The sequence below is a fragment of the Citrobacter sp. RHB25-C09 genome (assembly GCF_013836145.1).
Lineage (GTDB): Bacteria > Pseudomonadota > Gammaproteobacteria > Enterobacterales > Enterobacteriaceae > Citrobacter_A.
The window spans coordinates 4,261,775-4,319,445 of sequence record NZ_CP057483.1 but is presented as its reverse complement, the minus strand read 5'-3'; the positions used below and the strand labels follow the sequence as shown (position 1 = coordinate 4,319,445).

Below are 57,671 nucleotides of genomic sequence, written 5' to 3'. Positions count from 1 at the left end.
GGTTGGTTGGATCAGGTAGGGAGTAAATAAGAGATGCCTAAGTACCGTTCTGCTACAACGACCCACGGCCGTAATATGGCCGGTGCTCGCGCGCTGTGGCGCGCTACCGGGATGACCGACGCTGATTTTGGAAAACCGATCATTGCCGTCGTTAACTCCTTCACTCAGTTCGTACCGGGTCACGTGCACCTGCGCGATCTTGGTAAACTGGTCGCCGAGCAAATTGAAGCCTCCGGCGGCGTGGCAAAAGAATTCAACACCATTGCGGTGGATGACGGTATCGCGATGGGGCACGGGGGCATGCTCTATTCGCTGCCGTCGCGCGAGCTTATCGCCGACTCGGTGGAGTATATGGTGAATGCCCACTGCGCCGATGCGATGGTCTGTATCTCCAACTGTGACAAAATCACCCCGGGGATGCTGATGGCCTCCCTGCGCCTGAACATTCCGGTCATCTTCGTTTCCGGCGGTCCGATGGAAGCGGGGAAAACCAAGCTCTCTGACAAAATCATCAAACTCGATCTGGTTGATGCAATGATTCAGGGCGCAGACCCGAAAGTGTCTGACGATCAAAGCAATCAGGTTGAACGTTCTGCCTGCCCGACCTGCGGTTCCTGCTCGGGGATGTTCACCGCCAACTCGATGAACTGCCTGACCGAAGCGCTGGGGCTGTCGCAGCCCGCCAACGGTTCGCTGCTGGCAACCCACGCCGATCGTAAACAGTTGTTCCTCAATGCCGGTAAACGTATTGTTGAGCTGACAAAACGTTACTACGAGCAGGATGATGCCTCCGCGTTGCCGCGCAACATCGCCAGCAAGGCTGCGTTTGAAAATGCCATGACGCTGGATATCGCCATGGGCGGATCCACCAACACCGTTCTGCACCTGCTCGCTGCCGCGCAGGAAGCGGAAATCGACTTCACCATGAGTGATATCGACAAACTGTCCCGCAAAGTTCCGCAGCTGTGCAAAGTTGCGCCGAGCACCCAGAAATACCATATGGAAGATGTACACCGTGCGGGTGGCGTACTGGGAATTCTGGGGGAACTTGATCGTGCTGGCCTGTTGAACCGCGACGTGAAAAACGTGCTCGGTCTGACGCTGCCGCAAACCCTGGAACAATACGATGTGATGCTGACGAAAGACGAGTCGGTCAAAAAAATGTTCCGCGCAGGTCCTGCGGGTATTCGTACTACCCAGGCGTTTTCGCAGGACTGCCGCTGGGATTCGCTGGATGATGACCGTGCTGAAGGCTGCATTCGTTCTCTGGAACACGCCTACAGCAAAGACGGCGGCCTGGCCGTGCTGTACGGCAACTTTGCCGAAAACGGCTGTATCGTGAAAACGGCGGGCGTGGATGACAGTATCCTGAAATTCACCGGTCCGGCAAAAGTGTATGAAAGCCAGGATGAAGCGGTAGATGCTATCCTTGGCGGCAAAGTGGTAGAAGGCGATGTGGTTGTCATTCGCTACGAAGGGCCGAAGGGCGGTCCGGGGATGCAGGAAATGCTCTACCCGACCACGTTCCTGAAGTCGATGGGGCTGGGTAAAGCCTGCGCACTGATCACCGACGGTCGTTTCTCCGGTGGTACATCCGGTCTGTCGATAGGGCACGTCTCGCCAGAAGCGGCAAGCGGCGGCAATATTGCGATCATTGAAGATGGCGATCTGATCGAAATTGATATTCCCAACCGTGGCATCCAGTTGAAGCTAAGCGATCAGGAAATTGCCGCCCGTCGTGAAGCGCAGGAAGCCCGTGGTGATAAAGCCTGGACGCCGAAAGATCGTCAGCGTGAAGTCTCCTTTGCTCTGCGTGCTTACGCGAGCCTGGCGACCAGTGCGGATAAAGGCGCAGTGCGCGATAAATCGAAGCTGGGAGGCTAATGATGGCCGAATCTCAACCCCTGTCAGCCGCCCCGGAGGGGGCGGAATATCTACGCGCGGTGCTGCGCGCGCCAGTGTATGAAGCGGCGCAGGTGACGCCGCTGCAGAAAATGGAAAAGCTCTCTTCGCGCCTTGATAACGTCATTCTCGTTAAGCGTGAAGACCGCCAGCCGGTACACAGCTTTAAGTTGCGCGGCGCTTACGCGATGATGGCGGGGTTGACCGCAGAACAGCGCGCACGCGGCGTGATTACCGCTTCGGCAGGTAACCACGCGCAGGGCGTGGCGTTCTCTTCCGCACGTCTGGGTGTGAAAGCGCTGATTGTGATGCCCGTCGCAACGGCAGATATCAAAGTCGATGCTGTACGCGGCTTCGGCGGTGAAGTGCTGCTCCACGGCGCCAACTTTGATGAAGCAAAAGCCAAAGCGATTGAACTGGCGCAGCAGCAGGGTTTCACCTGGGTTCCGCCGTTCGATCACCCCATGGTAATTGCCGGGCAGGGCACCCTGGCGCTGGAACTTCTTCAGCAGGATGCCCATCTCGATCGGGTGTTTGTCCCGGTCGGTGGCGGTGGTCTGGCGGCCGGTGTGGCGGTGCTGATCAAACAGTTGATGCCGCAAATCAAAGTGATTGCCGTTGAAGCGGAAGATTCGGCTTGCCTGAAAGCCGCGCTGGATGCCGGGCATCCGGTCGATCTTCCACGCGTCGGGCTTTTTGCCGAAGGTGTAGCGGTCAAACGTATTGGCGATGAAACCTTCCGTCTGTGCCAGGAGTATCTCGACGACATCATCACCGTCGACAGCGACGCCATTTGCGCGGCAATGAAAGATCTGTTTGAAGACGTACGTGCGGTGGCAGAGCCTTCCGGCGCACTGGCGCTGGCAGGGATGAAAAAGTACGTTGCCCAACACAACATTCGCGGCGAACGTCTGGCGCATGTCCTTTCCGGGGCTAACGTCAACTTCCACGGCCTGCGCTACGTTTCAGAACGTTGCGAACTGGGCGAACAGCGCGAAGCATTGCTGGCGGTGACCATCCCGGAAGAAAAAGGCAGCTTCCTGAAGTTTTGCCAACTGCTCGGCGGACGCTCGGTTACCGAATTTAATTACCGTTTTGCCGACGCCAAAGACGCCTGTATTTTTGTCGGCGTGCGTCTTAGCCGCGGTCTGGAAGAGCGTAAAGAGATACTGGATCTACTGCACAGCGGCGGCTACAGCGTGGTCGATCTTTCCGACGATGAAATGGCAAAATTGCACGTGCGCTACATGGTCGGCGGTCGTCCATCGAAGCCGCTCAAGGAGCGGTTATTCAGCTTCGAGTTTCCGGAATCACCTGGTGCGCTGCTGAAGTTCCTGCATACGCTGGGTACCCACTGGAACATCTCCCTGTTCCATTACCGCAGCCACGGTACCGATTTTGGCCGTGTGCTGGCGGCGTTTGAACTGGGCGAGCATGAGCCGGATTTCGAAACGCGGCTGAATGAACTGGGCTATGAGTGTCATGATGAAACGCATAACCCGGCGTTCAGGTTCTTCCTGGCAGGATAGCGGGGTAGGCCGGATAAGGCGTTTACGCTGCCATCCGGCAAAGAGTTCAAAGCAGAGGGTAAAAAGATGGCAGGACGCTTTCAGGGATTTGCACAAGAAGGGCTGACGTTTCTTCAACAGGTTAGACGTGAAAACGATAAAGCATGGTTCGAAGAGAACCGTTTTATCTACGAACGCAGCGTACTGGAGCCATTTCGCGCGCTGGTGGACGATCTGGCCCCCGTGATGCTGGAAATTGATCCGCTTATTGAAACCCGATCGGCGATCGGGAAAACGCTGTCACGCATACATCGCGACACCCGCTTTTCACAGGATAAATCGCTGTATCGCGACCGCATGTGGCTGACGTTTAAGCGCCCGGCAAAAAACTGGACCGATGCGCCAGCCTATTTCTTTGGCATTACGCCGGATGAAATGCACTATGGGCTGGGCTATTACAGCGCCAGCAAGCCGACCATGGATCTCTTCCGGCACACGTTAAAACAACGCCCGGCGCAATTTCTGGAAGTTGCAGAATGCTGTCGCGCACCGTTTGAACTGATTGGCGAGAGCTACAAGCGCCCGCTGGTTAAGGATCTCGACCCTGCGATAGCGACCTGGTACAACCGAAAATCCTTCGCGGCGATTGTCGACACCCACGATATCGAGCCACTTTTTGGTGCCGGACTGGTCACGCTATTGGCTGAAGGATTTCGCCAGCTTGAGCCGCTCTATCAATGGTTAATGAACGTTGAAACCATGAAGCAGGTCGATCCGGCGGATTTATAATTTTCAGCGCCCTTCGTCGATTTTTCTCTCAAGGACGATTTTCCAGAATGCATCAATAAGCGGCTCATGCAGTCGCTTTTTCGGCGCACACACTCCCAATTCGAACGGCGTTTTTTCGTCGCTGCGTTCTAAAATCATCACGCGATTGCGCACCGGTTCCGGGCTATTTTCCAGCACTACTTCCGGCAGCAGCGCGACGCCACAGCCCAGCGCGACCATTGATACCATTGCTTCATGACCGCCGACGGTAGCGTAAATCTGCGGGTTGCTGATTTTATGGCGGCGAAACCACAACTCAATGCGCCGCCGTACCGGCCCCTGATCGGCCATGATAAACGGCACAGTGGACCAGTCCGGTTTCTCCACCGACACCTGATTTCGTACCGGGCAGGGTAGCGCTGGCGCAATGAGCACCACCGCCAGATTCTCAAGCATGGAGAAGGCGACCGCCGCTGGCAACGTCTCCGGTTTTCCGGCTATTGCCAGATCTGCTTCACCGGTCATCACTTTATCCATCGCATCAGCGGCATCGCCGGTGGTGAGCTTGATTTCGACTGACGGGTGTTCGGCGCGAAAGCGATCGAGAATGGGGGGGAGGTGGCTGTAAGCGGCTGTCACCGAGCAGAAAATATGCAGTTCGCCGGAAAGTGACGGCCCTTGCTGATCGAGGGTGTGGCGCAACTGCTGGTACTGCAACAGCGTCTGCTGGGCAAAGACGCGTAATTCGTCGCCTGCTTCGGTGAGCGTGACGGTGCGATTGTCGCGGACAAACAGCGGTTGACCGAGATCGTCTTCCAGCCGTTGGATCTGCCGGGAAAGCGTGGAGGGGCTGACGTGCATTGCCCGTGCACTGCGCCCAAAATGGCGGCTTTCCGCCAGATGGAGAAACATTTTTAGATCGCGTAAATCCACCGATTTTACCTCACAGGGTTACATTGCAGAAATTGCAACGTGACGTTGTGAATATATCAATTTCCGCAATAAAAATCCTGTCATATAGTGGATTCAATCTCTCTTGCAAAGACACGGCAAGCGAACCGAATAATAAGCACCACAACACAACATCACGGAGTTCACCATGGCTAACTACTTCAACACACTGAATCTGCGTCAGCAGCTGGCGCAATTGGGCAAATGTCGCTTTATGGGTCGCGACGAATTCGCCGACGGCGCAAGCTATCTTCAGGGTAAGAAAGTGGTCATTGTCGGCTGTGGTGCGCAGGGCCTGAACCAGGGGCTGAACATGCGTGACTCCGGTCTGGATATTGCTTACGCACTGCGTAAAGAAGCGATTGCCGAGAAGCGCGCCTCCTGGCGTAAAGCGACCGAAAACGGTTTTAAAGTCGGTACCTATGAAGAGCTGATCCCGCAAGCAGACCTGGTCGTGAACCTGACGCCGGACAAACAGCACTCTGACGTAGTGCGCTCCGTGCAGCCGCTGATGAAAGACGGCGCAGCGCTGGGCTACTCCCACGGCTTCAACATCGTTGAAGTGGGCGAGCAAATTCGTAAAGACATCACCGTGGTGATGGTTGCACCGAAGTGTCCGGGTACTGAAGTGCGTGAAGAGTACAAGCGTGGTTTCGGTGTGCCAACGCTGATCGCCGTTCATCCGGAAAACGATCCGAAAGGCGAAGGCATGGCGATTGCCAAAGCCTGGGCTGCGGCGACTGGCGGCCATCGTGCGGGCGTGCTGGAATCCTCCTTCGTTGCCGAAGTGAAATCTGACCTGATGGGTGAGCAGACCATTCTGTGCGGCATGTTGCAGGCGGGTTCTCTGCTGTGCTTCGACAAGCTGGTGGAAGAAGGCACTGACCCGGCATACGCAGAAAAAGTGATTCAGTTCGGCTGGGAAACCATCACCGAAGCGCTGAAGCAGGGCGGTATCACCCTGATGATGGACCGTCTGTCTAATCCAGCGAAACTGCGTGCTTATGCGCTGTCTGAGCAGCTGAAAACCATCATGGCGCCGCTGTTCCAGAAACACATGGACGACATCATCTCCGGCGAATTCTCTTCCGGCATGATGGCTGACTGGGCGAATGACGATAAGAAACTGCTGACCTGGCGTGAAGAAACCGGCAAAACCGCGTTCGAAACTGCACCGCAGTTTGAAGGTAAAATCAGCGAGCAGGAGTACTTCGATAAAGGCGTTCTGATGATCGCGATGGTGAAAGCGGGCGTTGAGCTGGCATTTGAAACCATGGTCGATTCCGGCATCATCGAAGAGTCTGCTTACTATGAATCACTGCACGAACTGCCGCTGATCGCGAATACCATCGCCCGTAAGCGTCTGTATGAAATGAACGTCGTTATCTCCGATACCGCAGAATACGGTAACTACCTGTTCTCTTACGCTTGCGTACCGCTGCTGAAAGAGTTCATGACCACGCTGCAAACAGGCGATCTGGGTAAAGCAATTGCCGAAGGTGCGGTGGATAACGCGCAACTGCGTGATGTGAACGAAGCGATTCGCAGCCACCAGATTGAGAAAGTGGGTCAGAAACTGCGTGGCTACATGACTGATATGAAGCGTATTGCCGTCGCGGGTTGATAAACCTTGTCGGGTCGCGCTTCGCTTACCCGACCTACCAATGCCACAACGTAGGCCGGATAAGCGTAGCGCCATCCGGCAAAAAAAGCCCGGAGGTTGATACTCCGGGCTTTTTGTTAGTTGCGGTACAGCACCTTAATGATGTGATAACCGAACTGCGTGTGCAGCGGGCCGGTTGGCTCCAGCACCGGGCAGGAGAAAACGACCTTATCGAAAGCCGGAACCATTTGCCCCTGACGGAATTCACCTAAGTCACCGCCGCGTTTACCTGACGGACAAATAGAGTGTTTTTTCGCCAGATTGCCAAAGTCGGCGCCGTTTTTAATCTGCTCCAGAAGCTCCTGTGCCAGTTTCTCTTCTTTCACCAGAATATGCAGTGCTGCTGCGGTTTTTGCCATGATCGTGCCCTGAGTGGTATGGATTAGGGGGCGATTTTAGCACGCGTTCATCATTCCCGTACCTGCTGCGATAACTTCCAGACGCTGGCAATATTCCGCGCAGTGACGCGAAGGTTATAGTCGGCCTCCTGCAACGCTTCAGGCAGCGTGCTGATATGCGTCAGTACGGAAAAGACGGCATCCAGGCCGTGTTCATGCACTATCTGGTGATCCTGCGTTAAACCACCAGCCAGCGCGATGACCGGTTTTTGAAAACGCCTGGCGCAGCGCGCGACACCAATCGGCGTTTTACCACAGATTGACTGGCTGTCGAGGCGTCCTTCGCCCGTAATCACCAGACTGGCGTCGGCGACGAGGCTCTCAAGGCGCAGCGCATCAATCACAATCTCTACGCCCGGCTTTAATTCTGCGTTCAGCACGCCTAACAACGCCGCCCCCATACCGCCCGCCGCGCCTGCTCCCGCAGTGTTCATGACCTCTCGCCCGGTCATTTCCTGCAACTGGGTGCCAAAGACGGCTAACGCTCTGTCTAACACCGCGACCATCTCTGCGGTTGCCCCTTTTTGTGGACCGAAGATTGCAGAAGCCCCCGTTGGGCCGCACAGCGGATTGTTAACGTCACAGGCTACGGTGACAGAGATTTTTTTCAGGCGCGGATCGCCATGTGTGGTATCGATTTTTGCCAGCCTGGCGAGGGCGCCGCCGCCGAAGGGCAGAGGTTCGCCATGCTCATCGAGCAAGGCGATGCCCAGCGCCTGTAGCATGCCGGCACCCCCGTCGTTGGTGGCGCTGCCGCCAATACCGAGAATAATGTGTTCAACACCATGATCCAGCGCGGCAAGAATTAATTCGCCAGTGCCGAAACTGGTGGTGAGCAATGGATTACGGCTTTCTGGCGGGACATGATGCAAACCGGAAGCCGCCGCCATTTCAATAATCGCCGTTTTCCCATCGCCCAGCACGCCCCAACGCGCCTGGACTTCTGTCCCTAAAGGACCCGTCACATCCAGGTAGCGATAATGGCCCTGGGTGGCCTCGACCATCGACTCAACGGTGCCTTCACCGCCGTCTGCCATTGGTAACTTCACGTATTCAGCATCGGGATAGATTTCGCGAAAGCCCTGCTCAATGGCGGTCGCGACCTGCATGGCTGATAAACTTTCTTTAAATGAATCTGGTGCAATAACTATTTTCATCGTGTGCTTACCCGGCGAGTCCAAAGACACCGAACATCAGTGTCGAAATCAATGCAATGACAAAACCCACAAGGGTTTCATACGGCAGAAGTTTTAAACGTTCGTGGATTTGCATGCTGACGCTGCCGCCCGTGGCGTGGAAGAAGCTGCCGTGGGGGAGGTGATCCAGTACGGTTGCGCCCGCATGAATCATGGCCGCACCGGCAAGTGCTGAGACACCAAGGCCAAGCAGCGTTTGGCTGAACACGCCAGCCGCGACGGCGGTGCCTGCGGTTGTGGAGGCGGTTGCCATCGACATGATCGCGCCGGAAATCGGTGCCAGCAGATAAGACGGCAGGCCTGATGTGGTTAGCCCCTGAATCAGTACATCTTTTAACTCGGAGTTCGCGATGATACCCGCCAGCGTACCGGTACCGAGCAGCATAATGGCGACCGGTGCCATACGATTCAACCCGGACATCATAAAGGCGTTACTGTGTTTAAACCGGCCCATCAGGATCGCACCGACTAACCCACCCACCGGCAGGGCAATCAGTGGGTCGATAGCAATTCCTGCCAGCGGGCGCAGTGCCAGCAGCACGATAGCGACCAGCGGCGCGCTGATTGCGGCCAGGAATCCGGGTTGCTCTCCATGTATGCTGTTTGAAATCACCTCTTCCGCTGTCACCATCGAGCCTTTCTGGCTCAGGCGCTTGGCCAGTAGGTAGGCAACCACCAGACCGAACAGTCCGGGAATAATCCCTGCCATCATGACGGAGGTGAGGGGAACGTGGAATGAGTCTGACGCGGCAATGGCATTGGGGTTCGGCGACATCACGTTGCCAGCTTTACCCCCGCCAATCATCGCCAGCAAAATAGCGAGTTTGGACAAGCCTGCTCGTCTGGCGATCGACAGCGCAATCGGTGCGACGGTAATCACCGCGACATCAATAAACACGCCGACGGCAGTCAAAATCATGGTGGCGATAGCTAACGCTAAAAGCGCACGGCTTTCGCCGACTTTTTTAACCACCGTTTCGGCGATGGTGTTAGCCGCGCCGGATTCAATCAGGACACCCGCCAGAACGCCTGCCGCCAGAATACGCAGGACGGCGTTGGTTATGCCCTGTGCGCCGGTCACCATCAGCGTAACGGTCTGCACCAGATCGGCGCCGCCAACGAGCCCACCGACCAGCGCACCGACCATCATGCCGTAAGCGGGAGAAACTTTTCGTAAGATTAAAACGATCGCCACCACGAGTGCGATGATGGCGCCTGTTGCGGATATTGAAACCATCTTCTGCTTTCTCCATAAAATTTGCAGAGGGCAGTATGGAGAAGCCTGTTCAAATAGCCTTGGGTGGTTCTGCTAAATAATCGCGACTCAGCGCAGGTGAATTTGGAGGAAACTACAGATCAGCGATGCAGCTCCATGCCGATATACAACCAAAGTAGTTGTTTTAAGTTGTTGATTTTTATCCCGGTAATATCTTCAACCCGCTGCAAGCGATAGCGTAAAGTATTGACATGAATATGCAGACTGGTCGCTGTTTGCGGGAGATCACAATTATGTTCGAAATAGTGGTGCAGCGTTTTTTGCAAAACGCCTTTTGCGTCCTGGTCGACCAGGTTACGCCAAATTTTTGATAACTCTTCCGCTTGCCAGGTATCTGAAAGTCCGCCCAGCAAAGAGGCCAGCGCGTAGTCATCATGAAAAATAAATTGATGCTTTAACTTCAGTCTTCTGGCCATCGCTTGCGTTGATTTTGCCGTCTGGTAAGAGCGGCGTAGACCATTTTCGCCCGCAAAAAAGCCGCCAACAATCAGGCGTGAAAAGCCGCAGGATTGGGCGTAATGCTTGAATTTCTGTAGCTCATTCAGCTCCTGAGATTTATCCCAGCCGCTATTTTTCACGCTAATGGGCTTTAAAATGATGAGTTCGTTGAAATCGGAAAACGTCACCAGATGATCGCGGGCGCTGTACTCAAAATAATCCATCAGGTTTCTCAGGGCGTCGCGATCCGGCTGCTGTAACTCCATAATCAACACCACGCGTGGGACCTGGAGATTGACGCCCAGCCACGAAACGACCGCGCTTAACGACGACGGCGGCTGATCCCGCAAAATAAGCTGATTGATCAACTCTTCCCGGTAGCGTTTATCCCACTGTTTTTGCTCAAGTAGCGCCATTTGTTCGATGATGAGTTCGGACGCCATTTTTACGAGCTGCGCGTAGGCTTTGACTTCACTTGGCTCACCGGTAATGCCCAGAACCCCTATCAGTCTATCGCGGAAGTTAATCGGTAAATTGATACCGGGCTTCACCCCTTTGAGCTTATCCGCGGTGGCGGAGTCGATTTCAACAACCCGGTTTTCGGTCAGTGCCAGCACTGCGCCTTCATGGCGCTGATGTAATCGTGAGGATTCGCCGGACGCGATGATCATGCCGTGCTCATTCATGACATTTACCGAGTAGGGGATGATCCCCATTGTGCGTTGCACAATCTGGCGTGCGGTTGAGTCTTGTAGGTAGTAATTGGCTTGAATCTTATTCATTGTATGCTCAGCATAAGAGGAGGGGGCAGTCCGTGGCTCACCCCTGATGTATTAGCGTATTTAGCGTTGAAATGTTTCGGATGAACAGACAAAGAAAGTGGGTTGAACGGCCCCTTTTTTGTTGATTTGTACAAACAGAAGCAGCAGTGCATGAATATTTTTACTGTTTTGCTTTTAAACTCAAGACGTTAATTCAGCTCTACCTGCTTCCGTTGTTAAACTTTTTCCGTGTGATCGCTGTAGGGTATTGTTCAGGAATCAATTATTGATAGCGAGCATACGAGAGGTTATTTTTCTTTCAAAGGCGGCTAAGCGCGAGAAAACGGAACGCTCAATCTCTGCCTCGCTTTCTGCTACAATTCCTCCCCCGTTCGAAGATTGAGCACGATTTCCTATGCGTTTAAACCCCGGCCAACAACAAGCAGTCGAATTCGTCACCGGACCTTGCCTGGTGCTGGCAGGAGCGGGTTCCGGTAAGACGCGCGTCATCACCAATAAAATTGCCCATCTGATCCGTGGCTGCGGCTATCAGGCACGGCACATTGCGGCGGTCACCTTTACCAATAAAGCGGCGCGCGAAATGAAAGAGCGTGTCGGCCAGACGCTTGGGCGAAAAGAGGCGCGCGGACTGATGATCTCTACCTTCCATACCCTGGGTCTGGAAGTGATTAAACGCGAATACGCGGCGCTGGGGATGAAATCGAATTTCTCGCTGTTCGACGATACGGACCAACTGGCGTTGTTGAAAGAGCTGACCGAGGGTCTGATTGAGGATGACAAGCTTGTTCTCCAGCAACTGATCTCCACGATCTCCAACTGGAAAAACGATCTCAAAACGCCCGCTCAGGCGGCGGCTACCGCTATCGGTGAGCGAGACCGCATTTTCGCCCACTGCTATAGCCTGTACGACGCGCATCTGAAAGCCTGTAACGTGCTTGATTTCGACGATCTCATTCTGTTGCCGACACTGCTGCTTCAGCGAAATGAAGAGGTACGTGAACGCTGGCAGAATAAGATTCGCTATCTGCTGGTGGATGAATACCAGGATACCAACACCAGCCAGTACGAACTGGTAAAACTGCTGGTGGGGAATCGCGCGCGCTTTACCGTGGTGGGTGACGATGACCAGTCAATCTACTCCTGGCGCGGCGCGCGGCCGCAAAACCTGGTGCTGTTAAGCCAGGATTTCCCGGCGCTGCAGGTGATCAAGCTGGAGCAGAACTACCGTTCTTCCGGGCGCATCCTGAAGGCGGCAAATATCCTGATTGCCAATAATCCACACGTATTTGAAAAACGCCTTTTCTCTGAACTGGGCTATGGCGCGGAACTCAAGGTATTGAGCGCCAACAATGAAGAACATGAAGCTGAGCGGGTGACCGGGGAGCTGATCGCTCATCACTTTGTGAACAAAACGGAATATAAAGATTACGCCATTCTGTATCGCGGCAACCATCAGGCACGGGTGTTCGAAAAATTCCTGATGCAGAACCGTATTCCGTACAAAATTTCCGGCGGCACATCGTTCTTCTCGCGTCCGGAGATCAAAGATCTGCTGGCCTACCTGCGGGTATTGACCAACCCGGATGATGACAGTGCATTCCTGCGCATTGTGAATACACCAAAACGCGAAATCGGCCCCGCCACGCTGCAAAAGTTGGGTGAGTGGGCGACGACGCGCAATAAAAGCCTGTTTACCGCCAGCTTTGACATGGGGTTGAGCCAGACCCTCACCGGGCGCGGTTATGATTCCCTCACCCGCTTTACCCACTGGCTGGGTGAGATACAGCGTCTGGCAGAGCGTGAGCCGATTGCGGCCGTGCGCGATCTTATTCATGGCATTGATTACGAATCCTGGCTGTATGAAACCTCGCCGAGTCCAAAAGCCGCTGAAATGCGGATGAAAAACGTCAACCAGCTGTTTAGCTGGATGACCGAAATGCTGGAAGGCAGCGAACTGGACGAACCAATGACGCTGACCCAGGTTGTCACCCGGTTCACCCTGCGCGACATGATGGAGCGCGGCGAAAGCGAAGAAGAGTTGGATCAGGTTCAACTGATGACCCTGCATGCCTCGAAAGGTCTGGAATTTCCTTACGTGTTTATGGTGGGCATGGAGGAAGGCTTTCTGCCGCACCAGAGCAGCATCGACGAAGACAATATCGATGAAGAGCGCCGTCTGGCCTATGTTGGGATCACCCGTGCGCAGAAAGAGCTGATCTTTACGTTGTGTAAAGAGCGTCGTCAGTACGGTGAACTGGTGCGTCCGGAGCCAAGTCGTTTCCTGCTGGAGTTACCGCAGGACGATCTGATCTGGGAGCAGGAGCGTAAAGTGGTCAGTGCCGAAGAACGCATGCAGAAGGGGCAGGCCAGCATCGCGAATATTCGCGCCATGATGGCAAAAGCAAAAGAGAAGTCGTAGGCCGGATCCGCGCGAGCGCCATCCGGCAAATCAACAATTACCGCACTTCCAGCGGCCAGTGGACATAGCTTTGCCACTGGCTTTCTTGATCAATCAACTCTTTCCCCAACGGATGCTGCGCCAGCCAGCCTTCAGGTAACGTCAGCGTCAGAATTTCATTGTCAGCTCGCATGGAAATCGCGGGCAGGAGGTCGTCACGTCGGCGACTGGCAAAGATAATCGCCAGTCTGAGTAAACGACAGAGATGTTCAGCCACGCGCGGCGGTACGGCGTTTTGCTGATGCAGCGAAGAAAGGTCGACCGGATTGGTCTGGTTTAACAGCAGTGTGGCAAGAAGCTTTTTCTGCGCCGGCGTGAAGCCAGGCAAATCGAGATTACGCACCAGGTAGGCCGCATGCTGGGGGGCCTGCTTAAAATCAACGCTCAGGCCAATTTCATGCAACAGGCATGCGCTGATCAGAAGTTCACGGCTGATCGGCTCCAGATGCCACTCATTCTCGACCTGATCGAGAAAATTAACCGCCAGTCCAGCGACACGCTGCGCCTGTTCGGTATCCACCATAAAACGACGCTGAATATTGCGCAATGTGCGACTACGAATGTCCTGATCAACAGAGAGATGCAGCATTCCATAGACCAGTCCTTCACGCAGCGCTCCCCCCGCCAGCGTCATGCACTGAATATTCAACTCGGTGAAAATGGCGATCAGAATGGCCAGCCCGCTCGGGAAGACTAACGCGCGCTCCAGCGTTAACCCTTCGATTTCCAGCTCTTCAAGACGACCACAGTGGATCGCCCGCTGTTTTAACTGCTGAAGTTTGGCGAGGGTGATACGTTCATCCATCCCTTGCGCCATCATAATTTCCTGCAACGCCTGGACGGTGCCAGAGGCGCCAACGCAGACTTTCCATCCGTGGTAGCGCAATTCGTCGGCAACCGGACGCAGCACATCACGCGCCGCTTTTTCTGCTTCGTCGAAATTTTCTTGCGCCAGATTGCGGTCGGTAAAGTAGCGTTCAAGCCAGGTGACACAGCCCATCGACAGGCTGAACAGCGAGGTGGTTTGCGCACCCGTGCCGGTCACCAGCTCGGTACTGGCCCCGCCGATATCCACCACCAGACGCTGATCTGCGCCGCCGGTAGTATGGGCCACGCCCTGATAAATCAAACGCGCTTCTTCTTCCCCGCTGATGACCTGGACCGGACAGCCGAGGATCTCCTGCGCTTTGGCGATAAACTCACCGGCATTCACGGCGATGCGCAGCGTTGCCGTAGCGACCACGCGAATTTGCGGTTGAGGAATGTCTTGCAGACGCTCAGCAAACAGACGCAGGCATTGCCAGCCGCGCTCCATTGCTTCAGCAGAGAGGACATTTTCGCTATTCAGGCCAGCAGCCAGACGCACCTTACGTTTAATTCGCGTGAGCGTCTGGATGCTTCCTGCCACCTCACGTACAACCAGCATATGAAAACTGTTCGAACCTAAATCAATAGCGGCGTAAATTGAGGTGGAGCTAAACATATTTTTTAACCTGAACGACGACGATTACGCGGTGCGCCAGCACGACGCGGACCATTTCCCGGGCGTGTGCGCGTCAGGCGCAGCGGCTTCGGCAAGTCAGTCATCAGCGCTTCCGGATTGTATTTGCTCACCGGAATCGAGTGACCAATGTACTCCTCAATCGCCGGGAGGTTCAGCGCATACTCTTCACACGCGAGGCTGATAGAGTGCCCGCTTGCGCCCGCGCGACCGGTACGGCCAATGCGGTGCACGTAGTCTTCACAATCATCCGGGAGATCGAAGTTAAAGACGTGCGTTACTGCTGGAATATGCAGGCCGCGTGCAGCAACGTCGGTGGCGACCAGAATATCCAGATCGCCACGGGTGAATTCATCAAGAATACGCAGGCGTTTTTTCTGCGCCACGTCGCCGGTCAACAGACCTACACGATGACCGTCAGCCGCCAGACTACCCCAGATTTCTTCGCAACGATGTTTGGTGTTGGCGAAAACAATGGCGCGATCGGGCCACTCTTCTTCAATCAGCGTTTGCAGTAAACGCATTTTTTCTTCGTTAGAAGGATAGAAGAGCTCTTCTTTGATACGGTGGCCGGTTTTCTGCTCTGGCTCGACTTCAACGTACTCGGCGTTGTTCATCTGTTCAAACGCCAGTTCACGAACACGGTAAGAAAGGGTTGCGGAGAATAACATGTTCAGGCGCTGCGTCGTCGGCGGCATGCGGCGGAACAACCAGCGGATATCTTTAATAAAGCCCAGATCGTACATGCGATCGGCTTCATCGAGGACAACAACCTGAATCGCGCCCAGGTTGATGTGGTTCTGTTTTGCGTAGTCGATCAGACGACCCGTGGTGCCGATAAGAATATCGACGCCGCTTTCCAGCACTTTAAGCTGTTTGTCGTAGCCGTCACCGCCGTAAGCGAGTCCCAGCTTCAGACCCGTGGTCTGTGCAAGCGGCTCAGCGTCGGCGTGGATCTGCACGGCTAACTCACGCGTCGGCGCCATAATAATAGCGCGTGGCTGGTTCACCTTGCGATCGGCAATCGCGGGATGAGAGAGAAGATAATGAAACGTTGACGTCAGGAACGCCATCGTTTTTCCGGTACCGGTTTGCGCCTGCCCTGCAACATCACGACCTGCCAGCGTTAGCGGCAGTGCGAGAGCCTGAATGGGCGTGCAGTTATGAAAGCCTTTGTTTTCAAGGGCTTCGATTACCTTAGGGTGCAGGGCGAAGTCGGTAAACTTCTGTTCTGTTAAATGTGTTTTGCTCATAGTGTGGTAGAATATCAGCTTACTATTGCTTTACGAAAGCGTATCCGGTGAAATAAAGTCAACCTTTAGTTGGTTAATGTTACACCAACAAGCAAGGCTTATTCCTGTGGAGTTATATATGAGCGATAAAATTATTCACCTGACTGATGACCGTTTTGACACGGAAGTACTCAAAGCGGACGGGGCGATCCTCGTCGATTTCTGGGCAGAGTGGTGCGGACCGTGCAAAATGATCGCCCCGATTCTGGATGAAATCGCTGACGAATATCAGGGAAAACTGACGGTTGCTAAGTTGAACATTGACCAGAACCCAGGCACTGCGCCGAAGTATGGCATCCGTGGCATCCCGACCCTGCTGCTGTTCAAGAATGGTGAAGTAGCTGCAACCAAAGTGGGCGCACTGTCCAAAGGCCAGCTGAAAGAGTTCCTCGACGCCAACCTGGCCTAAGCAGGAAGCCTCTCGTTCGGGCGACCTGATTCCTAATTGCTTAGGATGACTGGACGCCCGACTTGAGTCGTGCTAAGTTAGTGTTGACTTCGTAGTAAGCATACCTTATTAAGTTTGAATCTTGATTTACTCCAGTACTTCCCGTTTTTTCTCGCGCGAGAAGTGGACAGATTCAAGGCCTTATCATTCAATCCGTCTTGTCGTTTCAGTTCTGCGTACCTTCTTGTGACCAGACAGCGAACAGACATGAATTGATGGCCGTAAACAGGCATGGATGACCCTGCCATACCATTCACAACATTAAGTTCGAGATTTACCCCAAGTTTAAGAACTCACACCATTATGAATCTTACCGAATTAAAGAATACGCCGGTTTCTGAGCTGATCACTCTCGGCGAAAATATGGGGCTGGAAAATCTGGCTCGTATGCGCAAGCAGGACATTATTTTTGCCATCCTGAAGCAGCACGCAAAGAGTGGCGAAGATATCTTTGGTGACGGTGTGCTGGAGATATTGCAGGATGGATTTGGTTTCCTCCGCTCCGCAGACAGCTCCTACCTCGCCGGTCCTGATGACATCTACGTTTCCCCTAGCCAAATCCGTCGTTTCAACCTCCGCACTGGTGATACCATCTCAGGTAAGATTCGCCCGCCGAAAGAAGGCGAACGCTATTTTGCGCTGTTGAAAGTTAACGAAGTTAACTATGACAAACCGGAAAACGCCCGTAACAAAATCCTCTTCGAAAACTTAACCCCGCTGCATGCAAACTCTCGTCTGCGTATGGAACGTGGTAATGGTTCTACCGAAGACTTAACGGCACGCGTTCTGGATCTGGCGTCGCCGATTGGCCGTGGTCAACGTGGTCTGATTGTTGCACCGCCGAAAGCGGGTAAAACCATGCTGTTGCAGAACATCGCGCAGAGCATTGCCTACAACCACCCAGACTGTGTGCTGATGGTGCTGCTGATTGACGAACGTCCGGAAGAAGTGACCGAGATGCAGCGTCTGGTTAAAGGTGAAGTGGTTGCTTCAACCTTTGACGAACCCGCATCTCGCCACGTTCAGGTAGCGGAAATGGTGATCGAGAAGGCGAAACGCCTGGTTGAGCACAAGAAAGACGTTATCATCCTGCTCGACTCCATCACCCGTCTGGCACGTGCCTACAACACCGTCGTACCGGCATCCGGTAAAGTTCTGACCGGTGGTGTGGACGCCAACGCCCTGCATCGTCCGAAGCGTTTCTTCGGTGCGGCACGTAACGTGGAAGAGGGCGGCAGTCTGACCATCATCGCTACCGCGCTTATCGATACCGGCTCCAAAATGGATGAAGTTATCTACGAAGAGTTTAAAGGCACCGGTAACATGGAACTGCACCTCTCGCGTAAGATCGCTGAAAAACGCGTCTTCCCGGCTATCGACTACAACCGTTCCGGTACCCGTAAAGAAGAGCTGCTTACCACTCAGGAAGAGCTGCAGAAAATGTGGATCCTGCGCAAAATTATCCACCCGATGGGTGAAATCGACGCAATGGAATTCCTCATTAACAAGCTGGCGATGACCAAGACTAACGACGACTTCTTCGACATGATGAAGCGCTCGTAATTGGGCTCCCCTTCGAAAACGCCACGTTTTTACGTGGCGTTTTGCTTTTATGTCTGTAATCTTAACGCCACACTGATAAATATGTGTTATCACATCCCTTTGCTGGCGTTCCGTTCTGCAATAGCATTGCATGGTTAAAAATTATACAAAACAGACGGTTCGGAATGGAGTTTCCCTTCTGAATAGAGGGCTTCGTGGTTATACTTCGGCTAATCATTTTCTCTGAGAGCATGCATTGTGAATTTACTGACAGTCAGTACTGATCTCATCAGTATTTTTTTATTCACGACACTGTTCCTGTTTTTTGCACGGAAGGTCGCAAAAAAAGTGGGTTTAGTGGATAAACCTAACTTCCGCAAGCGCCACCAGGGTCTTATTCCGTTAGTGGGAGGCATCTCGGTTTACGCGGGTATTTGCTTCACTTTCGGGATTGTTAACTATTATATTCCTCATGCTGCTCTCTATCTGGCTTGTGCGGGTGTACTGGTATTTATCGGTGCGCTGGACGATCGCTTTGATATCAGCGTAAAAATTCGCGCCACCATTCAGGCCGCCATTGGTGTAGTAATGATGGTGGTCGGTAAGCTCTACCTCAGCAGCCTGGGTTATATCTTTGGCCCATGGGAGATGGTGCTCGGCCCCTTCGGTTATTTCCTGACGTTGTTCGCCGTATGGGCTGCAATCAACGCATTTAACATGGTTGATGGTATCGACGGATTACTGGGAGGGCTCTCCAGCGTGTCGTTTGCCGCGATGGGGCTCATCCTGTGGTTCGATGGTCAGACAAGCCTCGCCATCTGGTGCTTTGCCATGATTGCGGCCATCCTGCCTTATATTATGCTCAACCTGGGTGTGCTGGGGCGTCGCTATAAAGTGTTTATGGGCGATGCGGGCAGTACGCTGATTGGCTTTACCGTAATTTGGATCTTGTTAGAAACCACTCAGGGTAAAACGCACCCGATAAGCCCGGTGACCGCGCTGTGGATTATTGCTATTCCGCTGATGGATATGGTCGCGATTATGTACCGTCGGTTGCGTAAAGGAATGAGTCCTTTTTCGCCCGATCGCCAGCATATTCATCATTTGATCATGCGAGCCGGTTTTACTTCCCGGCAAGCATTTGTCCTGATCACCCTTGCCGCGGCTATTCTGGCATCTATTGGGGTGGCTGCGGAATATTCTCATTTCGTTCCTGAATGGGTCATGTTGGTGCTCTTTTTGCTAGCATTCTTCCTTTACGGCTACTGTATTAAGCGTGCATGGAAAGTGGCGAGATTTATCAAACGGATGAAGCGCAGACTACGAAAAAACCGTGATAACAATCCAAAATTAACCAAGTAAATCGAGGGTGCGATGACTCAATCATTACCGAGGGCACACGCCGTGAGCGCTGAAAATGAACTGGATATTCGGGGTTTATTTCGTACTTTGTGGGCTGGAAAGGGTTGGATTGTCGGGATTGCGCTGTTATTTGCGCTTATTGCGCTGGCGTATACCTTTTTTGCACGACAAGAGTGGAGTGCGACGGCCATCTCCGATCGTCCTACGGTGAATATGTTGGGGGGGTACTACTCCCAGCAGCAGTTCTTACGTAATCTGGATGTCAAAGCCAACGAGTCGCCTGCTGAACAGACGTCGGTTATGGACGACGCGTACAAAGAGTTCGTGATGCAGTTGGCCTCCTGGGATACGCGTCGCGATTTCTGGCGGCAGACGGACTATTACAAGCAGCGGATGGTGGACAACAGCAAAGCGGATAACGCGATGCTGGATGAGCTGATTAATAATATCCAGTTTACCCCCGGTGATTTCACCCGAGCGATTAACGACAGCGTGAAACTCATAGCAGAAACGGCGCCCGATGCCAATAACCTGCTGCGTCAGTATGTCGCTTTCGCCAGCCAGCGTGCGGCAAGTCATCTCAACGATGAACTCAAAGGCGCATGGGCGGCGCGCACGGTACAAATGCAAGCGCAGGTTAAACGCCAGGAAGAGGTCGCGAAAGCCATTTTCTCCCGCCGCGTTAACAGCATTGAGCAGGCGCTCAAAATCGCTGAACAGCAGAATATCTCTCGTACAGCGACCGATGTTCCCACCGACGAATTGCCGGATTCTGAGCTGTTCCTGCTTGGGCGTCCGATGCTTCAGGCTCGCCTCGAAAACTTACAGGCGGTCGGCCCCTCCTTCGATCTGGATTACTTCCAAAACCGAGCCATGCTAAATACATTGAACGTCGGTCCGACACTGGATCCACGTTTTCAGACCTATCGCTATTTGCGTACGCCGGAAGAGCCGGTAAAACGCGATAGCCCGCGCCGCGCCTTCCTGATGGTGATGTGGGGTATCGTCGGAGGGCTTATCGGCGCAGGTGTCGCCTTAACCCGCCGTCGCACGATTTAGCACTACTGCCACAGTGAGGGGCTGGGGCCTCACTGACTATTCGAAGAGAATCGATGTGAAAGTACTGACTGTATTTGGTACGCGACCGGAGGCCATTAAAATGGCGCCTCTGGTGCATGCGCTGGAAAAAGATCCCTATTTCGAGACCAAGGTTTGCGTGACTGCGCAGCACCGGGAAATGCTCGATCAGGTCTTAAACCTCTTTTCCATCGTACCTGACTACGATCTCAACATTATGCAGCCTGGTCAGGGACTGACAGAAATTACCTGTCGGATACTGGAAGGGCTGAAGCCCATCCTCGCTGAATTTAAACCGGATGTCGTGCTGGTTCATGGCGATACTACAACCACAATAGCGACCAGTCTTGCCGCCTTCTACCAGCGTATTCCCGTTGGACACGTTGAGGCGGGGCTGCGCACCGGGGATCTCTACTCTCCCTGGCCAGAAGAAGCTAACCGCACGCTGACCGGGCGTCTGGCGATGTATCATTTCGCGCCGACGGAAAACTCCCGCCAGAATCTCCTGCGGGAAAATATTGCCGATAACCGCATTTTTGTGACTGGCAACACGGTGATTGATGCCCTGATTTGGGTGCGGGACCAGGTTCTGGCAAGCGATACGCTGCGCTCAGAACTGGCTGAACAATATCCCTTCCTGAACTCGGATAAGAAGCTCATCCTGGTGACCGGTCATCGCCGTGAAAGCTTCGGCAAAGGGTTTGAACAGATTTGCCATGCGCTGGCAGAAATTGCGGCCGCCAATCAGGACGTGCAAATCGTCTATCCAGTCCACCTGAATCCAAACGTTAGCGAGCCGGTCAACCGCATTCTCGGTCATGTTGAAAACGTGATGCTGATTGAGCCGCAGGATTATCTGCCTTTCGTCTGGCTGATGAATCACGCCTGGCTGATTTTGACCGATTCCGGCGGCATTCAGGAAGAGGCACCGTCGTTGGGTAAACCGGTGCTGGTGATGCGCGAAACCACTGAACGTCCAGAGGCGATTACTGCAGGCACAGTGCGTCTGGTGGGTACCGACACCCGGCGTATTGTCGAAGAAGTCTCGCGTTTACTGCACGATGAAAACGAATATCAGACCATGAGCCGCGCCCATAACCCGTACGGCGACGGGCAGGCTTGTAGCCGAATTTTATATGCATTAAAAAACAATCGGATATCGCTATGAGTTTTTCTACCATTTCTGTTATTGGGCTGGGATATATCGGTTTGCCGACGGCGGCTGCCTTCGCTTCGCGCCAAAAGCAGGTCATTGGGGTGGATGTCAATCCACATGCGGTGGAGACGATCAACCGCGGTGAAATCCATATTGTTGAGCCAGATCTTGATAAGGTCGTGAAAACGGCGGTTGAAGGTGGCTATCTGCGCGCGACCACTACGCCACCCGAAGCGGATGCCTACTTGATTGCAGTGCCTACGCCCTTTAAAGGCGAACATGAGCCGGACATGGCCTACGTCGAAGCAGCGGCAAAATCGGTCGCGCCAGTGTTGAAAAAAGGCGCACTGGTGATTCTTGAATCCACCTCTCCGGTAGGGGCCACCGAGCAGATGGCCGCGTGGCTGGCCGAAATGCGCCCGGACCTCACCTTTCCGCAACAGGCGGGTGAGCAGGCGGATATCAACATTGCATATTGTCCGGAGCGCGTTTTGCCAGGGCAGGTCATGGTTGAATTAATTAAGAATGACCGCGTGATTGGCGGTATGACGCCGGTCTGTTCGGCGCGCGCCAGCGAACTGTACAAGATATTCCTTGAAGGTGAGTGCGTGGTGACCAACTCACGCACCGCAGAGATGTGCAAGCTGACGGAAAACAGCTTCCGCGACGTAAACATTGCCTTTGCCAACGAACTGTCGCTGATTTGCGCCGAGCAGGGGATTAACGTCTGGGAGCTGATTCGTCTGGCGAATCGCCACCCGCGCGTCAATATCCTGCAACCAGGTCCTGGCGTGGGGGGGCACTGTATCGCCGTCGACCCGTGGTTTATCGTGGCGCAGAATCCACAGCAGTCGCGGCTAATCCGCACTGCGCGTGAAGTTAACGACGGCAAGCCGCAGTGGGTTGTCGATCGCGTTAAAGCCGCCGTGGCGGACTGCCTGACAGCGACCAATAAACGCGCCAGTGAAGTGAAAATTGCCTGTTTTGGCCTGGCCTTCAAACCGAATATTGACGATCTGCGTGAAAGCCCGGCGATGGGGATTGCGCAGAGTATCGCGCAGTGGCACAGCGGCGAAACGCTGGTGGTCGAACCCAATATCCACCAGTTGCCGAAAAAGCTGGACGGACTTTGCACGCTGGCAAAACTGGATGACGCGCTGCAAACGGCCGATGTGCTGGTCATGCTGGTCGATCACAATGAATTTAAAGCCATCTCTGGCGACGCCGTTTGCCAGCAGTACGTGGTTGATACGAAGGGAGTCTGGCGCTAATGAAACGGATCATGGTGACGGGCGGCGCGGGCTTTATCGGCTCGGCGGTGGTGCGACATATCATTAACGAGACGGCGGACGCTGTCGTGGTGGTTGATAAACTCACCTACGCCGGAAATCTGATGTCCCTGACGTCAGTTGCGCAAAGCGATCGCTTTGCCTTCGAAAAGGTCGATATTTGCGATCGCGCCGCGCTGGACCGTGTATTCGCGGAGTATCAGCCGGACTGCGTAATGCACCTGGCGGCAGAAAGCCACGTTGACCGCTCCATCGACGGTCCGGCGGCGTTTATCGAAACCAACATCGTGGGCACGTACACGCTGCTGGAAGCGGTACGAACGTACTGGAGCGCGTTGGCGCAAGAGAAGAAATCCGCGTTCCGTTTTCACCATATCTCCACTGACGAAGTGTATGGCGACCTGCACTCCACGGATGATTTCTTTACCGAAACCACGCCATATGCGCCGAGCAGCCCGTACTCCGCATCGAAAGCCAGCAGCGATCATCTCGTTCGCGCCTGGCTGCGCACCTACGGTTTCCCGACGCTTGTCACCAACTGCTCCAATAACTATGGCCCGTATCATTTTCCGGAGAAACTGATTCCGCTGATGATCCTTAACGCGCTGGCGGGCAAACCGCTGCCGGTGTATGGCAACGGGCAGCAGGTCAGAGACTGGCTGTATGTGGAAGATCACGCCCGGGCGCTGTACCGCGTTGTAACGACTGGCGTGGTTGGCGAAACCTACAACATTGGCGGGCATAACGAGCGTAAGAATCTGGACGTGGTCGAGACGATTTGCGATCTGCTGGAAGACCTCGCCCCGCATAAACCGCAGGGTATCGCGCACTACCGCGAGCTGATAACGTTCGTCGACGATCGTCCCGGGCACGACTTACGTTACGCCATCGACGCGGCGAAAATCGCGCGCGAGCTTGGCTGGACGCCGGAAGAGACGTTCGAAAGCGGGATGCGAAAAACCGTGCAGTGGTATCTGGCGAACGAAGCCTGGTGGAAGCCCGTTCAGGACGGTTCTTATCAGGGTGAACGTTTGGGTCTGAAGGGCTAATTCCCGGAGGAGGAACAGATGAAAGGTATTATTCTTGCGGGCGGCTCCGGCACTCGTTTGCACCCCATCACGCGTGGTGTCTCGAAGCAACTGCTGCCGATCTACGACAAGCCGATGATTTACTACCCGCTGTCAGTCCTGATGCTGGCCGGGATCCGTGAAATTCTGATTATCACTACGCCGGAAGATAAAGGCTACTTTCAGCGCCTGCTGGGTGATGGTTCTGACTTTGGGATCGACTTACAGTACGCCGAGCAGCCTAGCCCGGACGGGTTGGCACAGGCGTTTATCATCGGCGAAACCTTTCTGAACGGCGAGCCCTCTTGCCTGGTGCTTGGCGATAACATCTTCTTCGGCCAGGGGTTCAGTCCCAAATTGCGGCACGTTGCTGCGCGTACCGAAGGGGCGACGGTGTTTGGCTATCAGGTCATGGACCCGGAACGCTTTGGCGTGGTGGAGTTCGACGACGATTTTCGCGCCATCTCGCTGGAAGAAAAGCCGAAACAGCCGAAGTCTAACTGGGCGGTTACCGGGCTCTATTTCTATGACAGTAAGGTCGTGGAATACGCGAAGCGCGTAAAACCTTCCGAACGTGGCGAACTGGAGATTACCTCTATCAACCAAATGTACCTGGAAGCAGGTAATCTGACGGTTGAGTTGCTGGGGCGCGGTTTTGCCTGGCTTGATACGGGAACCCATGACAGCCTGATTGAGGCGAGCAGCTTTGTGCAAACGGTTGAGAAGCGTCAGGGGTTCAAAATTGCCTGTCTGGAAGAGATCGCCTGGCGTAATGGCTGGCTGGATGATGAAGGCGTAAAACGCGCCGCCAGCGCATTAGCGAAAACCGGATACGGCCAATATTTGCTGGAGCTGCTTCGTGCACGTCCGCGCCAGTATTGAGCCGCTGGGCTGGGAAAATACCTTCTTTGGCGTGAATAGTGCCATTGTGCGAATGGACGTTGCGGCGCCACTGTTAACGCTGGAGGCATTGCAGGCCTGGTCACGGGTGCAGGCTAAAATCCCCGCCGCCAATACTGACGAGCTGGATGCCTTACAGGCGTTGGGTTTTTCCCTGGTGGAAGGGGAAGTGGATTTTGCCCTGCCCGTTAGCCGCGTACCGATAAAGACTGGCGTGGAAATTGCACAACTGAGCGATATTGCAGCGTTACGTCAGCTTGCTGCCACCGCGTTTGCGCAAAGCCGCTTTCGCTCGCCCTGGTACGCGCCGGATGCCAGCGCCCGTTTTTATGCGCAGTGGATAGAGAATGCGGTGCGTGGCACGTTTGATCACCAATGCCTGATCCTGCGAGCCGACGATGGCACCATTCGCGGTTATGTCTCGCTGCGCGAGCTAAGCGAGAGCGAGGCGCGAATTGGCTTACTGGCCGGCCGCGGTGCAGGTAGCGAACTGATGGAGGCTGCGCTTGGCTGGGCGCAGGCTCGCGGCAAAACAACACTGCGGGTGGCGACCCAAATGGGTAACACCGCCGCGCTTAAACGTTATATTCAAAGCGGTGCGAATGTGGAAAGCACCGCGTACTGGTTATACAGGTGAAAAAATGATTCCATTTAACGCACCGCCGGTGGTGGGAACCGAACTCGACTATATGCAGTCTGCGATGGGCAGCGGCAAACTGTGCGGCGATGGTGGTTTTACCCGTCGCTGCCAGCAATGGCTGGAGCAGCGTTTTGGTAGCGCGAAAGTATTGTTGACGCCGTCCTGCACGGCCTCGCTGGAAATGGCGGCGCTGCTGTTGGATATCCAGCCCGGCGATGAAGTGATCATGCCAAGTTACACCTTCGTCTCCACGGCGAATGCTTTTGTGCTGCGCGGAGCCAAAATCGTCTTTGTCGATATCCGCCCGGATACCCTGAACATCGATGAATCCTTAATTGAAGCGGCAATTACCGACAAAACACGGGTGATTGTGCCGGTGCATTACGCAGGCGTAGCCTGTGAAATGGACACAATTATGGCTCTGGCGGAGAAGTACAATCTGTTTGTGGTGGAAGACGCCGCGCAAGGGGTAATGTCGACTTACAAAGGCCGTGCGCTGGGGACAATTGGTCATATCGGTTGCTTTAGCTTTCACGAAACCAAAAACTACACCGCGGGCGGTGAGGGCGGGGCGACGCTGATTAACGATCGTAAGCTCATCGAACGTGCTGAGATCATTCGCGAAAAAGGTACCAACCGTAGCCAGTTCTTCCGGGGGCAGGTGGATAAGTACACCTGGCGCGATATCGGTTCAAGCTATCTGATGGCCGATCTCCAGGCTGCCTATCTGTGGGCGCAACTGGAAGCCGCAGACCGCATCAATCAGCAGCGTCTGGCGTTATGGCAGACCTATTATGATGCACTGGCACCGCTGGCGCGTGCCGGAAGAATTGAGCTGCCATCCATTCCGGATGACTGCAAGCACAACGCACACATGTTTTATATCAAACTGCGTGATATTGATGACCGGAGCGCGCTGATCGGCTTTTTGAAAGAAGCGGAAATCATGGCGGTGTTCCATTACATTCCGCTCCATGCCAGCCCGGCGGGAGAGACGTTCGGCACGTTTGTGGGTGAAGATCGCTACACCACCAAAGAGAGCGAGCGTCTGCTCCGTCTGCCGCTATTTTACAACCTGTCGGCAGTGAATCAGCGCACGGTGATTACAACATTGCTGAACTATTTCGCCTGACATGTCGCTAGCAAAAGCGTCCCTGTGGACGGCAGCCAGCACGCTGGTCAAAATTGGTGCCGGTTTATTGGTCGTTAAACTGCTGGCCGTCTCATTTGGCCCGGCGGGCGTCGGGCAGGCGGGAAACTTCCGCCAGATGGTGACCGTGCTGGGTGTGCTGGCTGGTGCCGGCATCTTCAACGGCGTCACCAAATACGTGGCGCAGTTCCATGATAATCCCGCACAACTGCGCGCGGTCGTCGGCACTTCTTCCGCGATGGTGCTGGGGTTTTCCACGCTGCTGGCGCTGGTGTTTCTGCTGGCGGCAGCGCCGATCAGCCAGGGATTATTCGGCCATACTCAGTATCAGGGGCTGGTGCGCTTAGTGGCGCTGGTGCAGATGGGCATCGCCTGGGCAAACCTGCTGCTGGCGCTGATGAAAGGTTTTCGCGATGCTGCCGGTAATGCGCTGTCACTGATTGTCGGTAGCCTGATCGGCGTTATTGCCTATTACGGCTGTTACCGCCTGGGGGGTTATGAAGGCGCACTGCTTGGTCTGGCGCTGGTGCCTGCGCTGGTGGTCATCCCGGCGGCGATGATGTTGCTTAAGCGCGGAACACTCCCTCTGCGCTACCTGAAGCCTTCATGGGATAACGGCCTTGCCGGAAAGCTCAGCAAGTTTACCCTGATGGCGCTGATCACTTCCGTCACGCTGCCGGTGGCCTACGTGATGATGCGAAACCTGCTGGCGGCGCACTACAGCTGGGAAGAGGTGGGGATCTGGCAGGGGGTGAGCAGTATCTCTGACGCTTACCTGCAATTTATTACGGCCTCGTTCAGCGTTTATCTGCTGCCGACGCTGTCGCGTCTGACCGAGAAGCGAGACATCACGCGTGAGCTGCTGAAATCGCTGAAGTTTGTCCTGCCTGCGGTGGCGGCGGCGAGCTTCACCGTCTGGCTGCTGCGCGACGTTGCAATCTGGCTGCTTTTCTCTGACAAGTTTACCGCCATGCGCGATCTCTTCGCGTGGCAACTGGTTGGGGATGTGCTGAAAGTCGGCGCATATGTATTTGGTTATCTGGTGATTGCGAAAGCGTCACTGCGTTTTTATATTCTGGCTGAAATCAGCCAGTTTATTTTACTGACGGCGTTTGCCCACTGGCTGATCCCCGCGCACGGCGCGCTGGGCGCAGCGCAGGCCTATATGGCAACGTATATCGTCTATTTTTCACTTTGTTGCGGCGTATTTTTACTCTGGCGTAGGCGGGCATGACTGTACTGATTCACGTACTGGGATCGGATATCCCACACCACAATCAAACCGTACTGCGGTTTTTCAACGATGCGCTGGCAGCGGACAGCGAGCACGCCCGCGTGTTTATGGTTGCGGGTCAGGATACCGGCCTGACGGAAAGCTGTCCGACGCTTTCCTTGTCATTCTACAGCGGTAAAAAAGCGCTGGCAGAGGCGGTGATCGCCAGGGCCAAAGCGAATCGCGAGCAGCGTTTTTTCTTTCATGGTCAGTTCAATACCGCGCTGTGGCTGGCGTTATTAAGCGGCGGCATTAAGCCCAGTCAGTTTAACTGGCATATCTGGGGCGCGGATCTCTATGAAGTCTCAAGCGGCCTGAAGTTCAGACTGTTCTACCCGATACGCCGCATGGCGCAAAACCGCGTAGGCTGCGTGTTCGCAACCCGTGGCGACCTGAGCTATTTCGCCCAGCATCACCCTGGTGTGCGTGGGGAACTGCTTTACTTCCCGACGCGAATGGACCCGTCCCTCAACAATATGGTGAACGATCGCCAACGTTCCGGGAAAATGACCGTGCTGGTGGGGAACTCCGGCGATCGGAGCAATGAACATATTGCCGCGCTAAAAGCCGTGCATCAGCAGTTTGGCGATACGGTAAACGTCATTGTGCCGATGGGGTACCCGGCCAACAACGAGGCCTATATCGCGGAAGTGCGCAAGGCGGGCCTGGCACTGTTCAGCGCGGAAAACGTGCAAATTCTCAGCGATAAACTGGAATTTGACGACTATTTAGCGCTGCTGCGCCAGTGCGATCTCGGTTACTTTATTTTTGCGCGTCAACAGGGGATTGGCACGTTATGTTTGCTGATCCAGGCTGGCGTGCCGTGCGTGCTGAACCGCGAAAACCCGTTCTGGCAGGATATGGTGGAGCAGCATCTGCCGGTGTTATTTACCACTGATGAACTGAACGAGCAGGTGGTGCGTGAGGCGCAGCGCCAACTGGCTTCCGTGGACAAAAATAACATTACCTTCTTCAGCCCGAACTATTTGCAGCCCTGGCATCATGCCTTACAGATCGCCGCAGGGGAGGCCGTATGAGCCTGATGCAATTCAGCGGTTTGTTTGCGGTCTGGCTACTCGCGACACTCTTTATCGTCACGCTGACGTGGTTTGAGTTCCGCCGCGTGCGCTTTAACTTCAACGTCTTTTTCTCGCTGCTGTTTTTGCTGACCTTCTTTTTTGGTTTCCCGCTGACCAGCGTGCTGGTGTTCCGTTTTGATGTGGGAGTCGCGCCGCCGGAAATCCTGCTGCAGGCGCTGCTTTCCGCCGCCTCTTTCTACGCAGTTTATTATGTGACCTACAAGACCCGGTTACGCAAGCGAGTCGCGGATGCGCCGCGCAAACCCCTGTTCACCATGAACCGCGTCGAAACCCATCTGACCTGGATTATTCTGATGGGGATCGCGCTTGTCAGCGTTGGCATCTTCTTCATGCACAACGGGTTTCTGCTGTTCCGTCTGAACTCCTACAGCCAGATTTTCTCCAGCGAAGTTTCCGGCGTAGCGCTAAAGCGCTTCTTCTACTTTTTTATCCCAGCGATGCTGGTGGTCTATTTCCTGCGTCAGGACAGTAAAGCGTGGCTGTTCTTCCTGGTCAGTACCGTCGCGTTTGGTCTGCTGACCTATATGATCGTGGGTGGTACGCGCGCTAACATCATCATCGCGTTCGCTATCTTCCTGTTCATTGGCATTATTCGCGGTTGGATCTCGCTCTGGATGCTGGTTGCGGCGGGTGTGCTGGGGATTGTGGGGATGTTCTGGCTGGCGTTGAAGCGATATGGGATGAACGTCAGCGGCGATGAGGCGTTTTATACGTTTCTGTACCTGACCCGCGACACCTTTTCCCCATGGGAGAACCTGGCGCTGCTGCTGAAGAATTACGACAAAATCGACTTCCAGGGGCTGGCGCCGATTGTCCGTGACTTCTACGTCTTTATCCCTTCCTGGCTGTGGCCAGGGCGACCCAGTGTAGTGCTCAATGCCGCCAACTACTTTACCTGGGAAGTGTTGAACAACCATTCCGGTCTGGCGATCTCGCCTACGCTTATTGGGTCGCTGGTGGTGATGGGCGGCGCGCTGTTTATCCCCCTGGGCGCGATTGTAGTGGGGCTTATCATTAAATGGTTCGACTGGCTGTATGAGTTAGGTAACCGTGAGACAAACCGCTACAAGGCCGCGATTTTGCACAGTTTCTGCTTTGGCGCGATCTTCAATATGATTGTGCTGGCGCGTGAAGGGCTGGATTCGTTTGTCTCGCGTGTGGTTTTTTTCCTTGTCGTTTTTGGCGCTTGCCTGATGGTAGCGAAGCTTCTGTACTGGCTTTTTGACACCGCGGGGCTGATTCGCAAACGCCTGGAAATCCCATCCCGGAAACACATTGAAGGATAGTAATGACTGATAATACAACGGCCCCACTGTATGCGTTGCGTGGCCTCCAGTTGATCGGCTGGCGCGATATGCAGCATGCGCTTAACTACCTGTTTGCCGGTGGTCAGCTTAAGCAGGGCACGCTGGTGGCAATCAATGCGGAAAAGATGCTGACAGCGGAAGATAACCCTGAAGTCAGAACGTTAATTGAAGCGGCGGAATTTAAATATGCCGACGGTATTAGCGTTGTGCGCTCGGTGCGGAAAAAATTCCCGCAAGCGCAGGTATCACGCGTGGCAGGGGCCGATCTCTGGGAAGAGCTGATGGCGCGGGCGGGTCAGGAAGGAACGCCGGTATTCCTCGTCGGCGGAAAGCCTGACGTGCTGGCGCAAACGGAAGCGAAACTGCGCGCGCAGTGGAACGTTAATATCGTGGGCAGTCAGGATGGGTATTTTCAGCCCGATCAGCGCCAGGCGCTGTTTGCGCGGATCCATGCCAGTGGCGCGCAAATCGTCACCGTGGCAATGGGCTCGCCAAAACAAGAAATCTTTATGCGTGATTGCCGCGAGGTGCATCCGCATGCGCTGTATATGGGCGTGGGCGGCACGTACGACGTTTTTACAGGACACGTTAAGCGTGCGCCTAAGCTATGGCAGAATCTTGGCCTGGAGTGGCTGTACCGCTTGCTTTCGCAGCCTAGCCGAATTACGCGCCAGCTCCGTTTGCTGCGTTACCTGCGTTGGCACTACAGCGGAAACCTGTAATTTTTTTAACGCTTCATTTGCCATTTAGCAAAATTTGCGAAACCATGCGCCCCCTCGTGTACCCATAACAATAACCGGTAAAGCCGGAACGTATGCAAACACAATAAGAGGACGTATGGCAGAGAATAAACCTGAGCTACAGCGTGGGCTGGAGGCTCGTCACATCGAATTAATTGCCCTCGGGGGCACCATTGGCGTCGGTCTGTTTATGGGGGCGGCCAGCACCCTAAAATGGGCTGGGCCGTCGGTCCTGCTGGCGTATATCGTCGCCGGGCTGTTCGTCTTTTTCATCATGCGTTCAATGGGCGAGATGCTGTTCCTGGAGCCGGTCGCCGGTTCCTTCGCCGTCTACGCCCACCGCTATATGAGTCCATTCTTCGGCTATCTCACTGCGTGGTCCTACTGGTTTATGTGGATGGCGGTTGGGATCTCAGAAATCACCGCTATCGGCGTCTATGTGCAATTCTGGTTCCCGGAGATGGCACAGTGGATACCCGCGCTGATCGCCGTTGGGCTAGTGGCACTGGCAAACCTGGCTGCCGTGCGTCTATATGGCGAGATTGAGTTCTGGTTTGCGATGATCAAAGTCACCACCATCATCGTGATGATTGTTATCGGACTGGGGGTGATTTTCTTTGGCTTCGGTAACGGCGGACAGGCGATCGGCTTTAGCAATCTGACCGAGCACGGCGGCTTTTTTGCCGGTGGCTGGAAAGGCTTCCTCACCGCATTGTGTATTGTGGTCGCGTCGTATCAGGGTGTGGAACTCATCGGCATTACCGCGGGTGAAGCGAAGAACCCACAGGTGACTCTGCGCAGTGCGGTTGGCAAAGTGCTGTGGCGAATCCTGATTTTCTACGTAGGCGCCATTTTCGTTATCGTCACTATTTTCCCGTGGAATGAAATTGGCAGCAACGGCAGTCCGTTCGTGCTGACCTTCGCCAAAATCGGTATTACCGCTGCTGCGGGCATTATCAACTTTGTCGTTCTGACGGCGGCGCTCTCTGGCTGTAACAGCGGGATGTATAGCTGTGGACGTATGCTCTACGCACTGGCGAAGAATCGTCAGCTACCCGCAGCGATGGCGAAAGTGTCGCGTCATGGCGTACCGGTAGCTGGCGTGGCTCTGTCGATAGTGATCTTGCTGGTCGGCTCTTGCCTGAACTACATCATCCCCAATCCGCAGCGCGTATTTGTCTATGTCTACAGCGCCAGCGTATTGCCCGGCATGGTGCCGTGGTTTGTGATCCTGATTAGCCAGCTTCGTTTTCGTCAGGCGCATAAAGCGGCAATCGCCAGCCATCCGTTCCGCTCCATTCTGTTCCCGTGGGCAAACTATCTGACGATGGCCTTCCTGATTTGCGTTTTAATCGGCATGTACTTTAATGAAGACACGCGTATGTCGCTGTTTGTCGGCATCATCTTCCTGCTTGCGGTGACGGTCATTTACAAGATTTTTGGCCTTAATCGACAGGGTAACGCCCGGAAAGCGGGGGAATAAGCAGCAAAATGCACAAAGCGTAACCAAACGCGCATTTTATTTAAAAAGGCACTAGACAGCGGGGTGTGAAGTCCGTATTATCCACCCCCGCAACGGCGCTAAGCGCCCGTAGCTCAGCTGGATAGAGCGCTGCCCTCCGGAGGCAGAGGTCTCAGGTTCGAATCCTGTCGGGCGCACCATTAACCCGGTGCTGGAGCTGCGGTGGTTTTGATAACCGCGTAAAAAGATTTGTAGTGGTGGCTATAGCTCAGTTGGTAGAGCCCTGGATTGTGATTCCAGTTGTCGTGGGTTCGAATCCCATTAGCCACCCCATTATTAAAAGTTGTGAAATGCGAAGGTGGCGGAATTGGTAGACGCGCTAGCTTCAGGTGTTAGTGTCCTTACGGACGTGGGGGTTCAAGTCCCCCCCCTCGCACCACGACTTAAAGAATTGAACTAAAAATTCAAAAAAGCAGTAAAACGGCGAGTAGCGCAGCTTGGTAGCGCAACTGGTTTGGGACCAGTGGGTCGGAGGTTCGAATCCTCTCTCGCCGACCAATTTTGAACCCCGCTTCGGCGGGGTTTTTTGTTTTCTGCGTCATTTCCTCTCTCATTTCTTATTGTCGCTATTTGGTGACATCTATCACATTGATATTTAATCTTTTTTATAAAAAGAATGTTATTTGTCGCTACTCAGAGACAATTTCAGTGAACAGCCCTGTGTAAAAAGAAGGGAGATGCTGTAATCCCGCGCCAGCACTGGGGTGCAAAAGTCTGAATCCTTATTTTTAGCGGTGCAATCCTGGCATGTAATGTGCAATAATACACATGTAGATGCTCATTCCATCTCTTATGTTCGCCATCGTGCTTCATAAACTCAGGAATGACGCAGAGCCGTTTACGGTGCTTATCGTCCACTGACAGATGTCGCTTCGGCCTCATCAAACACCATGGACACAACGTTGAGTGAAGCACCATTTATGTTGTCATACAGACCTGTTTAACGCCTGCTCAGTAGAGCAGGCGTTTTTTTATGCCTACACGTCATCCTTCACGTTGCCTCTCTGTTGGCTGCGCCTGCTTACCCCGGTCACTTACCTGTGTAAGCTCCCGGGGATTCTCAGGCTTGCCGCCTCGATGCATCGCGAATGATTTCGTGTAGGGGGATGCCCGGTAAGCGAAGCGCCACCGGGCATAAGGGCGTTACTGCGGGGGATTGTTCTGTAGTGTCAGCATCAGACCGTCGCGACGCATGGTAGCCGCCTCTTCCGGTTGATGCAGGCGATCGAGCGCGTCGGCAAGCCAGGCATAATCGTAGGCATCGGGACGCTGCTTCAGCGCGGCGCGGAATGCAAAGGCCGCTTCCTGCCATTCACCGTGTTTCATCAGCGACTGGCCCAGCGTGCTCCACAACAGCGGACGATCGCCAACGCTCTTTATCTGCTGACGCAGGACTTTTTCCAGCTGTTCCGGGTTATTGGTTTTCAAACGCGGAATAGGCAGGATGAGTCGGTCATCATATTGACGCTTCAGGCCGTCGATAATAATTTGCTGTGCCATATCGTGATCGTCACATTCAATCAAATGCTCAGCCATGGCGACCTGCAAAGCGACCTGATGGCGGGTCTTCCGGCTCTGGTTTTTCCACCACTCGCGTAACCCCTCACTGCCTTCGTCTGCACGGGCTTTATCCATCAGGCCAATCCACGCCTGCTGCTCGAGCGCCGCACGATGTTCTTCATCACCGACATGGGCTTTCGCCATGGAAGGAATGATATCCAGCAGCGAACTCCAGGCTCCGGTGCGAATATAGGCTTGTTCCGCCAGGCGCAGCACTTCCGGATGACGCGGCGTCACTTCCAGCAGTTTATCCACCCCATGACGCGCGGCGTGATTCTCGTTGCGCGCCAGTTGCAGACGAACGCGGGCAATCTCTACCGGAATGGTGTCATTACCCGCCAGTTCAGTGGCGCGTTCCAGGTGCTGATTAGCGCGCGACTCATCGCCACGCTGCTGAGCCGCTTCGGCAGCCAGCAGGTAGTTCACTACCGGCTGTTCGGCATGATCGGCATTTTTCGCCATCAGCTTCTCAACCTGCTGATAGTCACCTTCTGCCAGCTTCAGCAGCGCCTGTTCAGTTTGCTTACGCGCGCGTCGACGCTTGCGGCCCACAAACCAGCCGCGAGTATGCGCTCCGGTGCGGAAAATGCGGCGCAGCAGCCACTCAATGGCAAACAATACCACCATGGCGAGTATCAGAATGATCACCAGCCCCGTTACGCTGGTTTCAATGTTGTACGTGTTGGTCTGGATCAGCACATAACCTTGATGTCCGGCGATCATCGGGCCGACCACGATCCCTGCAATCAACAGAACGAAGAGCAACAATACTTTAAGCATCATTATTCTCCTTGTGGCGTGGCGGCGGGTGCTTCAGCCTGCGGTGCGGCAGGGGCTGGCGTTGCTTCCGGTGCGGCAACCGCAGGTTGGGCCATCAGGTTACGCACGCGGGTTTGCATCAGCTTTTCAAGGATCGCCTGGCTTTGCAGGGTTTCCGGTACGTCCATGGTGATGCTCTGCTGGCTCAGCTTATCCACTTCCTCGAGGAAGGCTTTTGTCGTGGCGTCATCAGTGTCGTAATAGGCGCGAACCCACGTAGACACATTTTCCAGTGCCTGACGATAGGTTTCTTCCTGATGACGCGGCACCGCTTGCGCAGCGACTAACAGACGAGAACGGATATTTTCCCGCAGATAGACATCCTGGTTTGGCGCTAACAGCGGCACGGTAGTGTCATCGCGACGGCGAATGGTGATAAAGCTGTCCATAAAGTTCTGCCAGCTTTTTTGCAAATTGACGCGCCATTCGCCGATCGAACTCGAAAGCTCGGCGCTGTCAGAATCCATCGGCGCATCGTCGCTGTCGTTATCTGCCAGGCGAAGATTATCGATCTGATTAGACAACTGGTTGATTTTTAATATGATACCATCGTAGTCCACCTGCGCGACCGAGGATAGACTGGCGATATCATCGGTAATTGCCCGACGTGCGGTAATCAGGCTCGGGTCGTTCATGTCTGCCAGACTCGCATCCGCACTCTTGAGAAGCGCAGCTGCCGTGGTGACGTCCTGATCGCTCCACAGCTTACGTCCGGCCATTTTAACGAGGAAGTCAGCTTGTGCCAGCAGCCAGGTTTTGGCATCGCTGCCAGAGATGGTCGCTACTTTCTGTTGGACGTCTTCCAGTTGTTTCGCCAGTTCAGCCTGCTGATGCTTAGCGGCATCCAGTTGCGTGGCCTGTTGCTTAATAATGCTTTCCAGCTCTGCTTTTTGCGTTTCCTGGGATTTTTGCAATGAGGTCAGTTGGTTAGCCAGTGCATCGCTCATTGCGGTCTGCGTGGTTGCCTGCTGTTTTCCCCAGCCATAAAGTCCTGCGCCCGCCGCGAGGGCAATTGCGATGGCCAGCGCACTCAATACCAGCGCGGTGCTGTTCTTACTCTTTTTTTCAGCGGTAGCTGGCTGTGGTTTGGTGTCCACGGCCTCCCGGGTTTCTTCAACCACGGCGGAGGATTTCTCTTGTTCCGTCATTATGGCTTCCCATTATGAGAGTTATTGTAATGCGCGCAGAAGCGCATCGTTGTCAGCGTTATCAGCGACACGAATATCTTGCCAGCCCAGTTCCCGGGCGAGGTGCGCCAGACGCTCACTGACGACGACAAGTCGACAGTGTAGTAACCAGTTTTCACGATAATACGGCGGAATCAGCGACCAGAGTTGTTGCAGCATCTCACCGCTGGTTACCACAATTGTCGTCACACCGCGAGATTGCCAGCGCATCGCTTCTTCCGCGCCATCATAATTTTTCGCGCAACGCTGATAGCATTCGCAAAACGTCACTTCAGTGCCGCGCGTCGTTAGGGTTTCACCTATAAGTTCACGTCCACCGTTGCCACGCAAAATAAGCGCGCGCTTGCCCGCAATATTTTGTAATTCAGGTAATTGTAGCAAGACTTCGCTGATTTCCCGATCGTGCGGGTAACGAACATCGCAACCGCTAACGGTATGCAGCGCCAGCGCTGTGGTTCGCCCAATGGCAAAATAGTGAGGGGCGACGGGCCATTTCAGGCCTTGCCGTTCCAGTTGCGCATGGGCAAAGGAAACGGCATGTTGCGAAAGCGCAAAGAGCAGATCGTTTTCAGTAAGTGCGGACATCGCCTCCGCTAATCGTGGAAGCTCCCGACCAGGAGTAAATTCAATGAGCGGGAAATTCCAGGCCGCCAGCCCCAGTGTGCGCAGACGGCTCACTAACTCTTCCCCTGCGGGAGACGGGCGGGTGACCAGGATACTCATGCAGGCGTTTCCCCGTTATAGACTTCCGTCAGAATCGCGCGGGCACCGTTATCCAGCAGTTCTTCCGCCAGAGAAATACCCATCTGCTCGGCATCTTTTGCTGAACCGCGACGTTCGCCACGCACCATTTGCGACCCGTCAGGCGCGCCAACCAGCGCACGTAGCCAGATCTCACCGTCGATCAGTTCGGCATAGCTACCAATGGGCACCTGGCAGCCGCCTTCCAGACGGGTATTCATCGCCCGCTCGGCTTTGACGCGCAGTGCGGTGATCTCATCGTTGAGTGGGGCTAACAGCGCCTGCGTCCGGGTATCATCAAGACGGCATTCAATGCCGACCGCGCCCTGGCCAACGGCAGGCAAAGAGACTTCCGGCGGGAGCGCGCAGCGGATGCGTGATTCCAGCCCTAAGCGTTTCAAACCGGCGACAGCGAGAATAATGGCATCGTAGTCGCCGTTATCAAGCTTGTTCAAACGAGTGCCAACGTTACCGCGCAGCGAACGGATGACCAGGTCCGGACGACGTTCTGCCAACTGACACTGGCGGCGCAGGCTGGAGGTGCCGACGATACTGCCAGCGGGCAGTTCATCTAAATCGTTATATTTATTCGAGACAAAGGCATCGCGCGGATCTTCGCGCTCGCAAATCGTGACCAGCCCTAAGCCTTCAGGGAATTCGACCGGTACATCTTTCATCGAGTGCACCGCGATATCGGCACGTTTTTCCAGCAACGCCACTTCGAGCTCTTTTACAAACAAGCCTTTACCGCCGACTTTTGCCAACGGCGTATCAAGGATGACGTCGCCACGAGTCACCATAGGTACCAGTTCCACGACCAGACCTGGGTGGTTAGCCAGCAGGGCGTCTTTGACATAATGTGCCTGCCAGAGCGCAAGGGGGCTTTGGCGTGTGGCAATTCTTAAAACATTGTCTAACATGCTTGTTACCGTCATTATCGTCCGTGGTTCATCCTAACATCCTTACAAGTGGGATGTCAGTGTTACGGCCAAAGGTAAGTAAAAGATCAGATTGTGTGCCTCCCCTGGCAAGCAATGATGACGAGGAATCCGCCGATCGTATTGAGGAATTTACGCGCAACGATTGATGCTACACTTGTATGTAGTGCATCTTTCTTTACGGTCAATGAGCAAGGTGTTAAATTGATCACGTTTTAGACCATTTTTTCGTCTGTTCGCACAAAAAAACGGATGAAAAGGGTTACGGTTATTTTTGACATACGGTTTATCCCGAATGGTGAAGTAGGTCGTGAGCGCTTGCGCTGCGACAAGCATCAACATGACGGGTAGCAACATCAGGCGATACGTCTTGTACCTCTATATTGAGACTCTGAAACAGAGACTGGATGCCATAAATCAACTGCGTGTGGATCGCGCGCTTGCTGCCATGGGTCCTGCTTTCCAGCAGGTATACAGTCTTCTGCCGACATTATTGCACTATCATCATCCGCTGATGCCGGGTTACCTCGATGGTAACGTTCCCAAGGGCATTTGCCTTTACACGCCTGATGAAACTCAACGTCACTATCTTAACGAGCTGGAATTGTACCGTGGACTGGCTCCGCAGGATCCGCCGGTCGGTGAACTGCCGATTACCGGCGTGTACTCCATGGGAAGCACCTCATCGGTAGGGCAAAGCTGCTCGTCTGATCTTGATATTTGGGTGTGCCACCAGTCCTGGCTCGACAGCGAAGAACGTCAACTTCTGCAACGTAAATGTAGCCTGCTGGAAAGCTGGGCCGCCTCGCTGGGCGTTGAAGTCAGCTTCTTCCTGATTGATGAAAACCGTTTCCGCCACAACGAAAGCGGCAGTCTGGGGGGTGAAGACTGCGGCTCTACGCAGCACATCCTGCTGCTGGACGAATTCTATCGCACCGCTGTGCGTCTCGCCGGTAAACGTATTTTGTGGAATATGGTCCCGGGCGATGAAGAAGAGCATTACGACGACTACGTCATGACGCTTTATGCACAAGGGGTGCTCACGCCGAACGAATGGTTGGATCTGGGCGGCCTAAGCTCGCTCTCCGCTGAAGAGTACTTCGGTGCCAGCCTCTGGCAGCTCTATAAAAGTATCGATTCCCCGTACAAAGCGGTGCTCAAAACGCTGCTGCTCGAAGCCTACTCCTGGGAATACCCGAATCCGCGCCTGTTGGCGAAAGACATTAAACAGCGCCTGCACGACGGCGAGATCGTCTCGTTCGGTCTTGACCCGTACTGCATGATGCTGGAGCGCGTCACTGAATACCTCACGGCGATTGAAGACCCGACACGTCTGGATTTAGTGCGTCGATGTTTCTACCTGAAAGTGTGTGAGAAACTGAGCCGCGAGCGCGCCTGCGTGGGCTGGCGACGTGAAGTATTAAGTCAGTTGGTAAGCGAGTGGGGGTGGGACGAAGAGCGCCTGGCCATGCTGGATAACCGGGCGAACTGGAAGATCGATCAGGTGCGTGAAGCGCACAATGAGCTGCTCGACGCCATGATGCAGAGCTACCGTAATCTGATCCGCTTTGCTCGACGCAATAACCTCAGCGTCAGCGCCAGTCCTCAGGATATCGGCGTGCTGACCCGTAAGCTGTATGCTGCGTTTGAAGCCCTGCCGGGCAAAGTCACACTGGTGAATCCGCAGATTTCCCCGGACCTCTCCGAACCGAATTTAACCTTTATCCATGTTCCGCCGGGACGTGCTAACCGTTCAGGCTGGTATCTCTACAACCGTGCGCCAAACATGGATTCGATCATCAGCCATCAGCCGCTGGAATATAACCGCTATCTGAATAAGCTGGTGGCCTGGGCGTGGTTTAACGGGTTGCTGACTTCCCGTACCCATCTGTTTATTAAAGGCAACGGCATTGTTGACCTGCCGAAGTTGCAGGAGATGGTCGCGGATGTGTCGCACCATTTCCCGTTGCGCCTGCCTGCGCCGACGCCGAAAGCGCTCTACAGCCCGTGTGAGATTCGCCATCTGGCGATTATCGTCAACCTGGAATACGACCCAACGGCGGCATTCCGCAATCAGGTTGTCCATTTCGACTTTCGCAAGCTGGACGTCTTCAGCTTTGGCGAAGAGCAAAACTGCCTGGTGGGTAGTGTCGATCTGCTGTACCGCAACTCATGGAACGAAGTGCGAACCCTGCACTTCAACGGCGAACAGGCGATGATCGAAGCACTGAAAACAATTCTTGGCAAAATGCACCAGGATGCTGCACCGCCGGACAGCGTAGAGGTGTTCTGCTACAGCCAGCATCTGCGCGGCCTGATTCGCACCCGCGTCCAGCAGCTGGTTTCGGAATGTATTGAGCTGCGTCTTTCCAGTACCCGTCAGGAAACCGGACGCTTTAAAGCACTTCGCGTTTCCGGCCAGACGTGGGGATTATTCTTCGAACGTCTGAACGTGTCGGTGCAGAAGCTGGAAAATGCCATCGAATTCTACGGCGCGATATCGCACAACAAACTGCACGGTCTTTCCGTTCAGGTAGAGACCAACCAGGTGAGACTGCCGTCGGTGGTAGATGGGTTCGCCAGCGAAGGGATCATCCAGTTCTTCTTTGAAGAGACGGGCGATGAGAAGGGCTTTAATATTTACATTCTGGACGAGAGTAACCGTGCGGAAGTGTACCACCACTGCGAAGGCAGCAAAGAAGAGCTGGTGCGCGACGTCAGCCGCTTCTACTCCTCTTCGCATGACCGTTTTACCTACGGCTCCAGCTTTATCAACTTCAACCTGCCGCAGTTTTATCAGATTGTGAATTCAGAAGGACGTGCTCAGGTTATTCCTTTCCGCGCCCAGGCGATTGGTGACGTTCCCCCCGCCAATCAAGATAACGACGCGCCGCTGTTACAGCAGTATTTTTCGTAAGTGCCGGATTTGCTGGATGGCGGCTTCGCCTTATCCGGCCTACGGTACGGTACCTTTGTAGGTCCGGTAAGCGTAGCGTCACCGGGCATAACCAAACTAACGAAAAGTCACTTCCTCGCCCGCCTGCTGTGTTGCCGCTTGTTCCAGCAGATCCCAGAAGGTTTCGCCGCTGCGGTCACACACCCATTCGTCGCCTTTCAGGTCAAAATGGTAGCCGCCCTGTTTGGTGGCCAGCCACACCTGATGCAGCGGCTCCTGACGGTTGATAATGATTTTGCTGCCATTTTCGAAGCTAATGGTCAGCACGCCACCGTTGATTTCACAGTCGATGTCGTTGTCACCGTCCCAGTCATCCAGATGCTCTTCAATGGTCATCCACAGGGTATCTGCAAGGCGATGAAATTCACTGTCGTTCATTGTCGTTTCCCATTTTTTAGTGATGGCGGCAGTATAACCTGAAACAAATCGCGTTGCAGATTACAGGCTAACGCTTGCTTTTACGCCTTCTCCTGCGATGATAGAAAACAGAAAGCATGAACTTACAGGCAATCCATAATGAAAAATGTGTTTCAGGCACTCGCCGTACTTCTCACTCTGTTCAGCCTGACGGGCTGTGGCCTCAAAGGTCCGCTCTATTTTCCGCCAGCTGATAAAAACGCGCCGCCTCCGACCAAACCGGTTGATTCGCAAACGCAATCCTCGGAGCCCGATCAAAACGATCGCGCAACGGGTGATGGGCCAACTCAGGTGAACTATTAAGGTTCCCCTATCAGTCCCCGCGTGAACGGAGTGAATAATGCAATTTTCTAAAATGCATGGCCTTGGCAACGATTTTATGGTCGTCGACGCGGTAACGCAGAATGTCTTTTTTTCCCCTGAGCAGATCCGTCGTTTAGCGGACCGGCATCTCGGGGTGGGGTTTGATCAACTGCTGGTGGTTGAACCGCCTTATGATCCCGACCTGGATTTTCATTACCGCATTTTTAATGCCGATGGCAGTGAAGTTTCGCAGTGCGGTAACGGTGCACGCTGCTTTGCCCGTTTTGTCCGCCTGAAAGGGCTGACCAATAAACGAGAAATTCGCGTCAGTACAGCGAATGGTCGCATGATACTGAGCGTTACGGACGACGAGCTGGTCCGGGTGAACATGGGTGAACCCAATTTTGAGCCATCGCAGGTGCCGTTTCGCGCTAACAAAGCGGAAAAGACCTATATTATGCGCGCCGCTGAGCAGACTATATTGTGCGGCGTGGTTTCAATGGGGAACCCGCATTGCGTGATTCAGGTCGATGATATCGATACGGCGGCGGTGGAAACGCTGGGGCCAGTTCTGGAAAGCCATGAGCGTTTCCCGGAACGTGCGAATATCGGTTTTATGCAGATTGTTAAACGCGAGCATATTCGTTTGCGCGTGTATGAGCGTGGCGCAGGGGAAACGCAGGCCTGCGGCAGCGGGGCGTGCGCGGCTGTCGCCGTGGGTATTCAGCAGGGTTTACTGGCTGAAGAAGTGCGCGTGGAATTACCGGGCGGTCGCCTTGATATCGCCTGGAAAGGTCCGGGTCATCCGTTATACATGACTGGCCCGGCGACACATGTCTACGACGGGTTTATCCATCTATGAAGCAACCAGGGGAAGAACTTCAGGAAACGCAAATGGAACTCGACGATCGGGCGGTCGTCGAATATCTGCAGAAAAATCCTGATTTTTTTATCCGCAACGCGCTCGCGGTGGAAGCAATGCGCGTGCCTCATCCGGTGCGGGGTACAGTGTCGCTTGTTGAGTGGCACATGGCCCGCGCGCGCAACCACATTAATATTCTTGAAGAGAACATGTCGCTGTTGGTGGCGCAGGCCAATGCCAACGAAAGCCTGTTCTATCGCCTGCTGCATCTGCAGGCGCGACTTGTTGCGGCGACCAGTCTCGATGATATGCTCATGCGTTTCCATCGTTGGGCGCGCGAACTGGGTCTTGCTGGCGCAACGATTCGCCTGTTTCCCGATCGCTGGCGTCTCGGCGCACCGTCGAGTTACACCCATCTGGCGTTAAGCCGTCAGGCCTTCGAGCCGCTGCGCATTCAGCGCCTGGGGTCAGCGCAACATTATCTTGGCACCCTAAACGGTCCAGAACTGCTGGTAGTATTGCCAGAGGCAAAGGCGATCGGATCGGTAGCGATGTCGATGCTGGGACGCGATGGCGATCTGGGCGTGATCCTGTTCAGCAGTCGCGATGTCCATCACTATCAGCAGGGACAGGGAACGCAACTCCTGCAAGAGATTGCGCTGATGATGCCTGAGTTGCTGGAGCGCTGGATTGAACGCGTATGATAGATCTCACCACCGATGTTACTCTCTTCCTGCGCTATCTGGGCGTGGAGCGTCAGCTTAGCCCGATTACGTTAAAAAATTATCAGCGTCAGCTTGATGCCATCATCGCTTTAGCCGGAGAAACCGGAATGCAGAGCTGGCAACAATGTGACGCTGCGGCGGTACGCAACTTTGTGGTGCGCAGCCGTCGTCATGGGTTAAGTCCGGCCAGCCTGGCGCTACGTCTCTCTGCATTGCGCAGTTTCTTTGACTGGATGGTTAGGGAAGGTAAACTCAGCGCTAACCCCGCAAAAGGGGTTTCTGCACCGAAAACGCCGCGTCATCTGCCAAAAAATATCGACGTTGATGATGTTAACCGTCTGTTGGACATTGACCTGAACGATCCGCTCGCCGTGCGCGACAGGGCAATGCTGGAGGTCATGTACGGCGCGGGCCTGCGTTTGTCGGAGCTGGTGGGGATGGACATCAAACATCTCGATCTCGACACCGGCGAAGTATGGGTAATGGGGAAAGGCAGCAAAGAGCGTCGCCTGCCCATTGGCCGCAATGCGGTAGAGTGGGTAAAACACTGGCTGGATCTGCGCGGACTGTTTGGCAGCGATGAAGACGCGCTGTTTCTGTCGCAACTCGGCAACCGTATTTCCGCGCGGAACGTGCAAAAGCGCTTTGCCGAATGGGGCATAAAGCAGGGGCTGAACAGCCATGTGCATCCGCATAAGCTGCGCCATTCGTTCGCTACCCACATGCTTGAATCGAGCGGCGACCTGCGTGGCGTACAGGAACTGCTGGGACACGCCAACCTTGCCACGACTCAAATCTATACTCATCTTGATTTTCAACACCTTGCCTCGGTGTACGATGCGGCGCATCCACGCGCCAAACGGGGGAAATAATGCGTTTTTACCGGCCTGTGGGTCATATCTCGGCGATCACCTTCGATCTTGATGACACCCTTTACGATAACCGTCCGGTTATCCTGCGCACCGAGCAGGAAGCGCTCGCTTTTGTGCAAAACTATCATCCGGCGCTGCGCACCCTTCAAAATGCTGACCTGCAACAGTTGCGTCAGGCGGTACGTGAAGCTGAGCCGGAAATCTATCATGACGTCACCCTGTGGCGGCACCGCGCCGTAGAGCGAGCTATGCTCAATGCTGGGCTGTCGGCGGAAGAAGCCGCGACCGGTGCTAATGCTGCGATGATGAATTTTGCCAGATGGCGCAGCCAGGTTGAGGTGCCGCAAGCCACGCACGACACGCTAAAAGCTCTGGCGAAGAAGTGGCCGCTGGTGGCCATCACCAACGGTAACGCCCAACCGGAACTGTTTGGCCTGGGTGAGTACTTCGAGTTTGTATTGCGCGCTGGACCGGACGGTCGCTCAAAACCCTTCAGCGACATGTACTTCCTGGCCGCGGAAAAGCTGAAATTGCCGATCGGCGAGATCCTGCATGTGGGAGACGATCTCACCACTGACGTGGCCGGCGCTATCCGCTGTGGCATGCAGGCTTGTTGGATCAAGCCCGCCAATGCCGACCTGATGCAGACCTATGACAGCCGCTTGTTGCCACATCTGGAAATTTCGCAGTTGGCATCCCTCACGACGCTGATATAATCACCAACAGAACTCTGTATATATACCCAGCTTTTTTGGCGGATGGTGCTACGCTTATCCGCCCTACAAACATTTTACGCGGCGGTGCCAATGGACGTTTCTTACCTGCTCGACAGCCTCAATGACAAACAGCGCGAAGCGGTGGCCGCGCCACGCAGCAACATGCTGGTTCTCGCCGGGGCGGGGAGTGGTAAAACCCGCGTTCTGGTACATCGCATCGCCTGGTTGCTGAGCGTTGAGAATAACTCGCCATATTCGATTATGGCGGTGACCTTTACCAACAAAGCAGCGGCGGAGATGCGCCACCGTATCGGCCAAATCATGGGCACCACTCAGGGCGGGATGTGGGTCGGCACCTTCCACGGTCTGGCGCACCGCCTGCTGCGCGCGCATCACATGGACGCCAACCTGCCGCAGGATTTTCAGATCCTCGACAGTGAAGACCAGTTGCGTCTGCTTAAACGTTTGATCAAGGCGATGAACCTCGACGAGAAGCAGTGGCCGCCGCGTCAGGCAATGTGGTACATCAACGGCCAGAAGGATGAAGGTCTGCGTCCGCACCATATTCAAAGCTTTGGTAACCCGGTCGAGCAAACCTGGCAGAAGGTGTATCAGGCCTATCAGGAAGCGTGTGACCGTGCGGGGCTCGTCGATTTCGCTGAGCTACTGCTGCGCGCACACGAGTTGTGGCTCAACAAGCCGCATATTCTCCAGCACTACCGAGAGCGTTTCACCAATATCCTGGTGGATGAATTCCAGGATACTAACAACATTCAGTACGCGTGGATCCGCCTGCTGGCGGGGGATACCGGCAAAGTGATGATCGTCGGCGATGACGATCAGTCTATCTACGGCTGGCGCGGCGCGCAGGTGGAAAACATCCAGCGCTTCCTCAACGACTTCCCCGGCGCGCAAACTATACGCCTGGAGCAAAACTACCGTTCAACCAGCAACATCCTCAGTGCGGCCAATGCCCTGATTGAAAACAACAACGGGCGTCTGGGTAAAAAACTGTGGACCGACGGCGTCGATGGTGAGCCGATCTCGCTGTACTGCGCATTTAACGAGCTGGACGAAGCACGCTTTGTCGTGAACCGCATCAAGACCTGGCAGGACAACGGCGGTGCGCTGGAGCAGTGCGCGATTCTCTATCGCAGCAACGCCCAGTCGCGCGTACTGGAAGAGGCACTATTGCAGGTCAGCATGCCGTACCGGATTTATGGCGGTATGCGCTTCTTCGAACGTCAGGAAATCAAAGATGCGCTCTCGTATTTGCGTCTGATTGCGAACCGTAATGACGACGCGGCATTTGAGCGTGTAGTGAATACGCCGACGCGCGGAATTGGCGATCGCACCCTGGACGTGGTGCGCCAGGCGTCGCGCGATCGCCAGCTTACGCTGTGGCAAGCGTGTCGTGAATTATTGCAGGAAAAAGCGCTCGCCGGACGTGCCGCCAGCGCATTGCAACGCTTTATGGAATTGATTGACGCCCTTGCACAGGAAACCGCCGAACTGCCTCTGCACGTGCAGACCGACCGGGTGATTAAAGACTCCGGCCTGCGGATGATGTATGAGCAGGAAAAAGGCGAGAAGGGCCAGACGCGTATCGAAAACTTAGAGGAACTGGTGACGGCAACGCGCCAGTTCAGCTACAACGAAGAAGACGAAGACCTGATGCCATTGCAGGCATTCCTCTCCCACGCGGCGCTGGAAGCGGGTGAAGGGCAGGCAGATACCTGGCAGGATGCGGTTCAACTGATGACGCTGCACTCGGCCAAAGGCCTTGAGTTCCCTCAGGTGTTTATCGTCGGAATGGAAGAGGGGATGTTCCCCAGCCAGATGTCGCTGGATGAGGGCGGTCGTCTGGAGGAAGAACGCCGCCTGGCCTACGTCGGTGTGACCCGTGCAATGCAGAAGCTGACGCTCACCTATGCCGAAACGCGCCGTCTGTACGGTAAAGAGGTGTACCACCGCCCGTCGCGCTTTATTGGTGAGTTGCCGGAAGAGTGCGTTGAAGAAGTTCGTCTACGCGCCAGCATCAGTCGCCCGGTGAGCCACCAGCGGATGGGAACGCCGATCGCGGAAAACGATACGGGATATAAACTGGGACAGCGGGTGCGTCATGCTAAGTTTGGCGAAGGCACGATTGTGAATCTCGAAGGCAGCGGGGAACACAGCCGGTTGCAGGTCGCTTTCCAGGGGCAGGGGATTAAATGGCTTGTGGCGTCTTTTGCGAATCTGGAAACGGTCTGATCGCCCTGGTTTTTGCCGGATGGCTGGATAACATTTTGATTTGTAGGCCGGACAAGGCGTAGCCGCTATCCGGCAAACTGCGTCTTAATATTCTGAAATCATAGATAAATCCCCCCGCTCTGCTAACCTTTTTACATAAGGGGAAATTATTACTTTTTCGCGTTCCGTTGCGTGTTGACGGCAAATTTTTGCTGGCGTAACATGCGCGCACGATTACGCTAAGAGGACATTCGCCTTGGACACACCCAGTAGATACTGGCTCATTATCCTGTCATCCAGGATCAACTCCTAAGGCTATCCCTTTTTGCTGATAGCCTTAGCGGTTGTCAGCGACTTATCACTGTTTCCCGTCGCGCTGAGTCAGGCTGTTTAATGGTCTGAAACCCAATATGTTTCTGTGTGCCCACCGAACTGTCCAATTTTTTAAGCATTGGGAGTACCGGTCATGCTGAGCGCATTTCAACTGGAAAATAACCGACTGACCCGGCTGGAAGTCGAAGAGTCACAAACCTTGATTGATGCCGTATGGATCGATCTGGTCGAGCCGGACGATGACGAGCGACTGCGCGTACAATCTGAGCTGGGCCAGAGCCTGGCGACACGTCCTGAACTGGAAGACATCGAAGCATCCGCGCGTTTCTTTGAAGACGACGACGGTTTGCACATCCACTCATTTTTCTTTTTCGAAGATGCCGAAGACCACGCGGGGAACTCCACCGTGGCATTCACCATCCGCGATGGCCGTCTGTTTACCCTGCGTGAACGCGAACTGCCAGCTTTCCGCTTGTATCGTATGCGCGCCCGTAGCCAGGCGATGGTTGACGGTAATGCCTACGAGCTATTACTGGATCTGTTCGAAACCAAAATCGAACAGTTGGCGGATGAAATTGAGAACATCTACAGCGATCTGGAAGCGCTTAGCCGCGTGATCATGGAAGGGCATCAGGGCGATGAGTATGACGAAGCGCTCTCTACCCTGGCGGAACTGGAAGATATCGGCTGGAAGGTGCGTCTGTGTCTGATGGATACCCAGCGCGCATTGAACTTCCTGGTTCGCAAAGCCCGTTTGCCGGGCGGACAACTGGAGCAGGCGCGTGAGATCCTGCGAGATATCGAATCCCTGCTGCCGCACAACGAATCTCTGTTTCAGAAGGTGAACTTCCTGATGCAGGCGGCGATGGGCTTTATCAACATCGAGCAGAACCGCATCATCAAGATCTTCTCAGTGGTATCCGTGGTCTTCCTGCCGCCGACGCTGGTGGCCTCCAGCTATGGTATGAACTTTGAGTTTATGCCGGAACTGAAGTGGAGCTTCGGCTACCCTGGCGCGATTATCTTTATGATCATCGCTGGTCTGGCGCCGTACCTGTACTTTAAGCGGAAGAACTGGTTGTAATATTTTCGCGTTATCAGGCCTACATACCCCGTAGGCCTGATGGCACTACGTACTCACATCCCCAGACGCGTCCTGCGTTGGGTATAAATCGCATCCATTACGAAAATCGCCAGTGCCACCCAGATAAAGGCAAAGGTTACCATCTTATCCGCACCCGGTACTTCGCCATAGAACGTCACGGCCAGCAGGAACATCAGCGTGGGGCCAATGTACTGGAAAAAGCCCAGCGTCGACAGGCGCAAACGGGTTGCCGCGCCGGTGAAGCACAGCAATGGAACGGTGGTCACGACGCCTGCTGCAATCAGCAACAGGTTAAGCGACATGGGGTTTTGCCCCATATGACTGGTGGCGCTATCGGCAATACCAAACAGGTAAAATGCGGCGACGGGCAGCAGCCACAGGGTTTCAACCAGCATCCCGGTTTGCGCTTCGACAGCGATTTTTTTACGTAGCAGGCCGTAAAAAGCAAAGCTAAACGCCAGTCCCAGCGCGATGATTGGCAGTGAGCCAAATGTCCACAACTGAACCAGTACCCCACACACCGCCAGTATCACCGCCAGCCACTGCATGCGGCGGAAACGTTCGCCGAGGAAAATCATCCCCAGCAAAATATTGACTAACGGATTGATAAAGTAGCCGAGGCTGGCTTCCAGCATATGATGGTTATTCACCGCCCAAATGAATAACAGCCAGTTCCCGCCTACCAACAGGGCGGACACCGCCAGCAGGAAAATTTTCTTCGGCGTTTCCAGCAGCGTTTTGATACCGGACCACTGGCGGCTGATGCTTATCAGCGCCACCATAAAGAAAAAGGACCAGATCACGCGGTGCGTCAAAATCTCATCAGCGGGTACGTAGTAAATCAGCTTGAAGTACGCTGGGGCGATACCCCAAATAAAATAAGCGGCAAGGGCGAGTAAAACGCCCTGCCGCGTTTGCTTTGCATCCATCGGGAAAACTCATGTCTGAAATGTAACAACAGTTTATCGTGTTTTACCCTACCATATAAGTGGCGGTGGCGCTGGCAATGTAAAGCTGATCCTCGTTATGCAATTCCACACGCGCCACGGCGACTTTATTCCCGGCACGCAACAGGCTACTGGTGGCGGTAAAGCGATTGCCCCGGCCAGGACGCAGGTAATCGACGCGCAGGTCGATGGTCCCCATTCGCGACATCCGCTGGCGTAGTTCATCTTCACCGATTGTCTCATGGCGCGTCAGGGTGCTGCCAACGCAAACCAACCCGGCGGCGACGTCGAGTGCAGAGGCGATAACGCCACCGTGCAGAATGCTTTGCGCCCAGTTTCCCACCATCATCGGCTGATTGCTGAAGGCCAGTTGGGCAAAATCCTTCTCATAGCGCTCCAGTTCCAGCCCTAGCGCCCGGTTAAACGGCATGTGATAGACAAACATTTCGCCCACGAGTTTCAGGGCTTGTTCAGCGGTGAGTACGGCAGACATACGGATTGAATACTCCATTGGTTAATGAAATGTTGATGTTATGCTTCTTAAATGTTGTTTTCCACTTTAAGACGGGATAACTAACGAGAGAGTGTGTAAATATGTAAAATGGCTGGCAGGGTATTCAGTTAAATTGAAAAATATTCGTTCAGGAGAACAACAAGAATGCGGGCGATTCTGGCTGGGTTGTGGGCAGTCTCTGTGCTGCCGATGGTAGCATTTGCGCAAGAAGCGACGGTCAAAGAGGTTCATGACACACCGTCTGTTCGCGGTAGTATTATTGCCAACATGTTGATTGAACATGATAATCCGTTCACGCTGTATCCTTATGACACCAACTACCTGATCTACACCAGCACCAGCGATCTCAACAAAGAGGCGATCAGTACCTATAACTGGTCCGACAATGCCCGCAAAGATGAAGTGAAATTCCAGTTGAGTCTGGCGTTCCCGCTGTGGCGTGGGATCCTCGGGCCAAACTCTGTGCTTGGCGCGTCCTATACCCAAAAATCCTGGTGGCAGCTTTCCAATAGCGAAGAGTCATCACCGTTTCGTGAAACCAACTACGAACCGCAAATGTTCCTCGGCTTTGCAACCGACTATCGCTTTGCCGGATGGACGCTGCGCGATGTCGAAATGGGTTACAACCATGATTCCAACGGGCGTTCTGACCCAACCTCACGCAGCTGGAACCGCTTGTATACGCGCCTGATGGCGGAAAACGGTGACTGGCTGGTGGAAGTGAAGCCCTGGTACGTCATCGGCAGTACTGACGATAACCCCGATATCACGAAATACATGGGTTATTACCAGCTCAAAATCGGTTATCACCTGGGCGATGCGGTGCTGAGTGCTAAAGGTCAGTACAACTGGAATACCGGCTACGGCGGTGCGGAACTGGGGCTGAGCTACCCGGTCACGAAGCACGTCCGCCTCTATACGCAGGTTTACAGCGGCTACGGTGAATCGTTGATCGACTATAACTTTAACCAGACGCGTGTTGGTGTGGGCGTAATGCTTAACGACATCTTCTGATCGATGATTGCGTTTTAAACATTGCAGTTTCTCTCTCAGGCGCTGAAAATAGCGCCTGTTTTGATTGTTGGCGAACGGGGTTAATGTGGCGCAGGCGGAAGTAATGAATCTGGAATCAGGGGCTAAGCAGGTTTTGCATGAAACCTTTGGCTACCAACAGTTTCGCCCGGGCCAGGAAGAGATTATCGACACCGTTGTTTCGGGTCGCGATTGCCTGGTTGTGATGCCGACCGGGGGTGGTAAATCCCTCTGTTATCAAATACCTGCCTTACTGCTTAACGGGTTAACCGTCGTTGTCTCCCCGCTGATCTCTTTAATGAAAGACCAGGTCGATCAGCTGCTGGCGAACGGCGTGGCGGCGGCCTGCCTTAACTCGACGCAAACCCGAGAGCAGCAGCAAGAAGTGATGGCGGGTTGCCGCACCGGGCAAATTCGACTGCTTTATATCGCTCCCGAACGCCTGATGCTGGATAACTTTCTGGAGCATCTGGCCCACTGGAATCCGGTATTACTGGCGGTGGATGAAGCGCACTGCATTTCGCAGTGGGGGCATGACTTCCGCCCGGAATACGCCGCGCTAGGCCAACTCAGACAGCGTTTTCCGGCCCTGCCGTTTGTGGCGCTGACTGCGACTGCTGACGAAACCACGCGGCTGGATATCGTTCGGCTGCTGGGACTCAACGATCCGTTAATCCAGATCAGCAGCTTTGACCGCCCGAATATTCGCTACATGCTGATGGAGAAATTTAAACCGCTCGATCAGCTGATGCGCTATGTGCAGGAGCAACGGGGCAAATCCGGCATTATTTATTGTAACAGCCGGGCGAAGGTGGAAGACACCGCCGCCCGCCTGCAAAGCCGTGGTATCAGTGCGGCGGCGTATCATGCTGGTCTGGAAAACGATGTGCGCGCCGACGTGCAGGAAAAATTCCAGCGCGACGATCTGCAAATTGTGGTGGCGACCGTCGCGTTTGGAATGGGTATCAACAAACCTAACGTGCGCTTCGTGGTGCACTTTGATATTCCCCGTAACATTGAGTCCTATTATCAGGAAACCGGTCGTGCCGGGCGTGACGGCCTGCCAGCAGAAGCGATGCTGTTTTACGATCCGGCGGACATGGCGTGGCTGCGCCGCTGCCTGGAAGAAAAACCGCAGGGACCGCTTCAGGATATTGAACGGCACAAGCTGAACGCAATGGGCGCGTTTGCTGAAGCGCAAACCTGCCGTCGCCTGGTGCTGCTCAACTACTTTGGCGAAGGGCGTCAGGAGCCTTGCGGCAACTGCGATATTTGCCTCGACCCACCAAAACAGTACGACGGTCTGACCGACGCGCAAATCGCGCTTTCAACGATCGGCCGGGTGAATCAGCGCTTTGGTATGGGGTATGTTGTTGAAGTGATTCGCGGTGCGAACAACCAGCGCATACGTGAGCTGGGTCATGACAAGCTGAAGGTTTACGGCATGGGTCGCGAAAAAAGCCATGAACACTGGGTGAGTGTGATCCGTCAAATGATTCACCTTGGTCTGGTAACGCAGAACATCGCCCAGCATTCGGCGTTACAAATGACCGACGCGGCACGTCCGGTGCTGCGTGGTGATGTCCCCCTCCAGCTCGCCGTTCCGCGTATTGTTGCGCTGAAACCGCGCGTGATGCAAAAATCCTTTGGCGGCAATTACGATCGCAAGCTGTTTGCCAAATTGCGTAAGCTGCGTAAAGCCATTGCCGATGAAGAGAACATCCCGCCGTATGTTGTCTTTAACGATGCAACGCTTATTGAGATGGCGGAGCAGATGCCCGTTTCGGCAAGCGAAATGCTCAGCGTCAACGGTGTCGGGATGCGGAAACTGGAACGCTTTGGCAAAGAGTTTATGGCGCTGATTCGCGCGCATGTCGACGGTGACGACGAAGAGTAGTCAGCCGGGCAAAAAAGTGCCAGGATGGTTACTCACTGAACTGTTTCCCCCGCGAGTACTTTCTATCATGTTAATGTTATTTCTTACCGTGGCGACGGTGCATATTTTGGCGCTGATAAGTCCGGGTCCGGACTTCTTCTTCGTTTCACAAACCGCCGTCAGCCGCTCGCGCAAAGAAGCGATGATGGGCGTGTTGGGTATTACCTGCGGCGTTATGGTCTGGGCAGGGATCGCGCTGCTCGGTCTGCATCTGATTATCGAAAAAATGGCCTGGCTGCACACCATTATTATGGTGGGTGGTGGACTGTATCTGTGTTGGATGGGTTACCAGATGCTGCGCGGCGCATTAAAAAAACAGGCTGTTTCCGCGCCCGTCCCACAGGTTGAGCTGGCACAAAGCGGACGAAGCTTCCTGAAAGGGCTGCTGACGAATCTGGCAAACCCGAAAGCGATTATCTATTTCGGTTCGGTGTTTTCTCTTTTCGTGGGGGATAACGTTGACACCGCTGCGCGCTGGGGTATTTTCGTGCTGATTGTTATTGAAACCTTCGCGTGGTTCACCGTGGTGGCCAGTCTGTTCGCGTTGCCGCAAATGCGGCGTGGCTACCAGCGTCTGGCGAAGTGGATCGACGGCTTTGCCGGCGCGCTGTTTGCCGGTTTTGGTATTCACCTGATTATTTCGCGCTGATTTACCTGAAGTGTCTTTGCCGGGAGGCCCGGTCTACGTTTGCATCCACCTGTAGGCCGGATAAGGCGTTAGCCGCCTTCCGGCACTCACATCACGCATGCCTTGCCGAAGCCAGCAGCGCGCCCACCAGCATAAACAGTGAACCAAACACTTTGTTCAACGCTTTCATCTGCTTCGGCCCTTTTATCCACAGCGCGATACGCTGCGCCAGCGTGGCGTACCCGATCATCACGATGATATCGACCACAATAGTGGTGACACCGAGAACGAGATACTGCATGAGCAGCGGCTCTTTCGGCATAATAAACTGGGGAAACAGGGCCGCAAGAAAGACAATGCTTTTTGGGTTGGTCAGGTTAACAAAGACCGCCCGCTGAAAGAGTCGTCCACGAGACTGCGTGTTCGCCACCGCATTCAGGTCGATGGCGCCTGCCGCCCGCCACTGCTGAATGCCAAGCCAAATCAGGTAGGCGGCACCGGCCCATTTCAGCACTTCAAATGCGAGCACTGAGCGTGAAAACAGCGTTCCCAGACCGAAGCCGACCAGCACGATATGAATTCCCAATCCCGTTTGCAGTCCGGCAATGGAAGCAAGCGCCCCCCGGTATCCGTGGTTGATGGAGGTAGTCATGGTGTTAATGGCACCTGAACCCGGAGAAAGGCTTAAGATTATCGCTGTCAGCAGGTAGGCGAACCATCATTCGAAGGACATGAGAAACTCCCTGGTTGTCTATTTTTATGCCACAATACGCTACTGTTATGCGGTTGTGTCAGACAACGACAAAAAAACGATTTTACCTGGTAAACGAGGCTGGATACCTGATGTTTCAGCAGCAAAAAGACTGGGAAACGAGAGAAAATGCGTTTGCGGCGTTTTCGATGGGGCCATTGACCGATTTCTGGCGTCAGCGGGAAGAGGCGGAATTTACCGGCGTGGGCAGTGTGCCGGTGCGCTTCGTTCGTTTTCGCGCCGCGCAAAACGATCGGGTTGTCGTCATTTGTCCTGGTCGGATTGAAAGCTATGTGAAGTACGCCGAGCTGGCGTATGACCTGTTTCATCTGGGCTTTGACGTGCTCATTATTGACCATCGAGGGCAGGGGCGGTCCGGGCGCATGTTATCGGATCCGCATCGTGGTCATGTCGACAACTTCAACGACTATGTTGATGATCTCACCGCATTCTGGGAGCAGGAAGTCCAGCCTGGACCGTGGCGTAAGCGCTACATTCTGGCGCATTCAATGGGCGGCGCGATCGCCACACTGTTCCTGCAGCGTCATCCGCATCAGTGCGATGCCATTGCGCTCTGCGCGCCAATGTTTGGTATTGTGATGCGTCTGCCGGACTGGATGGTGCGCCATATTCTTGACTGGGCCGAAGGGCATCAGCGTATCCGGGAAGGTTATGCCATTGGCACCGGGCGCTGGCGAGCGCTGCCGTTTGGCATGAATTTGTTAACCCACAGTCGGCAGCGGTATCGGCGTAATCTGCGTTTTTATGCCGATGAACCCCAACTGCGAGTCGGTGGCCCGACTTACCATTGGGTACGTGAGGGTATTCTCGCAGCCGAGCAGGTTTTAGCTGGCGCGGGTGATGATGCCACGCCCACCCTGTTAATTCAGGCAGAAGAAGAGCGTGTGGTGGATAACCGCATGCACGATCGATTTTGTGAACTCCGCGCCGCGGCGGGCCATCCTGTAGAAGGAGGCCAACCGCTTGTCATAAAAGGCGCGTACCATGAGATCCTTTTCGAAAAGGACGCCATGCGCTCAGTCGCGCTTAACGCTATTGTTGATTTTTTCGACAAGCATAACTCATCAGCGGAAACCGCTTTGCTTAGAGGTTGATTTTTATATGTATCAGGTTGTTGCGTCTGATTTAGATGGCACACTGCTTTCTCCCGACCATACCTTATCTCCTTACGCGAAAGAGACACTGAAACTGTTGACCGCTCGTGGTGTTAACTTCGTGTTTGCGACCGGACGTCACCACGTCGATGTAGGACAAATTCGCGATAACCTGGAGATTAAGTCATACATGATCACCTCCAACGGGGCGCGTGTGCATGATATGGACGGAAATCTGGTGTTTACCCACAACCTGGATCGCGATATTGCCAGCGACCTGTTTGGGATGGTGAATGCACACCCGGAGATCGTGACCAACGTCTATCGTGATGACGAATGGTTTATGAACCGCCATCGTCCGGATGAGATGCGTTTCTTTAAAGAAGCCGTATTTAACTATTCGCTCTTCGAACCGGCATTACTTGAGCCGGAAGGCGTCAGCAAAGTGTTCTTCACCTGTGAATCTCATGAAACGCTGTTGCCGCTGGAGCAGGCGATTAATGCGCGTTGGGGCGATCGCGTGAACGTCAGTTTCTCCACGCTGTCCTGCCTGGAAGTCATGGCGGGCGGGGTGTCGAAAGGCCATGCACTGGAAGCCGTCGCGAAAGCCATGGGCTATAGCCTCAAGGATTGCATCGCGTTCGGCGACGGCATGAACGACGCTGAAATGCTCTCCATGGCGGGTAAAGGTTGCATCATGGGCAACGCACACCAGCGCCTGAAGGATCGGTTTCCTGACCTGGACGTTATCGGCATCAACGCCGACGACGCAGTGCCGCACTATCTGCGCGATCTCTATTTACGCTAAGATGAATGGTTAATATTTAATCAGTCGTCAACTGTACTCTCCGCTACAATGGATACTCCTTGTTCTCTGAGATATCCATTGTGGCATTACTCATTATTACCACGATTCTGTGGGCCTTCTCCTTTAGCCTGTTTGGCGAATACCTTGCCGGGCACGTTGATAGCTATTTTGCCGTGCTGGTTCGTGTTGGACTGGCGACACTGGTGTTTCTGCCCTTCCTGCGTGCTCGTGGACATAGCCTGAAAACCCTTGGGTTGTACATGCTGGTCGGCGCGATGCAGCTTGGCATCATGTATATGCTGAGTTTCCATGCTTATCTCTATCTGACGGTGTCAGAACTGCTGCTGTTTACCGTCCTGACGCCGCTTTATATCACGCTGATCTACGATGTCATGAGCAAACGTCGCCTGCGCTGGGGCTATGCGTTTAGCGCCCTGCTGGCGGTGATTGGCGCGGGGATTATTCGCTATGATCAGGTGACCGATCATTTCTGGACGGGTCTGCTGCTGGTACAACTTTCCAATATCAGCTTTGCCATTGGGATGGTGGGCTATAAGCGCCTGATGGAAACGCGTCCCATGCCCCAGCATAACGCCTTTGCCTGGTTTTACCTGGGGGCATTTGTGGTGGCGGTACTGGCCTGGTTTTCGCTGGGTAATGCGCAGAAAATGCCGGAAACGACCCTTCAGTGGAGCATCCTGGTGTTCCTCGGCGTGGCGGCATCAGGGATTGGTTACTTCATGTGGAACTACGGTGCCACCCAGGTGGATGCCGGTACACTAGGCATTATGAATAACATGCATGTACCAGCAGGACTGCTGGTTAACCTGGCGATCTGGCATCAGCAGCCTCACTGGCCGAGTTTCATTACAGGCGCGATTGTAATACTGGCCTCGCTGTGGGTGCATCGGCGCTGGGTCGCTCCGCGCTCCGCACAAACGGCAGGTGATCGCAGGCGTGATTGCGTGCCGAGCGAATAAACGCTTCCGTCACCGGCTGGCGCTGCTCGCCGTCGCGCACGGCGGCGTACAGACGGCTCCATAATCCCTCGCCCAGGGTTTTGGTCACGACCAGGCCCTGGCGCTCAAAACTTTCAACTACCCAGTGCGGAAGCGCAGCGATGCCCATGTTAGCCGCCACCATCTGAATCAGCAGCAGAGTATTGTCCACACTTTTCAGCGACGGACTGATCCCGGCGGGCTGGAGGAAATGTCGCCATACATCCAGTCGACTGCGCTGCACCGGGTAAATCAGCAGCGTTTCGCTGGCTAAATCTTCTGGCACAATCTGGGTTTTGCTCACCAGCGGATGTTCGGGTGCCAGCACCAGGCGTACCTCGAAATCAAACATCGGCGAATAATGCAGCCCACTGCGCGGAAGAATATCGGACGTCATTACCAGATCCAGTTCGTCCTGTTGCAGGGCTGGTTGCGGATCAAAGGTCACGCCGGATTTAAAATCCATCTCC

53 protein-coding genes and 4 tRNA genes (2 of these 57 running past the window's edge) are annotated in these 57,671 nt (G+C 54.4%); 41 read left to right on the top strand and 16 right to left on the bottom strand.

Annotation, left to right across the window (positions count from 1 at the left end):
- The 4 genes from ilvE to HVY19_RS20360 form a co-directional block, all read left to right on the top strand.
- On the top strand, nt 1-30 hold the end of the coding sequence (gene ilvE / locus HVY19_RS20375; RefSeq protein WP_181682375.1) for a branched-chain-amino-acid transaminase. The gene continues 903 nt to the left of window position 1, outside the view; the window shows 30 of its 933 coding nt (coding positions 904-933); the start codon falls outside the window, past its left edge; it ends in the stop codon at nt 28-30.
- A gap of 3 nt (nt 31-33) precedes the next feature.
- Nucleotides 34-1,884, top strand: coding sequence for a dihydroxy-acid dehydratase (ilvD, locus tag HVY19_RS20370; RefSeq protein ID WP_181682374.1), 1,851 nt, complete (start codon nt 34-36; stop codon nt 1,882-1,884).
- A 2-nt stretch (nt 1,885-1,886) separates the two neighbouring features.
- On the top strand, nt 1,887-3,431 hold the full coding sequence (gene ilvA, locus HVY19_RS20365; protein WP_181684342.1) for a threonine ammonia-lyase, biosynthetic: 1,545 nt from the start codon (nt 1,887-1,889) through the stop codon (nt 3,429-3,431).
- A 66-nt stretch (nt 3,432-3,497) separates the two neighbouring features.
- Entirely contained in the window at nt 3,498-4,199 is a 702-nt protein-coding gene (locus HVY19_RS20360) for a DUF2461 domain-containing protein (protein ID WP_181682373.1), read from the top strand.
- A gap of 3 nt (nt 4,200-4,202) precedes the next feature.
- Here HVY19_RS20360 and ilvY read toward each other — a convergent pair whose 3' ends face one another.
- A complete protein-coding gene (ilvY, locus tag HVY19_RS20355; RefSeq protein ID WP_181682372.1) occupies nt 4,203-5,111 on the bottom strand; it encodes an HTH-type transcriptional activator IlvY in 909 nt (302 codons plus the stop codon).
- Nucleotides 5,112-5,277: 166 nt separating this feature from the next.
- Here ilvY and ilvC point away from each other — a divergent pair, with 166 nt between their 5' ends.
- Nucleotides 5,278-6,753: a ketol-acid reductoisomerase gene (gene ilvC / locus HVY19_RS20350; protein WP_181682371.1), complete on the top strand. Its 1,476-nt coding sequence runs from the start codon at nt 5,278-5,280 to the stop codon at nt 6,751-6,753.
- 116 nt (nt 6,754-6,869) lie between these two features.
- Here ilvC and ppiC read toward each other — a convergent pair whose 3' ends face one another.
- The 4 genes from ppiC to HVY19_RS20330 form a co-directional block, all read right to left on the bottom strand.
- Nucleotides 6,870-7,151, bottom strand: a complete 282-nt coding sequence (gene ppiC, locus HVY19_RS20345) for a peptidylprolyl isomerase PpiC (protein WP_181682370.1) — start codon at nt 7,149-7,151, stop codon at nt 6,870-6,872.
- Between the two features lie 50 nt (nt 7,152-7,201).
- Nucleotides 7,202-8,347, bottom strand: a complete 1,146-nt coding sequence (locus tag HVY19_RS20340) for a glycerate kinase (RefSeq protein WP_181682369.1) — start codon at nt 8,345-8,347, stop codon at nt 7,202-7,204.
- Nucleotides 8,348-8,354: 7 nt separating this feature from the next.
- Entirely contained in the window at nt 8,355-9,623 is a 1,269-nt protein-coding gene (locus HVY19_RS20335) for a GntP family permease (RefSeq protein ID WP_181682368.1), read from the bottom strand.
- A 119-nt stretch (nt 9,624-9,742) separates the two neighbouring features.
- Nucleotides 9,743-10,882, bottom strand: coding sequence for a sugar diacid recognition domain-containing protein (locus HVY19_RS20330; protein WP_181682367.1), 1,140 nt, complete (start codon nt 10,880-10,882; stop codon nt 9,743-9,745).
- A gap of 394 nt (nt 10,883-11,276) precedes the next feature.
- On the opposite strand from HVY19_RS20330, the gene rep reads away from it, so the two are divergent.
- Nucleotides 11,277-13,301, top strand: a complete 2,025-nt coding sequence (gene rep / locus HVY19_RS20325; RefSeq protein ID WP_181682366.1) for a DNA helicase Rep — start codon at nt 11,277-11,279, stop codon at nt 13,299-13,301.
- 37 nt (nt 13,302-13,338) lie between these two features.
- Here rep and gppA read toward each other — a convergent pair whose 3' ends face one another.
- Together gppA and rhlB are read right to left on the bottom strand one after the other, a co-directional pair.
- The gene (gppA, locus tag HVY19_RS20320; protein WP_181682365.1) at nt 13,339-14,823 is read right to left on the bottom strand and encodes a guanosine-5'-triphosphate,3'-diphosphate diphosphatase; all 1,485 of its coding nucleotides are present in this window, start codon (nt 14,821-14,823) and stop codon (nt 13,339-13,341) included.
- A 5-nt stretch (nt 14,824-14,828) separates the two neighbouring features.
- Nucleotides 14,829-16,094, bottom strand: a complete 1,266-nt coding sequence (gene rhlB, locus HVY19_RS20315) for an ATP-dependent RNA helicase RhlB (protein ID WP_181682364.1) — start codon at nt 16,092-16,094, stop codon at nt 14,829-14,831.
- A gap of 118 nt (nt 16,095-16,212) precedes the next feature.
- Here rhlB and trxA point away from each other — a divergent pair, with 118 nt between their 5' ends.
- The 20 genes from trxA (at nt 16,213) to HVY19_RS20215 (ending at nt 33,204) form a co-directional block, all read left to right on the top strand.
- Nucleotides 16,213-16,542 carry a thioredoxin TrxA gene (gene trxA, locus HVY19_RS20310; RefSeq protein WP_181682363.1) on the top strand — a complete coding sequence of 110 codons (330 nt, stop codon included), beginning with the start codon at nt 16,213-16,215 and terminating at the stop codon, nt 16,540-16,542.
- A gap of 162 nt (nt 16,543-16,704) precedes the next feature.
- Nucleotides 16,705-16,797: a rho operon leader peptide gene (locus tag HVY19_RS20305; RefSeq protein WP_181684341.1), complete on the top strand. Its 93-nt coding sequence runs from the start codon at nt 16,705-16,707 to the stop codon at nt 16,795-16,797.
- An 87-nt stretch (nt 16,798-16,884) separates the two neighbouring features.
- Nucleotides 16,885-18,144, top strand: coding sequence for a transcription termination factor Rho (gene rho, locus HVY19_RS20300; protein WP_002437993.1), 1,260 nt, complete (start codon nt 16,885-16,887; stop codon nt 18,142-18,144).
- Between the two features lie 237 nt (nt 18,145-18,381).
- The gene (gene wecA / locus HVY19_RS20295) at nt 18,382-19,485 is read left to right on the top strand and encodes a UDP-N-acetylglucosamine--undecaprenyl-phosphate N-acetylglucosaminephosphotransferase (protein WP_181682362.1); all 1,104 of its coding nucleotides are present in this window, start codon (nt 18,382-18,384) and stop codon (nt 19,483-19,485) included.
- A gap of 12 nt (nt 19,486-19,497) precedes the next feature.
- Nucleotides 19,498-20,544 carry an ECA polysaccharide chain length modulation protein gene (gene wzzE, locus HVY19_RS20290; protein ID WP_181682361.1) on the top strand — a complete coding sequence of 349 codons (1,047 nt, stop codon included), beginning with the start codon at nt 19,498-19,500 and terminating at the stop codon, nt 20,542-20,544.
- 55 nt (nt 20,545-20,599) lie between these two features.
- A complete protein-coding gene (gene wecB, locus HVY19_RS20285) occupies nt 20,600-21,730 on the top strand; it encodes a UDP-N-acetylglucosamine 2-epimerase (non-hydrolyzing) (RefSeq protein WP_181682360.1) in 1,131 nt (376 codons plus the stop codon).
- The gene (wecC, locus tag HVY19_RS20280) at nt 21,727-22,989 is read left to right on the top strand and encodes a UDP-N-acetyl-D-mannosamine dehydrogenase (protein WP_181682359.1); all 1,263 of its coding nucleotides are present in this window, start codon (nt 21,727-21,729) and stop codon (nt 22,987-22,989) included. The genes wecB and wecC overlap by 4 nt, the downstream gene beginning before the upstream one ends.
- Nucleotides 22,989-24,056, top strand: coding sequence for a dTDP-glucose 4,6-dehydratase (gene rffG / locus HVY19_RS20275; RefSeq protein WP_181682358.1), 1,068 nt, complete (start codon nt 22,989-22,991; stop codon nt 24,054-24,056). The genes wecC and rffG overlap by 1 nt, the downstream gene beginning before the upstream one ends.
- Nucleotides 24,057-24,074: 18 nt before the next feature.
- Nucleotides 24,075-24,956: a glucose-1-phosphate thymidylyltransferase RfbA gene (gene rfbA, locus HVY19_RS20270; protein ID WP_181682357.1), complete on the top strand. Its 882-nt coding sequence runs from the start codon at nt 24,075-24,077 to the stop codon at nt 24,954-24,956.
- Nucleotides 24,934-25,611 (top strand): dTDP-4-amino-4,6-dideoxy-D-galactose acyltransferase, encoded by a 678-nt coding sequence (gene rffC, locus HVY19_RS20265; RefSeq protein ID WP_181682356.1) that lies wholly within the window; start codon nt 24,934-24,936, stop codon nt 25,609-25,611. The genes rfbA and rffC overlap by 23 nt, the downstream gene beginning before the upstream one ends.
- Nucleotides 25,612-25,615: 4 nt before the next feature.
- Nucleotides 25,616-26,746, top strand: a complete 1,131-nt coding sequence (rffA, locus tag HVY19_RS20260; RefSeq protein WP_181682355.1) for a dTDP-4-amino-4,6-dideoxygalactose transaminase — start codon at nt 25,616-25,618, stop codon at nt 26,744-26,746.
- A gap of 1 nt (nt 26,747) precedes the next feature.
- The gene (wzxE, locus tag HVY19_RS20255; protein ID WP_181682354.1) at nt 26,748-27,998 is read left to right on the top strand and encodes a lipid III flippase WzxE; all 1,251 of its coding nucleotides are present in this window, start codon (nt 26,748-26,750) and stop codon (nt 27,996-27,998) included.
- Nucleotides 27,995-29,074, top strand: coding sequence for a TDP-N-acetylfucosamine:lipid II N-acetylfucosaminyltransferase (locus tag HVY19_RS20250; RefSeq protein WP_181682353.1), 1,080 nt, complete (start codon nt 27,995-27,997; stop codon nt 29,072-29,074). The genes wzxE and HVY19_RS20250 overlap by 4 nt, the downstream gene beginning before the upstream one ends.
- Entirely contained in the window at nt 29,071-30,423 is a 1,353-nt protein-coding gene (gene wzyE / locus HVY19_RS20245; RefSeq protein ID WP_181682352.1) for an ECA oligosaccharide polymerase, read from the top strand. Before HVY19_RS20250 ends, wzyE begins: the two co-directional genes overlap by 4 nt.
- A gap of 2 nt (nt 30,424-30,425) precedes the next feature.
- Complete coding sequence (wecG, locus tag HVY19_RS20240) at nt 30,426-31,166, top strand: lipopolysaccharide N-acetylmannosaminouronosyltransferase (RefSeq protein ID WP_181682351.1); 741 nt, start codon at nt 30,426-30,428, stop codon at nt 31,164-31,166.
- Nucleotides 31,167-31,281: 115 nt separating this feature from the next.
- Nucleotides 31,282-32,667, top strand: coding sequence for an amino acid permease (locus tag HVY19_RS20235; protein WP_181682350.1), 1,386 nt, complete (start codon nt 31,282-31,284; stop codon nt 32,665-32,667).
- Nucleotides 32,668-32,769: 102 nt separating this feature from the next.
- Nucleotides 32,770-32,846: transfer RNA gene (locus tag HVY19_RS20230), tRNA-Arg, on the top strand.
- A gap of 57 nt (nt 32,847-32,903) precedes the next feature.
- Nucleotides 32,904-32,979 (top strand) — tRNA-His (locus HVY19_RS20225).
- A gap of 19 nt (nt 32,980-32,998) precedes the next feature.
- Nucleotides 32,999-33,085 (top strand) — tRNA-Leu (locus HVY19_RS20220).
- A 42-nt stretch (nt 33,086-33,127) separates the two neighbouring features.
- A tRNA-Pro gene (locus HVY19_RS20215) sits at nt 33,128-33,204 on the top strand.
- A 645-nt stretch (nt 33,205-33,849) separates the two neighbouring features.
- On the opposite strand, the gene hemY is transcribed toward HVY19_RS20215, so the two are convergent.
- The 4 genes from hemY to hemC are packed head-to-tail and all read right to left on the bottom strand — an operon-like array spanning nt 33,850 to nt 37,933.
- Nucleotides 33,850-35,046, bottom strand: a complete 1,197-nt coding sequence (gene hemY / locus HVY19_RS20210) for a protoheme IX biogenesis protein HemY (protein ID WP_181684340.1) — start codon at nt 35,044-35,046, stop codon at nt 33,850-33,852.
- Nucleotides 35,047-35,048: 2 nt separating this feature from the next.
- The gene (hemX, locus tag HVY19_RS20205; RefSeq protein ID WP_181682349.1) at nt 35,049-36,233 is read right to left on the bottom strand and encodes a uroporphyrinogen-III C-methyltransferase; all 1,185 of its coding nucleotides are present in this window, start codon (nt 36,231-36,233) and stop codon (nt 35,049-35,051) included.
- Nucleotides 36,234-36,254: 21 nt separating this feature from the next.
- Nucleotides 36,255-36,995 (bottom strand): uroporphyrinogen-III synthase, encoded by a 741-nt coding sequence (gene hemD / locus HVY19_RS20200; protein ID WP_181682348.1) that lies wholly within the window; start codon nt 36,993-36,995, stop codon nt 36,255-36,257.
- On the bottom strand, nt 36,992-37,933 hold the full coding sequence (gene hemC, locus HVY19_RS20195) for a hydroxymethylbilane synthase (RefSeq protein ID WP_181682347.1): 942 nt from the start codon (nt 37,931-37,933) through the stop codon (nt 36,992-36,994). The genes hemD and hemC overlap by 4 nt, the downstream gene beginning before the upstream one ends.
- 388 nt (nt 37,934-38,321) lie before the next feature.
- On the opposite strand from hemC, the gene cyaA reads away from it, so the two are divergent.
- Nucleotides 38,322-40,868 carry a class I adenylate cyclase gene (cyaA, locus tag HVY19_RS20190; protein ID WP_181682346.1) on the top strand — a complete coding sequence of 849 codons (2,547 nt, stop codon included), beginning with the start codon at nt 38,322-38,324 and terminating at the stop codon, nt 40,866-40,868.
- A 96-nt stretch (nt 40,869-40,964) separates the two neighbouring features.
- On the opposite strand, the gene cyaY is transcribed toward cyaA, so the two are convergent.
- A complete protein-coding gene (gene cyaY / locus HVY19_RS20185) occupies nt 40,965-41,285 on the bottom strand; it encodes an iron donor protein CyaY (RefSeq protein WP_181682345.1) in 321 nt (106 codons plus the stop codon).
- 138 nt (nt 41,286-41,423) lie between these two features.
- Here cyaY and HVY19_RS20180 point away from each other — a divergent pair, with 138 nt between their 5' ends.
- The 8 genes from HVY19_RS20180 to corA all read left to right on the top strand — a co-directional run bounded on the left by HVY19_RS20180 (nt 41,424) and on the right by corA (nt 48,451).
- A complete protein-coding gene (locus HVY19_RS20180) occupies nt 41,424-41,627 on the top strand; it encodes a lipoprotein (protein ID WP_181682344.1) in 204 nt (67 codons plus the stop codon).
- 37 nt (nt 41,628-41,664) lie between these two features.
- Entirely contained in the window at nt 41,665-42,489 is an 825-nt protein-coding gene (gene dapF / locus HVY19_RS20175) for a diaminopimelate epimerase (RefSeq protein ID WP_181682343.1), read from the top strand.
- Complete coding sequence (locus HVY19_RS20170) at nt 42,486-43,193, top strand: DUF484 domain-containing protein (protein ID WP_181682342.1); 708 nt, start codon at nt 42,486-42,488, stop codon at nt 43,191-43,193. Before dapF ends, HVY19_RS20170 begins: the two co-directional genes overlap by 4 nt.
- Nucleotides 43,190-44,086, top strand: coding sequence for a tyrosine recombinase XerC (gene xerC, locus HVY19_RS20165; protein WP_181682341.1), 897 nt, complete (start codon nt 43,190-43,192; stop codon nt 44,084-44,086). The genes HVY19_RS20170 and xerC overlap by 4 nt, the downstream gene beginning before the upstream one ends.
- On the top strand, nt 44,086-44,802 hold the full coding sequence (yigB, locus tag HVY19_RS20160; RefSeq protein ID WP_181682340.1) for a 5-amino-6-(5-phospho-D-ribitylamino)uracil phosphatase YigB: 717 nt from the start codon (nt 44,086-44,088) through the stop codon (nt 44,800-44,802). The genes xerC and yigB overlap by 1 nt, the downstream gene beginning before the upstream one ends.
- A 90-nt stretch (nt 44,803-44,892) precedes the next feature.
- Nucleotides 44,893-47,055 (top strand): DNA helicase II, encoded by a 2,163-nt coding sequence (gene uvrD / locus HVY19_RS20155; RefSeq protein WP_181682339.1) that lies wholly within the window; start codon nt 44,893-44,895, stop codon nt 47,053-47,055.
- 235 nt (nt 47,056-47,290) lie between these two features.
- Nucleotides 47,291-47,347, top strand: a complete 57-nt coding sequence (gene ysgD, locus HVY19_RS20720) for a YsgD/CorL family protein (RefSeq protein WP_212723238.1) — start codon at nt 47,291-47,293, stop codon at nt 47,345-47,347.
- 153 nt (nt 47,348-47,500) lie between these two features.
- Complete coding sequence (gene corA / locus HVY19_RS20150; RefSeq protein WP_181682338.1) at nt 47,501-48,451, top strand: magnesium/cobalt transporter CorA; 951 nt, start codon at nt 47,501-47,503, stop codon at nt 48,449-48,451.
- 53 nt (nt 48,452-48,504) lie between these two features.
- On the opposite strand, the gene rarD is transcribed toward corA, so the two are convergent.
- Together rarD and yigI are read right to left on the bottom strand one after the other, a co-directional pair.
- Entirely contained in the window at nt 48,505-49,401 is an 897-nt protein-coding gene (rarD, locus tag HVY19_RS20145; RefSeq protein WP_181682337.1) for an EamA family transporter RarD, read from the bottom strand.
- A gap of 43 nt (nt 49,402-49,444) precedes the next feature.
- Nucleotides 49,445-49,912: an acyl-CoA thioesterase YigI gene (gene yigI, locus HVY19_RS20140; RefSeq protein WP_181682336.1), complete on the bottom strand. Its 468-nt coding sequence runs from the start codon at nt 49,910-49,912 to the stop codon at nt 49,445-49,447.
- 165 nt (nt 49,913-50,077) lie between these two features.
- Here yigI and pldA point away from each other — a divergent pair, with 165 nt between their 5' ends.
- From pldA to rhtC, 3 genes are all read left to right on the top strand, one after another.
- Complete coding sequence (gene pldA, locus HVY19_RS20135) at nt 50,078-50,947, top strand: phospholipase A (RefSeq protein WP_181682335.1); 870 nt, start codon at nt 50,078-50,080, stop codon at nt 50,945-50,947.
- 85 nt (nt 50,948-51,032) lie between these two features.
- Nucleotides 51,033-52,862 carry an ATP-dependent DNA helicase RecQ gene (recQ, locus tag HVY19_RS20130; protein ID WP_181682334.1) on the top strand — a complete coding sequence of 610 codons (1,830 nt, stop codon included), beginning with the start codon at nt 51,033-51,035 and terminating at the stop codon, nt 52,860-52,862.
- 67 nt (nt 52,863-52,929) lie between these two features.
- Nucleotides 52,930-53,550, top strand: coding sequence for a threonine export protein RhtC (gene rhtC / locus HVY19_RS20125; RefSeq protein WP_181682333.1), 621 nt, complete (start codon nt 52,930-52,932; stop codon nt 53,548-53,550).
- A gap of 91 nt (nt 53,551-53,641) precedes the next feature.
- Here rhtC and rhtB read toward each other — a convergent pair whose 3' ends face one another.
- Entirely contained in the window at nt 53,642-54,235 is a 594-nt protein-coding gene (gene rhtB, locus HVY19_RS20120; protein ID WP_249419125.1) for a homoserine/homoserine lactone efflux protein, read from the bottom strand.
- Between the two features lie 137 nt (nt 54,236-54,372).
- Between rhtB and pldB the strand changes: the two genes are divergently transcribed.
- The 3 genes from pldB (at nt 54,373) to HVY19_RS20105 (ending at nt 57,183) form a co-directional block, all read left to right on the top strand.
- Nucleotides 54,373-55,395, top strand: a complete 1,023-nt coding sequence (gene pldB / locus HVY19_RS20115) for a lysophospholipase L2 (RefSeq protein WP_181682332.1) — start codon at nt 54,373-54,375, stop codon at nt 55,393-55,395.
- A 7-nt stretch (nt 55,396-55,402) separates the two neighbouring features.
- The gene (gene yigL, locus HVY19_RS20110; RefSeq protein WP_181682331.1) at nt 55,403-56,203 is read left to right on the top strand and encodes a sugar/pyridoxal phosphate phosphatase YigL; all 801 of its coding nucleotides are present in this window, start codon (nt 55,403-55,405) and stop codon (nt 56,201-56,203) included.
- A gap of 80 nt (nt 56,204-56,283) precedes the next feature.
- Complete coding sequence (locus HVY19_RS20105) at nt 56,284-57,183, top strand: carboxylate/amino acid/amine transporter (protein WP_181682330.1); 900 nt, start codon at nt 56,284-56,286, stop codon at nt 57,181-57,183.
- On the opposite strand, the gene metR is transcribed toward HVY19_RS20105, so the two are convergent.
- Nucleotides 57,071-57,671, bottom strand: the 3' portion of a protein-coding gene (gene metR, locus HVY19_RS20100) for an HTH-type transcriptional regulator MetR (protein ID WP_181682329.1). 353 nt of this gene lie beyond the right edge of the window; only the last 601 of its 954 coding nucleotides appear in the window; the start codon falls outside the window, past its right edge — the gene reads right to left on this strand; it ends in the stop codon at nt 57,071-57,073. The two genes, HVY19_RS20105 and metR, sit on opposite strands and share 113 nt — an antisense overlap.

Excerpts from the sequence above, each read along its gene's own strand:
- ilvA (WP_181684342.1), top strand. The coding sequence starts at position 1,887 with ATGGCCGAATCTCAACCCCTGTCAGCCGCCCCGGAGGGGGCGGAATAT.
- rfbA (WP_181682357.1), top strand. The coding sequence starts at position 24,075 with ATGAAAGGTATTATTCTTGCGGGCGGCTCCGGCACTCGTTTGCACCCC.
- HVY19_RS20170 (WP_181682342.1), top strand. The coding sequence starts at position 42,486 with ATGAAGCAACCAGGGGAAGAACTTCAGGAAACGCAAATGGAACTCGAC.
- rhtC (WP_181682333.1), top strand. The coding sequence starts at position 52,930 with ATGTTAATGTTATTTCTTACCGTGGCGACGGTGCATATTTTGGCGCTG.
- wzxE (WP_181682354.1), top strand. The coding sequence starts at position 26,748 with ATGTCGCTAGCAAAAGCGTCCCTGTGGACGGCAGCCAGCACGCTGGTC.
- xerC (WP_181682341.1), top strand. The coding sequence starts at position 43,190 with ATGATAGATCTCACCACCGATGTTACTCTCTTCCTGCGCTATCTGGGC.
- ilvD (WP_181682374.1), top strand. The coding sequence starts at position 34 with ATGCCTAAGTACCGTTCTGCTACAACGACCCACGGCCGTAATATGGCC.
- HVY19_RS20360 (WP_181682373.1), top strand. The coding sequence starts at position 3,498 with ATGGCAGGACGCTTTCAGGGATTTGCACAAGAAGGGCTGACGTTTCTT.
- pldA (WP_181682335.1), top strand. The coding sequence starts at position 50,078 with ATGCGGGCGATTCTGGCTGGGTTGTGGGCAGTCTCTGTGCTGCCGATG.
- hemX (WP_181682349.1), bottom strand. The coding sequence starts at position 36,233 with ATGACGGAACAAGAGAAATCCTCCGCCGTGGTTGAAGAAACCCGGGAG.
- cyaY (WP_181682345.1), bottom strand. The coding sequence starts at position 41,285 with ATGAACGACAGTGAATTTCATCGCCTTGCAGATACCCTGTGGATGACC.
- HVY19_RS20250 (WP_181682353.1), top strand. The coding sequence starts at position 27,995 with ATGACTGTACTGATTCACGTACTGGGATCGGATATCCCACACCACAAT.
- hemC (WP_181682347.1), bottom strand. The coding sequence starts at position 37,933 with ATGTTAGACAATGTTTTAAGAATTGCCACACGCCAAAGCCCCCTTGCG.
- rffG (WP_181682358.1), top strand. The coding sequence starts at position 22,989 with ATGAAACGGATCATGGTGACGGGCGGCGCGGGCTTTATCGGCTCGGCG.
- yigL (WP_181682331.1), top strand. The coding sequence starts at position 55,403 with ATGTATCAGGTTGTTGCGTCTGATTTAGATGGCACACTGCTTTCTCCC.
- gppA (WP_181682365.1), bottom strand. The coding sequence starts at position 14,823 with ATGTTTAGCTCCACCTCAATTTACGCCGCTATTGATTTAGGTTCGAAC.
- trxA (WP_181682363.1), top strand. The coding sequence starts at position 16,213 with ATGAGCGATAAAATTATTCACCTGACTGATGACCGTTTTGACACGGAA.
- ilvC (WP_181682371.1), top strand. The coding sequence starts at position 5,278 with ATGGCTAACTACTTCAACACACTGAATCTGCGTCAGCAGCTGGCGCAA.
- rffA (WP_181682355.1), top strand. The coding sequence starts at position 25,616 with ATGATTCCATTTAACGCACCGCCGGTGGTGGGAACCGAACTCGACTAT.
- wecG (WP_181682351.1), top strand. The coding sequence starts at position 30,426 with ATGACTGATAATACAACGGCCCCACTGTATGCGTTGCGTGGCCTCCAG.
- hemY (WP_181684340.1), bottom strand. The coding sequence starts at position 35,046 with ATGCTTAAAGTATTGTTGCTCTTCGTTCTGTTGATTGCAGGGATCGTG.
- HVY19_RS20235 (WP_181682350.1), top strand. The coding sequence starts at position 31,282 with ATGGCAGAGAATAAACCTGAGCTACAGCGTGGGCTGGAGGCTCGTCAC.
- hemD (WP_181682348.1), bottom strand. The coding sequence starts at position 36,995 with ATGAGTATCCTGGTCACCCGCCCGTCTCCCGCAGGGGAAGAGTTAGTG.
- HVY19_RS20335 (WP_181682368.1), bottom strand. The coding sequence starts at position 9,623 with ATGGTTTCAATATCCGCAACAGGCGCCATCATCGCACTCGTGGTGGCG.
- rep (WP_181682366.1), top strand. The coding sequence starts at position 11,277 with ATGCGTTTAAACCCCGGCCAACAACAAGCAGTCGAATTCGTCACCGGA.
- wzzE (WP_181682361.1), top strand. The coding sequence starts at position 19,498 with ATGACTCAATCATTACCGAGGGCACACGCCGTGAGCGCTGAAAATGAA.
- HVY19_RS20180 (WP_181682344.1), top strand. The coding sequence starts at position 41,424 with ATGAAAAATGTGTTTCAGGCACTCGCCGTACTTCTCACTCTGTTCAGC.
- rho (WP_002437993.1), top strand. The coding sequence starts at position 16,885 with ATGAATCTTACCGAATTAAAGAATACGCCGGTTTCTGAGCTGATCACT.
- yigB (WP_181682340.1), top strand. The coding sequence starts at position 44,086 with ATGCGTTTTTACCGGCCTGTGGGTCATATCTCGGCGATCACCTTCGAT.
- corA (WP_181682338.1), top strand. The coding sequence starts at position 47,501 with ATGCTGAGCGCATTTCAACTGGAAAATAACCGACTGACCCGGCTGGAA.
- rarD (WP_181682337.1), bottom strand. The coding sequence starts at position 49,401 with ATGGATGCAAAGCAAACGCGGCAGGGCGTTTTACTCGCCCTTGCCGCT.
- yigI (WP_181682336.1), bottom strand. The coding sequence starts at position 49,912 with ATGTCTGCCGTACTCACCGCTGAACAAGCCCTGAAACTCGTGGGCGAA.
- dapF (WP_181682343.1), top strand. The coding sequence starts at position 41,665 with ATGCAATTTTCTAAAATGCATGGCCTTGGCAACGATTTTATGGTCGTC.
- HVY19_RS20340 (WP_181682369.1), bottom strand. The coding sequence starts at position 8,347 with ATGAAAATAGTTATTGCACCAGATTCATTTAAAGAAAGTTTATCAGCC.
- wzyE (WP_181682352.1), top strand. The coding sequence starts at position 29,071 with ATGAGCCTGATGCAATTCAGCGGTTTGTTTGCGGTCTGGCTACTCGCG.
- wecC (WP_181682359.1), top strand. The coding sequence starts at position 21,727 with ATGAGTTTTTCTACCATTTCTGTTATTGGGCTGGGATATATCGGTTTG.
- rhlB (WP_181682364.1), bottom strand. The coding sequence starts at position 16,094 with ATGAGCAAAACACATTTAACAGAACAGAAGTTTACCGACTTCGCCCTG.
- pldB (WP_181682332.1), top strand. The coding sequence starts at position 54,373 with ATGTTTCAGCAGCAAAAAGACTGGGAAACGAGAGAAAATGCGTTTGCG.
- ppiC (WP_181682370.1), bottom strand. The coding sequence starts at position 7,151 with ATGGCAAAAACCGCAGCAGCACTGCATATTCTGGTGAAAGAAGAGAAA.
- HVY19_RS20330 (WP_181682367.1), bottom strand. The coding sequence starts at position 10,882 with ATGAATAAGATTCAAGCCAATTACTACCTACAAGACTCAACCGCACGC.
- uvrD (WP_181682339.1), top strand. The coding sequence starts at position 44,893 with ATGGACGTTTCTTACCTGCTCGACAGCCTCAATGACAAACAGCGCGAA.